Source organism: Blautia glucerasea (assembly GCF_020537505.1).
In the GTDB taxonomy this organism is placed as follows: domain Bacteria; phylum Bacillota; class Clostridia; order Lachnospirales; family Lachnospiraceae; genus Blautia_A.
Genome location: NZ_JAJBMO010000028.1, coordinates 1 through 54,618 on the forward strand (window position 1 = coordinate 1; position 54,618 = coordinate 54,618).

Annotated in this window: 48 protein-coding genes and 1 pseudogene; 2 read left to right on the forward strand and 47 right to left on the reverse strand. The window is 44.3% G+C overall.

The window, feature by feature from the left end:
- The 33 genes from LIQ05_RS16490 to LIQ05_RS16645 all read right to left on the reverse strand — a co-directional run.
- A partial coding sequence (locus LIQ05_RS16490) for a type IV secretory system conjugative DNA transfer family protein (protein WP_226822501.1) occupies positions 1 to 796 on the reverse strand: 796 nt, incomplete at its 3' end.
- A 215-nt stretch (positions 797 to 1,011) separates the two neighbouring features.
- Positions 1,012 to 1,494 (reverse strand): PcfB family protein, encoded by a 483-nt coding sequence (locus LIQ05_RS16495; RefSeq protein WP_117457903.1) that lies wholly within the window; start codon positions 1,492 to 1,494, stop codon positions 1,012 to 1,014.
- Between the two features lie 185 nt (positions 1,495 to 1,679).
- Positions 1,680 to 2,396 (reverse strand): hypothetical protein, encoded by a 717-nt coding sequence (locus LIQ05_RS16500; RefSeq protein WP_015541258.1) that lies wholly within the window; start codon positions 2,394 to 2,396, stop codon positions 1,680 to 1,682.
- A gap of 60 nt (positions 2,397 to 2,456) precedes the next feature.
- Complete coding sequence (locus LIQ05_RS16505; protein WP_226822430.1) at positions 2,457 to 3,263, reverse strand: hypothetical protein; 807 nt, start codon at positions 3,261 to 3,263, stop codon at positions 2,457 to 2,459.
- The gene (locus tag LIQ05_RS16510; protein WP_021926218.1) at positions 3,260 to 3,634 is read right to left on the reverse strand and encodes a helix-turn-helix domain-containing protein; all 375 of its coding nucleotides are present in this window, start codon (positions 3,632 to 3,634) and stop codon (positions 3,260 to 3,262) included. Before LIQ05_RS16510 ends, LIQ05_RS16505 begins: the two co-directional genes overlap by 4 nt.
- A gap of 162 nt (positions 3,635 to 3,796) precedes the next feature.
- The gene (locus LIQ05_RS16515) at positions 3,797 to 4,084 is read right to left on the reverse strand and encodes a DUF6809 family protein (protein WP_015541255.1); all 288 of its coding nucleotides are present in this window, start codon (positions 4,082 to 4,084) and stop codon (positions 3,797 to 3,799) included.
- Positions 4,050 to 4,436 carry a DUF6050 family protein gene (locus tag LIQ05_RS16520; protein WP_005426609.1) on the reverse strand — a complete coding sequence of 129 codons (387 nt, stop codon included), beginning with the start codon at positions 4,434 to 4,436 and terminating at the stop codon, positions 4,050 to 4,052. Before LIQ05_RS16520 ends, LIQ05_RS16515 begins: the two co-directional genes overlap by 35 nt.
- Entirely contained in the window at positions 4,433 to 5,500 is a 1,068-nt protein-coding gene (locus LIQ05_RS16525) for a DUF6017 domain-containing protein (RefSeq protein ID WP_226822432.1), read from the reverse strand. The genes LIQ05_RS16520 and LIQ05_RS16525 overlap by 4 nt, the downstream gene beginning before the upstream one ends.
- 22 nt (positions 5,501 to 5,522) lie before the next feature.
- Positions 5,523 to 6,410 (reverse strand): ParB/RepB/Spo0J family partition protein, encoded by an 888-nt coding sequence (locus LIQ05_RS16530; protein ID WP_015541253.1) that lies wholly within the window; start codon positions 6,408 to 6,410, stop codon positions 5,523 to 5,525.
- The gene (locus LIQ05_RS16535) at positions 6,403 to 7,179 is read right to left on the reverse strand and encodes a ParA family protein (protein ID WP_226822433.1); all 777 of its coding nucleotides are present in this window, start codon (positions 7,177 to 7,179) and stop codon (positions 6,403 to 6,405) included. The genes LIQ05_RS16530 and LIQ05_RS16535 overlap by 8 nt, the downstream gene beginning before the upstream one ends.
- An 11-nt stretch (positions 7,180 to 7,190) precedes the next feature.
- Complete coding sequence (locus LIQ05_RS16540; protein ID WP_118608518.1) at positions 7,191 to 7,358, reverse strand: DUF3970 family protein; 168 nt, start codon at positions 7,356 to 7,358, stop codon at positions 7,191 to 7,193.
- Between the two features lie 19 nt (positions 7,359 to 7,377).
- Positions 7,378 to 7,812: a DUF6075 family protein gene (locus LIQ05_RS16545; RefSeq protein ID WP_226822435.1), complete on the reverse strand. Its 435-nt coding sequence runs from the start codon at positions 7,810 to 7,812 to the stop codon at positions 7,378 to 7,380.
- A gap of 339 nt (positions 7,813 to 8,151) precedes the next feature.
- Positions 8,152 to 9,090, reverse strand: a complete 939-nt coding sequence (gene tsf / locus LIQ05_RS16550) for a translation elongation factor Ts (protein WP_226822437.1) — start codon at positions 9,088 to 9,090, stop codon at positions 8,152 to 8,154.
- Positions 9,091 to 9,199: 109 nt separating this feature from the next.
- Positions 9,200 to 9,940, reverse strand: a complete 741-nt coding sequence (gene rpsB, locus LIQ05_RS16555) for a 30S ribosomal protein S2 (protein WP_226822439.1) — start codon at positions 9,938 to 9,940, stop codon at positions 9,200 to 9,202.
- Positions 9,937 to 10,167: a hypothetical protein gene (locus LIQ05_RS16560; RefSeq protein WP_226822441.1), complete on the reverse strand. Its 231-nt coding sequence runs from the start codon at positions 10,165 to 10,167 to the stop codon at positions 9,937 to 9,939. Before LIQ05_RS16560 ends, rpsB begins: the two co-directional genes overlap by 4 nt.
- Before the next feature lie 38 nt (positions 10,168 to 10,205).
- Positions 10,206 to 11,060 carry a pseudouridine synthase gene (locus LIQ05_RS16565; protein WP_226822443.1) on the reverse strand — a complete coding sequence of 285 codons (855 nt, stop codon included), beginning with the start codon at positions 11,058 to 11,060 and terminating at the stop codon, positions 10,206 to 10,208.
- Between the two features lie 22 nt (positions 11,061 to 11,082).
- A complete protein-coding gene (locus LIQ05_RS16570) occupies positions 11,083 to 13,248 on the reverse strand; it encodes a DUF6449 domain-containing protein (RefSeq protein WP_226822445.1) in 2,166 nt (721 codons plus the stop codon).
- The gene (locus LIQ05_RS16575; RefSeq protein ID WP_226822447.1) at positions 13,226 to 14,125 is read right to left on the reverse strand and encodes an ABC transporter ATP-binding protein; all 900 of its coding nucleotides are present in this window, start codon (positions 14,123 to 14,125) and stop codon (positions 13,226 to 13,228) included. The genes LIQ05_RS16570 and LIQ05_RS16575 overlap by 23 nt, the downstream gene beginning before the upstream one ends.
- Positions 14,122 to 14,493, reverse strand: a complete 372-nt coding sequence (locus LIQ05_RS16580; protein ID WP_226822449.1) for a GntR family transcriptional regulator — start codon at positions 14,491 to 14,493, stop codon at positions 14,122 to 14,124. Before LIQ05_RS16580 ends, LIQ05_RS16575 begins: the two co-directional genes overlap by 4 nt.
- Positions 14,494 to 14,794: 301 nt before the next feature.
- Positions 14,795 to 15,586: a CPBP family intramembrane glutamic endopeptidase gene (locus LIQ05_RS16585; protein WP_226822451.1), complete on the reverse strand. Its 792-nt coding sequence runs from the start codon at positions 15,584 to 15,586 to the stop codon at positions 14,795 to 14,797.
- A 131-nt stretch (positions 15,587 to 15,717) separates the two neighbouring features.
- Positions 15,718 to 16,365 carry an HAD-IA family hydrolase gene (locus tag LIQ05_RS16590; protein WP_226822454.1) on the reverse strand — a complete coding sequence of 216 codons (648 nt, stop codon included), beginning with the start codon at positions 16,363 to 16,365 and terminating at the stop codon, positions 15,718 to 15,720.
- Between the two features lie 160 nt (positions 16,366 to 16,525).
- Positions 16,526 to 17,563: a hypothetical protein gene (locus LIQ05_RS16595; RefSeq protein WP_226822455.1), complete on the reverse strand. Its 1,038-nt coding sequence runs from the start codon at positions 17,561 to 17,563 to the stop codon at positions 16,526 to 16,528.
- A 6-nt stretch (positions 17,564 to 17,569) separates the two neighbouring features.
- Positions 17,570 to 18,874 carry a serine/threonine protein kinase gene (locus LIQ05_RS16600; RefSeq protein ID WP_226822456.1) on the reverse strand — a complete coding sequence of 435 codons (1,305 nt, stop codon included), beginning with the start codon at positions 18,872 to 18,874 and terminating at the stop codon, positions 17,570 to 17,572.
- A gap of 279 nt (positions 18,875 to 19,153) precedes the next feature.
- Positions 19,154 to 19,396, reverse strand: a complete 243-nt coding sequence (locus tag LIQ05_RS19965) for an ATP-binding cassette domain-containing protein (RefSeq protein WP_318289549.1) — start codon at positions 19,394 to 19,396, stop codon at positions 19,154 to 19,156.
- Positions 19,287 to 20,855 carry an ABC transporter ATP-binding protein gene (locus LIQ05_RS16605; protein ID WP_318289550.1) on the reverse strand — a complete coding sequence of 523 codons (1,569 nt, stop codon included), beginning with the start codon at positions 20,853 to 20,855 and terminating at the stop codon, positions 19,287 to 19,289. Before LIQ05_RS16605 ends, LIQ05_RS19965 begins: the two co-directional genes overlap by 110 nt.
- Positions 20,852 to 22,654, reverse strand: a complete 1,803-nt coding sequence (locus tag LIQ05_RS16610; RefSeq protein WP_226822458.1) for an ABC transporter ATP-binding protein — start codon at positions 22,652 to 22,654, stop codon at positions 20,852 to 20,854. The genes LIQ05_RS16605 and LIQ05_RS16610 overlap by 4 nt, the downstream gene beginning before the upstream one ends.
- Complete coding sequence (locus LIQ05_RS16615) at positions 22,644 to 23,132, reverse strand: MarR family winged helix-turn-helix transcriptional regulator (protein ID WP_226822460.1); 489 nt, start codon at positions 23,130 to 23,132, stop codon at positions 22,644 to 22,646. The genes LIQ05_RS16610 and LIQ05_RS16615 overlap by 11 nt, the downstream gene beginning before the upstream one ends.
- 386 nt (positions 23,133 to 23,518) lie before the next feature.
- Positions 23,519 to 25,285: an arginine--tRNA ligase gene (argS, locus tag LIQ05_RS16620; RefSeq protein WP_226822462.1), complete on the reverse strand. Its 1,767-nt coding sequence runs from the start codon at positions 25,283 to 25,285 to the stop codon at positions 23,519 to 23,521.
- A gap of 150 nt (positions 25,286 to 25,435) precedes the next feature.
- Complete coding sequence (locus LIQ05_RS16625) at positions 25,436 to 26,305, reverse strand: DegV family protein (RefSeq protein WP_226822463.1); 870 nt, start codon at positions 26,303 to 26,305, stop codon at positions 25,436 to 25,438.
- 240 nt (positions 26,306 to 26,545) lie between these two features.
- Positions 26,546 to 27,550: an ABC transporter permease gene (locus LIQ05_RS16630; RefSeq protein ID WP_226822464.1), complete on the reverse strand. Its 1,005-nt coding sequence runs from the start codon at positions 27,548 to 27,550 to the stop codon at positions 26,546 to 26,548.
- A gap of 19 nt (positions 27,551 to 27,569) precedes the next feature.
- Entirely contained in the window at positions 27,570 to 28,979 is a 1,410-nt protein-coding gene (locus LIQ05_RS16635; RefSeq protein ID WP_226822465.1) for a hypothetical protein, read from the reverse strand.
- A gap of 46 nt (positions 28,980 to 29,025) precedes the next feature.
- Entirely contained in the window at positions 29,026 to 29,865 is an 840-nt protein-coding gene (locus LIQ05_RS16640; RefSeq protein ID WP_226822467.1) for a carbohydrate ABC transporter permease, read from the reverse strand.
- 3 nt (positions 29,866 to 29,868) lie between these two features.
- Positions 29,869 to 30,732: a carbohydrate ABC transporter permease gene (locus LIQ05_RS16645; protein WP_226822468.1), complete on the reverse strand. Its 864-nt coding sequence runs from the start codon at positions 30,730 to 30,732 to the stop codon at positions 29,869 to 29,871.
- Between the two features lie 429 nt (positions 30,733 to 31,161).
- On the opposite strand from LIQ05_RS16645, the pseudogene LIQ05_RS16650 reads away from it, so the two are divergent.
- A pseudogene (locus LIQ05_RS16650) lies at positions 31,162 to 31,838 on the forward strand (response regulator transcription factor).
- Positions 31,839 to 32,103: 265 nt separating this feature from the next.
- Here LIQ05_RS16650 and LIQ05_RS16655 read toward each other — a convergent pair.
- The 6 genes from LIQ05_RS16655 to LIQ05_RS16680 all read right to left on the reverse strand — a co-directional run bounded on the left by LIQ05_RS16655 (position 32,104) and on the right by LIQ05_RS16680 (position 41,767).
- Positions 32,104 to 33,420, reverse strand: a complete 1,317-nt coding sequence (locus tag LIQ05_RS16655; RefSeq protein WP_226822469.1) for a sensor histidine kinase — start codon at positions 33,418 to 33,420, stop codon at positions 32,104 to 32,106.
- A gap of 115 nt (positions 33,421 to 33,535) precedes the next feature.
- Positions 33,536 to 35,902, reverse strand: a complete 2,367-nt coding sequence (locus LIQ05_RS16660; RefSeq protein WP_226822470.1) for an ABC transporter substrate-binding protein — start codon at positions 35,900 to 35,902, stop codon at positions 33,536 to 33,538.
- A 322-nt stretch (positions 35,903 to 36,224) separates the two neighbouring features.
- A complete protein-coding gene (locus tag LIQ05_RS16665) occupies positions 36,225 to 37,496 on the reverse strand; it encodes an ABC transporter permease (RefSeq protein WP_226822472.1) in 1,272 nt (423 codons plus the stop codon).
- Positions 37,497 to 37,507: 11 nt separating this feature from the next.
- A complete protein-coding gene (locus tag LIQ05_RS16670) occupies positions 37,508 to 39,565 on the reverse strand; it encodes a hypothetical protein (protein ID WP_226822474.1) in 2,058 nt (685 codons plus the stop codon).
- A 4-nt stretch (positions 39,566 to 39,569) separates the two neighbouring features.
- Entirely contained in the window at positions 39,570 to 40,241 is a 672-nt protein-coding gene (locus tag LIQ05_RS16675) for an ABC transporter ATP-binding protein (RefSeq protein ID WP_226822476.1), read from the reverse strand.
- A complete protein-coding gene (locus LIQ05_RS16680; RefSeq protein ID WP_226822478.1) occupies positions 40,238 to 41,767 on the reverse strand; it encodes an efflux RND transporter periplasmic adaptor subunit in 1,530 nt (509 codons plus the stop codon). Before LIQ05_RS16680 ends, LIQ05_RS16675 begins: the two co-directional genes overlap by 4 nt.
- 294 nt (positions 41,768 to 42,061) lie before the next feature.
- Here LIQ05_RS16680 and LIQ05_RS16685 point away from each other — a divergent pair, with 294 nt between their 5' ends.
- Positions 42,062 to 43,189 carry a hypothetical protein gene (locus tag LIQ05_RS16685; protein WP_226822480.1) on the forward strand — a complete coding sequence of 376 codons (1,128 nt, stop codon included), beginning with the start codon at positions 42,062 to 42,064 and terminating at the stop codon, positions 43,187 to 43,189.
- Positions 43,190 to 43,305: 116 nt separating this feature from the next.
- Here LIQ05_RS16685 and aspS read toward each other — a convergent pair whose 3' ends face one another.
- The 8 genes from aspS to recJ form a co-directional block, all read right to left on the reverse strand.
- On the reverse strand, positions 43,306 to 45,111 hold the full coding sequence (aspS, locus tag LIQ05_RS16690) for an aspartate--tRNA ligase (protein ID WP_226822482.1): 1,806 nt from the start codon (positions 45,109 to 45,111) through the stop codon (positions 43,306 to 43,308).
- 16 nt (positions 45,112 to 45,127) lie between these two features.
- Complete coding sequence (gene hisS, locus LIQ05_RS16695) at positions 45,128 to 46,378, reverse strand: histidine--tRNA ligase (RefSeq protein WP_226822485.1); 1,251 nt, start codon at positions 46,376 to 46,378, stop codon at positions 45,128 to 45,130.
- A 9-nt stretch (positions 46,379 to 46,387) separates the two neighbouring features.
- A complete protein-coding gene (locus LIQ05_RS16700; protein ID WP_226822487.1) occupies positions 46,388 to 46,963 on the reverse strand; it encodes an HD-GYP domain-containing protein in 576 nt (191 codons plus the stop codon).
- Positions 46,964 to 46,979: 16 nt separating this feature from the next.
- Positions 46,980 to 48,614, reverse strand: a complete 1,635-nt coding sequence (hemZ, locus tag LIQ05_RS16705; RefSeq protein ID WP_226822489.1) for a coproporphyrinogen dehydrogenase HemZ — start codon at positions 48,612 to 48,614, stop codon at positions 46,980 to 46,982.
- Positions 48,562 to 49,191 carry an MBL fold metallo-hydrolase gene (locus LIQ05_RS16710; RefSeq protein WP_226822491.1) on the reverse strand — a complete coding sequence of 210 codons (630 nt, stop codon included), beginning with the start codon at positions 49,189 to 49,191 and terminating at the stop codon, positions 48,562 to 48,564. Before LIQ05_RS16710 ends, hemZ begins: the two co-directional genes overlap by 53 nt.
- Before the next feature lie 132 nt (positions 49,192 to 49,323).
- The gene (locus tag LIQ05_RS16715) at positions 49,324 to 51,657 is read right to left on the reverse strand and encodes a RelA/SpoT family protein (RefSeq protein ID WP_226822493.1); all 2,334 of its coding nucleotides are present in this window, start codon (positions 51,655 to 51,657) and stop codon (positions 49,324 to 49,326) included.
- Positions 51,658 to 51,708: 51 nt separating this feature from the next.
- Positions 51,709 to 52,233 (reverse strand): adenine phosphoribosyltransferase, encoded by a 525-nt coding sequence (locus LIQ05_RS16720; RefSeq protein WP_226822495.1) that lies wholly within the window; start codon positions 52,231 to 52,233, stop codon positions 51,709 to 51,711.
- A gap of 314 nt (positions 52,234 to 52,547) precedes the next feature.
- Positions 52,548 to 54,260, reverse strand: a complete 1,713-nt coding sequence (gene recJ / locus LIQ05_RS16725; protein ID WP_226822499.1) for a single-stranded-DNA-specific exonuclease RecJ — start codon at positions 54,258 to 54,260, stop codon at positions 52,548 to 52,550.
- Between the last annotated feature and the right edge of the window lie 358 nt (positions 54,261 to 54,618).

Consider the following 54,618-nt stretch of genomic DNA (forward strand, 5'->3'; position numbering starts at 1 on the left):
ACGGAAAACCGTTGCTCGTGCGCAGACTTTTTACCGTCTGCGAACGAGTCGCACTTACCCAAAAATCCTCACCTGATTGCTGCCCTTCACCTTTGGTATTAGCAATAATGGTTGTTACCAGTTTTAGAATATCTTTTTCACTGCGGATATATACAAATGGATTATAGTGCATGGATTTTTTGAAGTTAATTGTATTCAAAACTTTGATTTTATACGGTTCGTATATAACTTTTCCCTCTTTGTCTCGCACGATTTTTCCATTCTCATCCGTCATTGGACTGCCTTTTGCCAGCATACTGCCAACTTCCAAAAGCACAGTTCCCTTCGGATCAGTAATCACATAAGAGCTGTGCATCTGCATAATGTTAGGCTTTACAAAAAATCTGGTTTTTCCAGAACCAGAACCGCCAATTACCAGAATATTTTTATTCCTGGCGTATTTCGGATTCTTTGGTCTGCTTGACATAGTAAGACTCTCTGTTTCTGTGAGAATAATATTATTTTCAAATTCAGGATCAGCATATGGTTGTATATCTTTTTCTGTTCCCCATCTGGCAGAACCATACTCCACACCCAGCCGATATTTCCTGGCATTTTTCGTGCGGTAAATAATAATAAGCTTTACAGCCACGCCTCCTGTAATTCCCCAAAACAGATCCATATGATTCAAGCTTGGCCAGAGATCCCGAAATGCTAGTTCAAAATAAGTAATAGTGTTCATAAATTTATCCCAGGAAGTTGCTCCGGTGTTTACCCGATACAGCCAGGCAATCTTATTGAAAAAATAAGCAAACATCAGATAGGGGAAATTAGCTAAAAACAGCTTTTTCTGATCTGCCCTCTTCAATTCACTTGCCTTATCCGTAATCTGATTTTTCACATCCGCAAGAATTTTTCCTGGGATACTCTCTGAAGAAAAAAAAGCTTTTCCAGATATTTTTCTCTTTTTCGGAGAGCCTCTGATATGCTGAACTTTTCCTCTTTTCTTCTTATGCTGCTTTTTTTTCTCCGTCATAAACTCTGCCCTCTGTCTTTCTGCTGTTCTCTTGCTCGTTCTCTGTTCTTTCCTTTAGACACAGCATCCTTAAAGTGCATAAGTTTTTTCATAATAGATGGTTTATCCTTTTTATTCATCTGTACACCCAAATATTTCTTAAATGCCAGATTCATCATTTCTGTATCCTGCCCTTTAAAGAACACATAGTAAGTCGGTGGCTTGGTCGAACTGTCTTTTTTCAAGGCAAAATCTAAGCGGTATTTCTTCGCCACACGCTCAAAAGACTTGATATTTCCATCTGTGATTTCAATATTGGATAAACCAGAACCCTGGCTTTTCAGTTCTTTGTATGACTGTTTTCCAACCTTGTAAGGATTCTTTCCCTTTTGCTTCTGTCCTGACAGATACTTCCGCAGCATATTTTTTAACACGTCGGCAGTCACTCTTGCAGTTTTAACCGACAATGCGATTGTTTTCTGTGTAACTTCTTCCTGCAATTTGCACGCCTCCTTTCGATTCCGATCAGCAAATTATGGTGGAACTAACAGATGGGGGAGATATATTTTCATTGGAATTTGGCTCCTTTCCACTTCCCGACAAATTGTCGAGAAGTACTCTTTAAAATATAAAAAGCCGGCTGATTCCAATTTCTAATAAAATGGACCAACCGGCTACAAATTCTCTATTTCGTTTTTTCATTAATAAGCTGTTTTTTTATGAATACCAGCATTGAAATGAACTCAACTAACAACTCATATGCACTATGTATATCATCCGTTCCATATTCAACAATTCCATTATGCAGAATATTATTTCTAAACGGAATTCTTTTATCAATTTCCTTTGTATAAGCGTCAGTATTTGCAAACACTACATATGTAATTCCCATAACGTAAAGTTTTCCCACACTCTCAGAAGACATTCCCTCATTTTCATCTATAGACATTCGTTTTACTATTTGTTTCACTTTTGAATAAGGCTGTTTCGTGTAATTTAAAGTATTATATATTAACGGTTCTATATGTGATAACAATATTACTAATTTTTCACGTTCACTTATGGACGGATTGCTTATAATACTTTTTATATAACAATGTAATTTATTTTCTTGCTCATAATACTCCATAAGTTCTTCTTCCGCATCTTCTTTATCAATAAGCCCATAACTGTCTACCAACCACCAGACATCTTCATAATTCAAATCATAATTACTTAGTTTTTGAACGTTTGCAAAAAGTTGCGTATTCTTAACATCATCTGGTATATTTTTTAAAAATTCTGTCAAACTTCCAAATAAAGTATCTGGTATATTTTGTGAGAAACGACTTATTTTTTTTGAAAACTCAAGTAACACATCACCCAATTTATCTGTATCTATAAAATGATCTTCTTTATTCATCAGACCCTCCCTCTACTTATTTGTCAATTTATTTTATTATAACCAATCATACTTATTCTGTCATTTATTTCTTAAACTCAGTAATAAATATACAGTACTGAATTGCACATACAACTTTCCTTCTTCCCAATCCATCTGATCCATCAGTAAACACTGAAATAATACATCTACATCCTGCAATTTATAAATCCGATTGCACGTTTCTGACAAACCTTTTAATTCTGGGACCTCTTGCATTGCGTTTCGCCTGTGCATAAGGCATTGCAGATATAATGCTTCCAGATGTTTCTGACTGAAAATAAGTGCTGTGATATCCTGTTCATTAACAGTACATTTACGTTTTTCTAACTCTTCCCGGGAAATATCCAGAAAACACCGGATATTTTCGACATATACATCACCATCAAATGTTGGATGCTTTTTCTTAATCCATCGTTTCGCCGCTACCTCCATATTCTTTCTGTCTCGATCAGATCTGGCACTACGGAAATTCAGCCTTTTGCCCATTTCTGCATAGATATTACTTTTCACCTGCCGATCTGTCAAAGCTGCGTATTCTTCATTGCGAAAAAAATAATCTAAAAGTTGGTTCATCTTAGCCTGACTATCTACCAAATGATAACATTCCTCGGAAAACCCCAAACCCGCAAATGCAACTGGCGCACTTCCTTTTTTGATTTCTTTTTCAATCACTCTCAAAATGTCTCTCTTTGATTCCATTTCTTGCTTTCCTTTCTCTTCTTCAATTTTCTGATTCTGTTCACAGATCATCAATAAGTTTTCATCTGCTCTTTTCGCTGTCAGTGTTAATGAATAACAAACCAAAACCAGAAACAGTGATATCAATGCACTTCCTACACCAATCATAAAAACTTTTCCCCCTCCAATACATGAAGCAATCCGTCCCACTTAAAAAACGGACTGATTTTTTTCAGCATAGCAATCAAGTCCGCTTCATTTTCTATTTCAATATCCAAAAATTCTATTACACTAATTTCAAGTCCATCCGCAATTTTCTTTAATTGTTCTACTTTCGGCTTTCGTATGCCTATTTCATACTTCCGAATTGTATTCACATTAATTCCTGTTCGTTCTGCAAGCAGCTCCTGCGATAGCCCTCTCTGTTTCCGAAAATAACGAATCTTTTCATTTATCTCCATGTCTTTCATTTGTTGAACTTCTCGACAATTTGTCGGGAAGTTGTTCCCTTTCCCAGTTTTCTTTTCCTTCATATCCATACATAGATATTTCCTCATCCAATAGCCTTGCAACCATAAAGCAACAAGACAGCAAAAACAAAAGCACTATTCCTGCCATAATAATAATTATCAAATCAATCACATCTCATTCTCCTATGTAAGCGGTACAGAAAAAGCAGCCTTGACAGACTGCTTTTTCAATCACCATATTCTATTTTTGTTCTCATGTAAAAAGGCTTCCGAAATTGTGCGAATCCCAAACGCTAATCCATCTATGTAAGCGTCTCTCTGTTCTGTTTGTTTAAGATTTAAAGTATATTCCTTGTAATCCTCAAACATTGCCTGCAGATCCGGACTCATTAGACTTATCATTTCCTTTTCTAATGTTTCACACAGTTCCTTTGTCTCTTCATAACTTTTACTTTGTGTCTCACATTGATTCATTGGATAAATGCTATAATACAATTTTTCCAGTTGCTTTTCGCTCATTTTTGATCACCATTTCTTTCAGTCTTTTTATGATCCATATAATTCCAGAAATGCCGTTTTTTAGCAAAATGCCTGCTACAGCTAATAATCTCCAGGCAAGAACCCCTATTCCAATCAAACTTCCTACCATCAGTTTAAGTACCACCAAACCAAGCATTTCCCCTGTCCCCACATTTCTTGGAACGACCAACAAAAACATTTTCTGGATTCCGAAAGGTATTCCCACAAAAAGCAATAATTTTCTCCAGTCTAATATTTCACCATTCATGCACATAGGGTGAACAATTAAGCAGATAATCATAGCTATTGCACCAGGAATTATCAATTTTGTTATAATTTCTTTTCCTCTCATATGCCACCTCCGTACATATCATGATTTACTTTTGCCTGGTAATAATTGCCTATTGTCGTTATTGAATTCATAAGACAGGTAAGCAAGTACGCTTTTATGTTCTTTACTTCCCTGGTATTCTCATGCAGACAGTCAAGTACATACTCTATGTGGCTTTCTTCCAGCAACAATAATCTGCTTTTTACGAACTGATATGGGTATTTCACTCCACTGATCGTAATATTCTCCCGTTCTATGCTGATTGTTTCCACAATTAGTGCCACAATTTCATCCAACTGTTGCTGTTCCCCTAGTCTGCATCGTTGTACAAGACAGTCATATTCAATATTTCTTTTTACAAGTGCAGTATTCATCTGGAATAACTCCATCTCTTCCATCAAATCCATTGACTGCTGTTCGGAAGAATCTGAAAGATTGATAAGATCAGTATTACTTCTGTCAGTATTACTAATATCAGTATAATTATAATTAGTATTATTAGGGTCGGTTTTTCCGACTTCTGTACTTCGGTTTTTCCGAACTCTTGACTTCGATTTTTCCGACTTCCAGACTTCGGTTTTTCCGAACTCTTGACTTCGACTTTCCAGAACTCCAGACTTCGGTTTTTCCGAACTCTTGACTTCGGCTTTTCCGACTTCTTGACTTCGGTTATTATTCTCTGCTGAATCTAATACTTTTTCTTTTCTATATACAAAGCTCTTTACATAAATAATTGTTGGTTTTCCCAATCCTCTCTTTACTCTTTCAATCAAACCAATTCCTTTATCAGTATCTAATTCTGCAAGAATTTTCACACCTTTGTCTTTTCCGCAATTCATATATTCCATCACTTGTTCCAATGTAAATATGATATAAACTTTCCCCTCATTGTCCACCCAATTATTTCTGATAGACAAAGCCATTCTGTCCAGCATCAGCCCATAAAGAACCTTTGCATCGCTGGACAGATTACGGAAATATTCATCTGTGAATAATACTTTGGGAATACGGTAAAAAGCAAACTGTTCCGATTCATAATCGTGAAAATAACCAAACTCTATTTTTGTGCTTTCGGATTTTGCCATTTTGCTTTCCCTCCTTCCCTCGTTATTGGCTTTTCTTCCAGTTATCAAGCAGTTCATAGATAACCTGTTCAATCTGTTCTCTGTTATATTCCTTTGGGAAATACTTTCGTATTTTCTTTTCAGTTAAAGTAACTTTTCCTGTCTCTGTTTTCTTTTCATTCAGAATAAGCTGTACCGCTAATTCTGTCAGATTACCTTCATCGCTGTATTGCTTCAGTTTTGTTGCCATTGAACCTGTAACAGAGCTTGCTCCAGACACTATGCAGTCTTTCACCCAAATCTGCTCCATTTCTGATAAATAGGTTAATGAAACACCTACTGTAAAATTAATCTTTCCTTCATCCAACAATTTCAGCAATTCCGGAATAAGACAGGTCAAGCGTATGTAACGCTGAACGGTTCTTCCACTGTCACCTGCAGCCTGTCCAACCAGATCTGCACTGTCAACAGAAACTGCGTTTTCCTCTTTTATGCCTTGATGTTTTACTGCATCCATCTTCATCTTATAAGCATATGCCTTTTCGCTTGGAAGCAAATTTTCTCTCTGTATATTAGAATCCACCATAACGATTACGGCTTCATCATCGGTATAGTTCCGTATGAGTACTGGCATTTTACTTTTTCCAGCCAGTTCGCAACCACGTTTTCTCCTGTGACCAGCAATCAGTTCATATCCTCCCTCTGCGCGAGGACGTACCAATGCAGGATTTAAGATGCCATAATTCTTGATACTTTCTACTGTTTCAGCCATTTTTTCATCATCATTTACATGAAATGGATGATTTCTAAAAGGATGTAACTCATTTAATGGCACTTCAACAATCTGATTAAGAGTATTCTGTTCGGCTTCATTGATTCCAAGCAATTCATCATAAGAAGTAAGCTGAATTTCTTTCTTGGGTTTACGCATGATTCAGCACCTCCTGGACAAGTGCCTGATAACTGTACGCACCTTTTCCTTTTGCATAATAAGAAAAAATACTGACACCTTCTGATGCAGTTTCGGCAAGAGCTTCTGTTCTTGGAATCGTCTGATCAAAAATTCTGACCTCTGCTCCATAAGCATCCCGTACTGCCTGCTTGTTCCTCTTTGAGTTGTTATAATGACAGCTGTCCATTGTAAACAAAATGCCTTCAATCTGTAAATCAGGATTGAATCTCTGATGAATCCCTTTCACAACTTTCAGCAATTCCATAAGACCATCTGCCGCATAATATTGTGGCTGTACCGGAATCAGCACACTGTCAGCTGCAGTGAGGGCATTGATTGTCAACATTCCCAATGAGGGCATACAGTCAATTAAGATATAATCATAGTCCTGCTTCAAAAGTTCCAAATACTCCTTTAAGACTTTTTCTCTGTCCTCTACCGTAAACAATGACATATCCATTCCCGAAAGAAGTTTATTAGATGGAATCACATCTATTCCTTCTGCATGATGTAAAACGGCCTCCTTGGGATCAAACTCTAATCCCATGATAATATTTTCCATCATTGTTTTCAGTGTCACTCTCAAATTCTTTGGAAATCCAAGCCCCATTGTCAAATGCCCCTGTGGATCTGCGTCAACCAGTGCAACTTTCTTTCCTTCCTTGGCCAGTCCTACTCCAAGATTGATAGTGGTAGTGGTCTTTGCCACTCCACCTTTCTGATTTGCGATTGCGATTACTCTGCACATAACTTTTCCTCCTAATGTCTGATTCTTTCGACGTCTACATACACACGAAAATATTTGTTTGTCCCCTTATTTGCATAAGGCTCTGATATACTTAAAATTTCAAAGTTACTATTCTTTTCCAATATTTTTCGAAACCATTTCAGTTCATTTGTTGTTCCCTGTAATCTGATTTTCAGCATTTTTGACCTCCAATCATTTTTAGGAGCAATATTCCGGATAACGTATCTTTATTGCCTCCCAAAAGAATTTTGCATACCCACAGCAAAACAGATCTTCTACTGTATAACAGCTGCACTCCGATAACTGCTTTTCCGCATCTTCATAGTCATAGACACTGGGTGTACCGTTGCAGTAGAGATTAAATGCCATGCGTACAACTCTGACACTACCACTTGTCTGCCATCCTTCCTGCAGACATTCTGGCTTCACACTGCCATTTTTAAAATCATAAATTCTGTTAACGTGTTTTCGTGTATCTCTGTCGATTCCAAGACAATATACCAATGCTTTGTGATATACATCTTTCCATCTGCATTTTGACAGATATTCCAAATAGAACTCCTTATGTTCTTTGTTCATAAAAGTTATTGTGCGAGCATCCTCGCCAGCTGCGCCTATCGCTGTACTTGCCATACTGATCTCCTCCTTATAAAATTGGTTTTTAAGTTTATAATTTGTTTTTTGAAAATTATGGTGATCTGATGAAACCGTTGATAATTTGAGTAACTTCGCTGAAGATTGCAAGCCTTTGCTTTTACTCAGTTTTTCCTTACTCAATACTCAATTTTGGGAGATTCTTGGTGATTTCCAGCGATGCGTGGCGGTATTTAGGACTTTTTTAGAAAAATATAGAAAAAAGCCCCGAAAACCTTATAATCACTGTGAAACGTAGTGTTTATAAGGCTTTCAGGGCCTTTAAATACTTAAATTTAGACTTATTAAAATAATATAATGAAAACTTAAGCTAATGGATTATTTACCCATCTGTTTTGCGACTTCCTCTGCAAAATTCTCTTCTTTCTTCTCGATTCCGTCTCCAGTCTCATAGCGAACGAAGCCTTTGATTGTGATCTTAGCGCCGTTCTCTTTCGCAACCTGTGCTACGTAGTTTCCAACGGACTGCTTTCCGTCTTCTGCTTTAACGTAAATCTGGTCAAGAAGGCAGATCTCTTTAAGCTCTTTCTTGATACGTCCTGTGATCATTCCCTGGATAACTTTCTCAGGTTTCTGAGACTCCTTAGGATCGTTCTGGATCTGAGCCATGAGGATTTCTTTCTCATGCTCGATATAATCAGCGCTTACTTCGCTGTCGCTTGTGTAAAGAGGTTTCAGAGCTGCAACCTGCATTGCAACGTTCTTAGCCATCTCTTTAACAGCGTCGTTCACAACGTCTGTCTCAACATCAACAAGAACGCCGATCTTTCCACCCATATGTGTGTAGGAAGCAACGAAACCGTTCTCCTCTTTCATCTGGGCAAATCTACGGATGTTCATGTTCTCACCGATAACTGCAATCTGAGCTGCAAGAGCTTCTTTAACAGTCTTAGTGGTATCAAGTGCCCATGCTTCTCCAAGGAAAGCATCGATATCAGCTGCTGTAGTTGTCAGAGCCTGAGCTGCAACATCTGCAACATACTGCTGGAATTTCTCGTTCTTAGCAACGAAGTCTGTCTCAGAGTTAACCTCAACAACAACTGCGTTCTTAGCATCGTCAGCAACAAGTGTCTTACAAAGTCCCTCTGCTGCAACACGGTTAGCTTTCTTCTGAGCGGTAGCAAGACCTTTCTCACGAAGGAACTCTACTGCTTTATCCATATCGCCTTCTGTAGCTGTAAGCGCTTTCTTACAGTCCATCATACCAGCGCCGGTCATCTCTCTTAACTCTTTTACCTGTGCTGCTGTAATAGCCATTTTACATTTCCTCCTGATTGATAGTGTGTTGTAAGGACCTGTCCGCCAGCTGTGGATACGCCTATGCAGGCATAACCCATTCACAGCTGCCGTCCAGAATTTTTAATAATTATTCCTCTGTAGCGAACTCTTCAGACTCAGCCTGGATTTCTCCCTCAGCGTCTGTCTGTCCCTGGTTTGCTTCGATAACTGCGTCAGCCATCTTGGAAACGATCAGTTTTACAGCACGGATAGCGTCATCGTTACCCGGGATTACGTAATCCAGTTCTTCTGGGTCACAGTTAGTATCGCAGATTCCGATAAGCGGGATTCCCAGTGTATGAGCTTCCTGTACGCAGATCTTTTCTTTCTTAGGATCTACTACGAAGATAGCATCTGGAAGTCTCTTCATTTCTTTGATACCGCCAAGGTTCTTCTGAAGTTTATCTAATTCTTTTCTTAAAGCGATAACTTCTTTCTTAGGCAGAACATCGAAGGTTCCATCAGCCTCCATGGTCTCAATCTCTTTAAGCTTAGCAATACGGCTCTGGATAGTCTTGAAGTTGGTAAGCATACCGCCTAACCATCTCTCGTTTACATAGAACTGTCCGCAACGCTCAGCCTCTGTCTTGATAGCGTCCTGAGCCTGTTTCTTAGTACCAACGAAAAGGATGTTTCCGCCGTTAGCTACGATATCAGCGATTGCATTGTAAGCATCGTCAACCATTCCTACAGACTGCTGTAAGTCGATGATGTAGATACCATTTCTCTCTGTGTAGATGTATGGAGCCATTTTAGGGTTCCATCTTCTTGTCTGATGTCCGAAATGAACACCTGCCTCTAAAAGCTGTTTCATTGAAATAACGCTCATGTCTTTTTCTCCTTTTGGTTAAATTCTTCCGCATGGATCCTTTTCCTCTCGGACCCAACCTCACACCGTAGGGCACCATCCCTGGGAATCTCCATGCGTGTTTGATGGTTTACAACTTTTGCATTATAACATGACAAAACCCTCTGTGTAAAGAGGGTTTTTGCAAATTTTTCCGCTATTTTTAGGCTTTTCAACGTTTTAATAAATTCATTTCCACGTTCTCTCAACAAGGTTCTTCCATTTCTGCAAAAGCATTTCAGATAAGCTATTTACCCTGTCTGAGCGCCGCCAGTTCATCAGGTGTCAGCTCCCGTGCCTGACCTTTTGGCAGATCATCTGGCAAAGTCAGCGGGCCCATAGAAATCCGTTTCAAGTAGATTACTTTCTTTCCAACCGCTTCCATCATTCTCTTCACCTGATGAAAACGTCCTTCCTGAATAGTCAGAAGGATTTCCGAGCGCCAGAAACTCTTTTCCACGTCCGCTTTATATTCCTCATTATCTGCTTTGTCTGTCATTGTTTCAGAGTCACCTTTAACATTTTTTCTTTCGCAATCTTTACCACTGGCAACTTCCTGCTTCGGGTTTTCTTCCCAAACCTTAAGAATCTCCAGCTTCCCTGGCAAGGCCGGCTCTTCATCTCCAATATCCACACCTACCTGGATCTTCTCTATATCCTCCGGCACCACTTTGCCTTCCGTCACAGCGAAATAAGTCTTATCCACATGTTTCTTCGGAGAAAGCAGCTGATGGGCCAGCTGGCCGTCATCTGTAACAAGAAGCAGGCCTTCCGTATCCTTATCCAAACGTCCTACAGGAAAAAGATTCCGCCTGCCATCCTTTGGCACCAGTTCCAGAACCGTCTTTTCCCTGGTGTCCTCCGTAGCGCTTACATACCCGGCAGGCTTGTGCAAAAGATAATACACAAACTCTGCCCGGGTGCCCAGGCGCTCTCCGCCAAATTCCACCACGTCCCTCTCCGGGTCTACCTTCAGCTCTGGTTTTTTCGCTGTCTCACCATTTACCTGAACCATTCCCTTCTGGATCAGCTTCTTCACTTCTGTCCTCGTGCCAGCTCCGGAATCTGCCAGGAATTTATCCAGTCTCACTGCTTTTCCCATTTATACTACCTTACCTTCTACTTTATTCCTCGTCCAAAACTTCAAAGGACAATGCCCGCTGAGAATCTTCCTTCATAAATTCCGGAACATCCTTCGCCATTATAGACCAGGCTACCTCTGATTCCACGCCGTCGATCACAACCTTCAGGCTGTCCCAGCTGTCCAGTTCCCTTTTTTCCCAGAACGGTACCATCTGATAGCATCTCAGGGCTTTTTTCAGCTCACTCAGCTGCTCCGGCTTATTGTAAATAATCGGGGAAGAAACTTCATTCTGATTTTCATTCATATAATATTGAACTTCCACAGAGCTTAAGTTCACATCATCCATAGACATAGGATACCCTGTTTCCTTCAAAATTTCAACTGTCCTTTTGAACTGTGGGAATACATAGAAGCATGGAGAAAAAGAATAATCTCCTGTTTTACCCACTACCATGTCGTCCGTCCCTTCCACAGACGGTACATCAGAATATCCAATGGTCAGGCTTGCGCAAGGTTTTCCTGTCAGCACCTTCGGATCAGCCTCCTCCACATCCTGCCGGAAAGCATCCACCAGCAGCTGTTTCTTCGCCTTATTATCCTGAAAAAGAAAAATTGACTGTCCGGTAATAAAATCACATCTTACCTCATCCACATATTTGTCATCCAGATTCAGAATGGAATAACGCTCAGCCTTTAAAGTTCCCTCAGCCATGCCCTCTTTCCACAAGCTCTTTATGTCATCCAGGCTGACCATATAGTAACGGTAAATGGCACTTCCTGATTTCAGGTCATACCGTACCTTAAGTCCTAATGTATTTCCAGAAGGATCCCACAGATTGCTGAACCACAATGCTGTGCTGTTTCCTACAATTTCTTTGCAGGTTTCCTTGCTCTCTTTTGCAATTTCTTTCATACTGTCAAAAAGATTCTGGTCAATTCCCAGATCATTTCCCGTCGAATCCCCATTCAAATAATATCCGGAATCCAGCATGGTGACAGTACCATCTTCATTTACTTTCACATTATAAGCAGTTTCACATTCGGTATCTACAGATCCGATTGCGATATTTTCAATCTTATCATAGGAAGGAACATATTCGTCATATCCTGTCAGGTCAAAAAAGAACACACACGCCACAAGTGCTACACATGCCCCATTTATCACAAGCTGGATCTTATGGGAAAAGAATCTCCGGAAATCCCTGTAATAAATAATTTCCATAATACCGCCAGCAAAAAGGGTTCCAAGAATCAATCCAAAAATCCACCAGATCGTTCTGGAACTGTCACTTGACAGCATATAGAAAATAAATCCAATTCCAAGGCCTCCAGGTACCACGATCAGAAATTTTACCACAGTACCGATCCATGGAAAAACAAAAGCCATCCCTGTTCTCTCTGATCTTCTATGTACAAAGGCGTAATATCCAAGACCTCCCAATGCCGCAGTTACCAGAATCACTGCAATCAGTATTCCGCCGTAATTTCCCTCTGCATATTTTTTCACGAAGGTATAAGAAATGGTAAATGGTGAGACCATCTCTTTCAGCCATTTTACAAAACCATAAGGGCTCTCACTGCGAGTATAATAAAATGCCATTTCATATAAGTCCAGCAGCACAGAAAGCACCGGTCCATAAGCTACAGCAGCCACCAGAAGCAGCGCTCCCATAAGCAAATGTCCTGTGATGCAGATCACCAGCACAACGGAAAAATACATCAGCAGATACAGCATCAGATGAAATACCATCATAAGGAATGCCAGTTTCATAAGATGAAGACTGAAAAATCCTCTCATCGCCCCGATACAGATGGCGAAAAATTCCATCACCAGATACGGCACCCAAAAATATAAAAGTGACTGCAAAGTCTTGTACCAGAACATTCTGTTTCGTTTCACAGGAAGACTGTGGTAGAAGTCAATTTTACGCGGTGAATACAGGTACCAGAACTGACTGATCCCATTAAACAGTGCCGCAAGTGCTGCAACCGCAAGTCCGGTAATCATAAATCCATTCTGCCACAAATTTGCATAAAGGGCATTGATCTCTCTGGCCGTGTATTCCATTCCGAACCAGTTTCCCAGCATGATCAGCTCTGCCACCGGAAAGGCCAGAAGAAATCCAATCGTCACAAAAGCCGGTATCCACACCAGTCCTTTTGATGTTACCTTCATATATCTGCTAGAATAAATTTTTGATTTCATAACCTGCCACCTCCGTCTCACTGATAAAAATTTCCTCCAGGGTCAGAGGAAGCACCTCCATGAAAAGAGGATTTTTCGCCTGGATTTTCTCCATGATCTCACTTCTGGTTCCCCGGGCTGTTATCATAAGAAGAGAGCCCTGATGCTGCGCCTTCAGAACCTGAAGCTCCTTTTCCAGTTCTTTTTCCTGCTGCCGTCCACTGAGCACGCACTGGATCTTGTGGATGTGAAATTTCATATCTTCCAGATCCTTGGAAAGAAGGATTCCCCCCTTATGCAAAAGCCCAACATGATCGCAGATGTCCTCCAGTTCCCGAAGATTGTGGGACGCGATCACAGGAGTAAATTCCCGATTCATGATTTCCGCTGCAAACAGGCTCTTTACCGCCTGACGCATTACCGGGTCAAGGCCGTCGAAGGTCTCATCACAAAACAGATACTTCGTTGCTGCACACACGCCAATGATCACCAGCAGCTGCTTTTTCATTCCTTTGGAAAAAGTTGTAATCCTGCGGTTTTCTTCCAGATGAAACTGTTCCATCAGTTCATGGAAAAGCTGGATCCGAAACTGGGGATAAAAGTTCCGGTAAAACCGTACCAGATCTATAGCTGTATAATTTGCAGGGAAATAACTGTCATCCGAAATATAAAAAAACAGTTTCTTGGCTTCTTCATTTTCATATACGGGCATTCCGTCAATCTGGATTTCTCCTTCATCTGGCTTCATGATCCCTGCCATCATTCGAAGCAGGGTGCTTTTCCCGGCGCCGTTGCTGCCTACAAGACCGAACACTTCCCTTACCCCAATGTCCAGAGTTGCTTTATTGACTGCTTTGACAGTGCCAAATGCCTTACTGCATTCTTTGACTTCTATCATGGCTTCTCCTCCTTGTAACATTCCCTGATAATGTAGATCAGCTCTTCCTCATCCATTCCCATAGCCTTTCCTTTCCGTGCCAGGGCTTTTAGCTCTTTTGAATAGGAAGCTTTGCTGATCCTGCGCACCTTTTCACTGTCCGCAATAAAGTTTCCTTTTCCCTTAACCGGGTAAATCAATCCATCCTGCTCCAGCTGCATATAGGCGCGCTGGATGGTGTTGGGATTGATCGATAATTCCATGGCCAGCTGCCGCACAGAGGGCATCCGGGAACCAGGCTCCAATGCTCCTATCAGGATCAGGTTCCGAAATTTCTCCTCCACCTGCTCGTACAGCGGCCTTCTGTCCTGATAATCCAAAACGATCATAGGCAGTCTGCCTCCTTTCAAAGTGTATTAATACATTTAATACAGTTAAGATAACATATGTGTGCCGGGAATGCAAGATGGGGAATTCTTAAATGTTTATAAAATGAACTGCGCTAGAGCGTGTTCATCGCCCCCTTGGCACGAAATTATACACCATCTGACTTCTAAGCACCCTAAAGTATCTCACTGAAAAAGAAGTAAATGGCAACAAAAAACCTTCCCACAATCTCCCCTATTTTTCCAGGATTTTGTAAGAAGGTCTTCTATATTTTCTTAAATATAATTATTTCCGATTATGCTTTTATATCAGTCTCGTGCATTCCCGTTTCTGATAATTCTTATAGCACCTCCAAATGCCATAAATTCCGCAAAAAACAAGGAACAGATTTAATGCAATTACGGATGTGGCGCCTGTATGATCCAGCATGTACAGCATTACATCACCAATCAGCAGGCTCCAGATGTTCGCCCCCATATGAAGAAACACACTGGCAAACAGATTCCCCCGCCATTCCAGGATCAGTGCAAACAGTAATCCCATAATGGCTGCATATACGCCCTGCATCAGATTCATATGATAGATGCCAAAGGTTAATCCGGACAGCAGCGCAGCTGTGATCGCGCGCATGTTATCTCTCATACGCAGAAATACCATCCAGCGGAAAATCACCTCTTCTGCAAAAGGTGCCACAATCCCCATCCAGAAAACCAGACTCCAGATGCTTTTTCCCTCGGAAATCAGGGACTGGGTTTCCTGATAAGCTTCCGGGTTCAAATACTGCTGGAAAAGTCCCACCAGGATATTTCCATACTGTCCCAGGAATGCACCGGTTACCAGAAGTACCAGAATTTCAGGAATCCGAAGGCGATGGCCTGTGGCAAATATTTTTCCACCACGCCTTACACCGCCATTCATTTTCTCTGATACAGCTTCTGACTCTGCTTTAAGCGTTGGCTTCACAACAGCAGCTTGCAGAATTCCAGTTTTCCTTCTCCTCACAAAATCCCCGCGATACAGCCAGATACATGGAATAGCTGCCAAAATTCCCGTCAATCCTGTGAGCATAAGCACATGCTGGTAATAGGCGCTCATATCCCCACCAGTCCGCCTCACCAGAAGATACAATCCCAGATAGGATATGATCTGGGAAATTGCAAAGTGGATTCCTACTGGGTACAGGCATTTCCATACCAGGGCAGGCCGTCTTTGTTTTCTTCTGGGGCTTATGCGAAAAAATCCAGGATCTCTTCTGCAGAATCTACAATTTTAAGTGGATGGGCATTCTCTAATTCTCCCTCAGTTCCATATCCATAGGAAACTGCGATGCATGCAAGCCCTGCACGTCTTGCTCCAAACACATCATGCTCTTTATCCCCCACCATGATCACCTGATCTCTATGCACCCCAAGTCCCAGACGCTTCAGGGTTTCCTCGATCACTTCTGTCTTATTGGTTCTGCCGCCCTCTGGCTCACTTCCAACCATCTCATCAAAATAGGAATCAATATGGAAATATTCCGCCACGATCTTCACGAAATTCTCCGGCTTGGAAGACGCAATGGCAAGCTTGTATCCTCTTTTTTTCAGTCCGGATAACATTTCCGGGATACCAGGATACAGTTTATTCTCATAAATGCCAACTGGTGCATATCGTTCTCTGTAAATTGCAACTGCCTTTCCAGCAGTCTCTTCATCAATTCCTGCATACTCCTGAAACTGCTCCAAAAGGGGCGGTCCAACGAAAATGCGTAGCTTCTGAAGATCCGGTTCTGGCTTTCCCACCTTCTCCAGAGCATATTGTACAGACTTGGTAATTCCCTCACCTGAATCCGTAAGCGTTCCGTCCAGGTCAAATAAAATGGCTTTATACATCTGTGTTTTGCCTCCTGTATGATCAAGTATTTTCAAAACGGACATGTCGCCTGCCGGCGGCATCACCATATATGAAAGTCAGCTATCCTTAACAAGCATTTCGCTATATGGTTGTTAATTATAGCATCATTTCTTTCCAGCGTCCAGATGGCAAAATCCTTTAAAACTCCCATACAGGCATCAGCACGATTCTCCTCCCATCTATTACCGCAAGCAGGTTTATCCTGTTCCTCTTCCTGATAACCGGCTGGTCAAATATAAGGGTATCTCCTTCCTGGTGAAAAAAAATTTCCTCATCATTGAAACGTAAAGATAAAATTGTGACATCCTGATCTTCCGCTCTTCTTATGATCCGGATCCTGGGATATTCGTTCTCAGGGACAAACTCCGGGTGTTCGAAATATATGTTTTTATTATTGTTTTCTGTTATTTTTTCATGAATATCTTTATTTTCATCATTACTGTTATAGAATTTCAGCTCAGGTGAAGTTTTTGCCATTCCAATCGCGGTGGATACCGTTCCAAATGCCGTAAATTTCCGACGATCAACGGCACTTTCTACTTTTGGGATTTTCGAATTTATTGTTTTCTCGTCTGTTTTTGAGGGATTCTCGTCTTTCTTTTCACTGGGAAGCGATTGCCCTTCACTGGAAGCAGCAGAATTTAACGTTTCTTCCTTACTTTTAAAATCTTTTCTTTTTGCATTATCGTTTGCATTTGCAGGATTGTCAGTTTTTTTATTTTTGGCGCTGTTATTCGCCAGTGAGGCTACATCAGCACTACTTTCTGTATCGCTGCTTTTTCCACTACTTTCCGTTTTCGACTGACTTGCTTCTCCGGTATTACTATTGTTGTTATTATTGTGGGAATTATCACCGCCACTATTAGCGCTGTCATTATTGCTGACATTACTATTGTTATTACTGCTCTCGTTGCTGCACTCATTATTACGTTCATTACTGCTCTTATTAACACTTTCCGGCTTTTCTTCACGGCTGCTCTCACTATCTTTTAACTCTGGTTCCGTCGTTTCCTGGCTTTCTCCAGATCCTTCCTCCCAGTTTTCAAATATGTCTTCCTCTGCTCCAATGTCGATATCAAATCCTCCAAACTCCCCGGCGTAGAGGCAGCGCCCACCGCCGCCTGTCATAAGCAAAGTCATTATCATAACCAGGCATATTTTAGTCCATCTTTTCACTTTTCCTCACCCTTCCAGATCTTCCATCTGCTTCTCCCACATTTCTATGCTTTCACAGCCCTTCCCATCTGCCCCGCTGCTTTTGTATAAGGCCAGCAGCCTTCTGGCAGAACGCACTTGTCCTCTTCTTAAAAGAAACAGGCCATACTTGCCATACCCATTGGCATACCCCGGCGCATACAAAAGCAGCTGTTCATAATATACAGCTGACCGTTCCCACTCTTTCATTACCTCTGCGTTGGCAGCCAGCAGTAAAAGCAATTTCCGCTGTTCTTCATCTTTCGTATATTCCTTTTGCAGTTTTTGCAAACCTTGTTCTACTTGTTCACATTTTTTAATTAAAATTCCATTCCCGTCCTTCTCCTGGCTCATTCCCACTTCTTCTAAATCCAATTCCGACGGTTCCGGCTCCTTTTCCAGCATCTGATAATACCCTTCTGTCACTTCTGCCAATGCGCATTCAAAAGATACAGGGCGCTCCGAACTGGCAAGCAGCACACCTGCTGCCAGAAGGATTCCCGCAGTTCCAATTGCCACCGCAATGTTTTTGCGGACGTGTCCTCCTCTTTTTCCTATGGATGTCAGCATTTTACGTGCCCTGGCCGCGCTTTGGAACCGTCGCTTCTCCTGGGGCTGAATACACTTATAAAGAAACAACCCCAGCCCCGGCACCTTCCACAGAACCCCAAGCCAGTGTTTTCCCATCAGCATCTGCATGGTTTTCCCAAATGCATACAGATCACTGACACCGTTCACTTTTCCCTCATACTGCTCCGGCGCGGCAAAGCCTTCTGTTCCCATACAGATCCGCTGATTTTCCCCAAATCCAAACATCGCACTTCCAAAATCCACCAGATACAGTTTACCGGAATCCGAGAGCATAAGATTATCCGGCTTCAGATCTCCATAATAGATCGGCGGCTTTTGTCCGTGAAGATATTCCAGAACGGAAAGAACTGTATCTCCATAAGAAAGAAGCTCCTCTGCGGAAAAAGTATGCCCCTCCTTACGCAACTGGCCCAGGGATTTACCCCGGATATACTCCATCACAAGATAACAGTGCTCTCCATTTTCCACGTAATCTACCATCCGTGGAATGGAGGGGTGCTCCAAAAGGCGCAGCAGCCTGGCCTCCCGTTTTTTCTCAATAGGAAGCTCCTTCACCGCCCAGTAATTTCCAAGTTCCATATCCCTGGCCAGATAAAGATTTCCCTCTCCGCCCGAACCTACCTGCTCCAGGATACAGTAACGCATTTTTAAGATCATGCCTGTAAGATTGATGATAACCACCTCTTTTTCGTAAAAAAACAAAAACTGCCAAGCAATAAAAATAATTAAGTGAATGCTGCCGATGAATCCCGGCAAATGATAAATAAGAGTAACTGTGAAGGTTCTGAACAGTTACAAATAAGATAAAATGAATGATTCTGAAATGCCAGTTCTTTACTCCTGACATTTAAGATGTAATCAGAATTATAACACCTGAATCAGTTGCTGAAAAGTACTTTATAAAATTTTTATTGTTTTATAAAACGCCGCACAAGAATGATCTCATACGGCGTTTTGCCAAAACCTATGTTAGCTTGTTTCTCAGATCTGAATAGTTCGTCCCAGCTCCGCAGAAGTTCTGTGGGAAATAGAAATAACCGTACGGTCTTTTGCCACACGCTTCAGCGCTGCCAGCACGCTCTTCTCTGTCTCTGCGTCAAGGTTCGCAGTAATCTCATCCAGAAGCAGCATCTTGGGCTCTGCCACAGCAGCTCTGGCGATGGATAACAGCTGCCACTGTCCCTGGGAAAAAATCTCCGGGGGTACAATATGTGTCATAACCATTTTCCAGACTCTCAATTGCCTCTTTTAATCCGGTAAGCTCTGCCACTGCCTTTACCTGGCGGTCTGAGATCCGCCCATCAAATAATGTGATCTGATCCCGCACCGTTCCAGGCACCATGTGAAACGTCTGCTCCACATAGCCAAAGAGCGTTCGTCTGTCCCCAGCCTTCACAGCTGTTGCCGGAATCCCATGGATCAGCACTTTTCCCTGATCTGGCTCGTAAAGGCCAAGGAGCAGTTTTAATATGGTGCTTTTTCCTGCGCCGGTGCGCCCAAGGAGTGTCACCTGATCGGTGTCCATCACCTTGAAATTCAAGTGTTCCAGCACCACATGCTCGTCATAGCCGAAGGTCACATTCTGAAATTCCACAAAGGGAACCTCATCCTCTCCAGACTTCCCAACCACATTCACAGCTGCCGCATCTTTGGCTGACTCTGAAACGCCTTTATCTGCAACTGACAGTTCTTTCACTTCCTGCAGTCCATCTTTCTTCTCTTCCAGTCCAAAGAATTCATTAATCCTATGGATTCCCGCCACCGCAAACTGAATGGTCTGAATCTCCATTCCCAGACTTTCCACGGGTGTAAAGATCTGTGAAATGTAATTAGTCACTGCCACTGCAGTTCCAGCAGACATTCCGAAAAAGGTCAGCACCGTCCTGTTTCCAGATGCGGAAAGCAGCATCACAGCCGCAACCACGACCGCGTTCAAAATCAGAATCACCGGGGAATATACAGCATCATAAAAATTAGTTCTCTCCATAGCTGCATAACTCTCCCCAATATACGTGTCGTAACGCTTTTCCATATATGTTTCCCGGGCAAGGTTGTGAATCGTACGGATATTGTGAAGGGTCTCCGGCACATGCCCGGAAGCTCTTCCCACGGCCTTTCGGTTCTCAATCTGAGCCGCCAGCATATTTTTCTGCACATGTCTGGTAAACCAGAGCAGAAATGGCAATATGACAAGCAGTACCACCATAAGGCCTTTATTTTCAAACCAGATCACCACCAGAATACTGATGATCTTGCAGGCATCTGCAAACATACTGATAATTCCTGAGGTAAAAAGATTCTCCACCGTATCCACATCCCCGACAAAACGGGAAACCAAAGTTCCTGGTTCCAACCCGGTCAGATTATCAGAGGTAAGCCTTCCAAATTTCTCCATAAGACTGCTCCGAAGGGCATGGGTGATTTTCTGTCCAAATACAGTCAGAAGACCTTCCCTTGCGGATTCCATGATTCCGGTAAGTGCAAGCATTACAAAATAAAGGAGAATGCTCCAGAAGACCACGTTTTTTCCAGCTGTGATCGTATCTACGATTTTGGCCAGGACCAGCGGAGGAATCAGGGCTGTTACAACGGCTCCTATCACTGCAAGAACGATACCTATGGACAGCCATTTCTGCTGCAGAACTGTTTTCCAGATAACTTTTTTCACCTGATTTTTCTTCATTTTGCCGAACCTCCTTCCTCTGTAAATAATTTCTGATACTCAGGTACCCTGGCAAGCAGTTCCTCATGAGTGCCCACCACCGTTTTTCCATCTTCCATCCAGATGATCTGATCCATCTGTGGGAACAGATACAGACGATGGGAAATCAGCAGCACAATGCTCTCCCTGGACTGCTCTTTCAAATTAGCAAAAATCTGTCTCTCTGTGCTCTTATCCAAAGCGGAAAATGGATCATCCAGGATCAGAACCGGTTTCTTATGGCATAGGGTTCTGGCAAGGGCAAGACGTTTTCCCTGACCGCCGGAAAGACGGACACCGCCGTTTCCAACCAGGGTCTGGATGCCATCGTCCATCTCCTTTACTTCCTCATCCATGCAGACCATTTTCAGAAAATCATCCGGATTTTTCTTTTCACCCATAAGAACGTTATTTTCCACGCTGTCATTAAACAGCTCTGGATCATGGCCCAAATAGCCAATGATACTTGTACGCTGGGACGGCTTCATATTCTGAAATTCTTCGCCATCCACCAGGATCTGACCCTCATATGGATATTCGCACAAAAATGCCTTTCCTAAAGTGGATTTTCCGCAGGCAACCGGCCCGGTAATCCCGATCATCTGCCCCTTTTCAGCTTGGAAAGAAATATCTTTCAGAATCAGTTTTCCGTCTGGGTAAGCAAAATTCAGATGGCGGACCTGCAATTGTTCCACGCTCCGGCAACGGATTTCTGACTGAGCTATCTCCTGTTTTGCCACTTCCCCATTTTCCGGAATTCCGAACACATTTTTCTCACTCTGTGTACTTTCCTCCTGCTTCGTCAAAAGCGGCTTGATCCTTTTCCAGGAAACCTGCGCCTTGTGCACTGCATTAAACAGCTTCGCTGCACTGGAGGACTTCACGTACAGCTTCACAAAACATGCCAGAAATGTGGTAAAGGAAGCAATGGTCCATGTGCTCCAGCCAGTTCCCAACACATTTTTCTGACCGAAATACAGAATAAACAGAACGCCCACCATGGAAATGATCCGATATACCGGCGGCATTACAGAATTCCAGATATTGGCCTTTACTGCTGATTTTTCATAAGAAGTCAGATTCTCCTCGTAAGCCTGCTGCCGCTCCTGCTCACATCCGAAGACACGGTATGTAATGGCGTTCTCCGCCCTGTCCAAAGTGGCATTGCTCAGGTATCCTGACTGCTCTTTGTATGCAGCCCCGGTCCTCTGGATCATCTTTTTCATCTTTTCCGCTGTCATATAGGAAATTGGCGGGAAAATCATGCAAAGTAAAGCAAGCCGGAAATCATACCACAAAAGCATCCCTGCATAAGCAGCAAGGGCAACTCCTGTATCAAAAATCTCCGTGGTAAACTTACGCATTCCCTCTACGCAGTCATCCACATCCAGGATTGCCTTGGTCATAATGCTTCCCTCGCCCTCTTCCCGAAGGCTTGCACGGCTTTTCCTTACCAGACTTGCATACAGAATTTCCTTCATTCTGCGGTTTACATTATTTGCAAAACGCCGCACATAAAAACGCTTAATGTATCTGGCGATCTGAACAACTGCAATGGCGATCACATAGCCAAGCACCAGAACCAGCATATCGGAAAACGCTCCCAGCCCTTTCAGGATCTCCACCAGACAGCCGGTCATTTTTCCCTCAAACCAGGGGCCTGCCAAAAGACCGATGTTGTAGATCAAACCGGAGATGGTCACAGTCAGAAGCACCTTCCACTCTTCCTTAAAGTAGGAGATCACCCTGTCCGGCTGGAATCCTCTGCTCTTATTCTTCATCTTCCGGCACCTCATCTCTGCATTCCATCACCTTGCGCGCCACATCTGGAAATCCAGCCTGACGCTGTCGTTTTGATTTCCAGTAAAGGGTATCTAAGGTTTTACAAAATGCCTCTTTTTCATCTTCCGGAAGTTCTTCTAATAACCACTCATAAAAAATGGTCTCAATCTGTGCTTTTGAGTTTTTTAGATCTTCCGCTTTCGCTGTGGCATATAACAACTGGCTTCTGCCGTCTTCCGGATTTGGTTTTCTGATCAGATAGCCTTTGTTCTCCAGGCTGGCCACACGCTTTGCCGCTGCCCCTTTATCAATTTTCAGGGACTCTCTCATCACCGTCTGCGTCACCCCCGGATTGTGCCGGATAAAATGTATCACGTCAAATTCAGCTGTACCGATTCCGTCTTCTTTCATCATCTGTACGGTGAACTTGCTGACTTCACGGGCGATCTTGGTCATTTTTCGCTGAGTACTGTCCATGTATATCTCCTTTCCCTGGTCTGGTAATCTGAATGCGTCTGGAAAATGATCGAAACTCTGCCAGATATCAGACTGTCAAATTCTTTCTTACGCACATATTAGTTGTACGTTCAACCAGTTAGGTGATAGTACAACTAAATTACAATGTCAAGTAAAATAAAAACTAACAGGATAAAATACGCTCTGCATTTTTTCCTCGTTATCGCAGCTAGCCAATTTCCCGTACAAGCACGTACTTGGGCTCACTGCTCAAAAAAAAGGGCTGTGCCCTGCCAATATACATCAGCAGGTTCCACAGCCCTGTAAAACTCTATCTTTTACAAAATAAAATTAACATTTTCCCAATGTCCGTTCCACCAGTCAAAATCCTCTGGTCAACAGCCCGATCACATCTTATCCGGAGCCTCGAATCCAAGCAGATCAATGCTTGTCTCAAGAACTCTCTTGGTCAGCTGCAGAAGACGGATATAGGATTCCTTCTGCGCCTGATTCTCCTCGCTGAGGATCTTAGTCTCATGGTAGAAGCTGTTGAATGCGTTGGAAACCTCATAAATATATGCACAGATCTTGTGCGGAGCTTTCTCTTCAAAGGCACTCTCGATCATGCTGCCAAATCCGGAAAGCTGAAGCATCAGATTCTTCTCACTGCCATTGGAAGCCGGAAGAAGCTCACCAGCTTCAAGGTTACCGCCCTCTTCCACGTAACGGTTCAGAATGGATTTAATACGAACGATTGTGTAAAGGATATACGGACCTGTATTTCCCTCGAAGGAAGTAAAGCGGTCTACATCGAAAATGTAATCCTTTGTCGCCTGGTTGGAAAGATCGCCGTACTTGATTGCCGCCATACCTACGATCTTGGCCGTATCTCTTGCATCCTTGTCACGGACACTTCTGTTCTCCACGATCTTGGTGAACATTTCCTCATCAATGTCTGCGATCAGGTTCTCAAGACGCATAACGCCGCCCTCTCTTGTTTTGAACGGTTTGCCGTCTTTTCCATTCATGGTACCAAAACCAAGGAAAGAAAGCTTGGTATCCTCTTCTACAAGACCAGTCTTTCTTGCGCAACGGAATACCTGGATAAAATGAAGCTCCTGACGCTTATCAACAACGTAAAGGATCTCATCTGGATGGAACAGCTTCATACGCTCCACGATTGTGGCAAGGTCCGTTGTGGTGTAAAGAGAAGCACCGTCTGATTTCAGCAGCATACATGGCGGAATCTCCTTGGTGTCTGTCTCCTCTTTTACATCTACCACAAGTGCGCCCTGGTCCTCATAGGCAAAGCCTTTCTCCTTCATCATCTCTACCATATCCGGAATGTAAGGCTGTGCGTCGGATTCCTTTTTCCACAGGTCAAAAGATACATTTAAGTTTGCATAGTTTCTCTTAAGGTCTGTAACGGAAACGTTCATGATATGGTTCCACAGAGCCATGTAGCCTGGCTTACCCTGCTGAAGAAGGTGAGTTGCCTCCAGTGCTTCCTGGCGGTATGCCTCATCCTCTTTGGACTTGCCGCTTGCACATGGGTAAATCTCCTCCAGCTCGCTGATGGTAAAGGGAGCCTCTGTTGGATATTCGCCTGCAAAATTATCATCAAAATATACAAGCTCCGGCTGTCTGTGCTTCAGCTCGGTGATGATCAGTCCCATCTGAAGTCCCCAGTCTCCAAGATGAACATCACCGATCACCTTGTGACCAACAAAACGGCCGATTCTCTTAATGCTCTCGCCGATGATGGCAGAACGGAGATGTCCTACATGAAGTGGTTTGGCAACGTTTGGTCCGCCGTAGTCGATGACGATGGTCTTCGGCTCTTTGGCTGTGTCTGCGCCAAGCTTCTCATCTTTTTCCATCTCTTTCAGATAATCTGCAAGAAACTCTTCGCTGACCTTCAGGTTGATAAATCCAGGCTTCACCATCTCTTTCATGGAAAATACCTTGGACTCTGCCAGATTGCCAACTACGTCGTCTGCGATCATAAATGGAGCTTTCTTATAAGCCTTGGCACCTGCCATAGCACCGTTACACTGGTATTCGCAAAGGTCAGGACGGTTGGAAACGCCTACTTTACCGTAGGACGGATCGTATCCTGCTTTTTCAAATGCAGCAGAAAGTTCTTCTGCCATGTAGTCTGTAAATTTTTTCATAAATCCTCCTAAATTCCCTTCTTAGGGAGAATATTTCTGTTATCATTTTCTATCAAAATCATTTCGAAGTAAGAAATTGAATATTTTCAGTTACCAACCACAGATAATAACCAAAATCTATGTTTATTGACAACTGCTATTTTCCAACTTCTATACAGTTACTTTCTTACAACATGCAATCGCCAGGGAACCATATCCAATATGACATGCCACGCTAAGGGACAGCGGATCCATATGGATCTCCATGCCAGGAAATGTTTCCTGTATCTCCTGCTTCCACTCCTCTGCTTCTTCTGGGTTACCGGTATAAGCAGCCTGAAGGCACATCTCTCCATTCTGGACAAACTGGGCGAAACGTCCGTCAAAATCTGCTTTCATAGCCTTTAACATGGTACGTCTTGCCTGCTTCTTGCCTCTTACCTTGGCAAAGGCATCCAGCTTCTCCCCCTGGATCTGCAGTACCGGCTTCAGGTTCAGAACAGTACCGATGGCAGCCGCCGCTGGTGTGATCCTGCCGCCCTTTTTCAGATATTTCAAAGTTTCCAGGGTAATATAAATACTGGAATTAAATTTCTCTTCTTCCAGGATCTTCTTAATCTCAGCTCCGCTCCTGCCTGCATCCCGAAGGGCGATGGCATCCTCCAAAGACTGGCGCTGGGTGACAGAAATCCGCTGATTATCCACCACATGTACTCTGCCCTCATATTCCTGGGCAAGTCCCATAGCGGTGGCGCAGGTAGCGCTAAGTCCGCTTGACATAGGGATCTGTACGATCTCATCATATTCCTTCAGAAGATTGTCCCACAATCCCATCGTCTCTCCCGGGCTTGGCTGGGAGGTGGAAATGGAAGCGTCAGACTTCAGCCACTGGTAAAATTCCTCCTGGCTCAGGGTAATCCCCTCCAGGTACATCTTCTCATTAATAAAAAAAGGCATAGGAATAACAGACACTCCAAGTCTGCGTCCTTCCTCCTGTGTAATGCCGCTGTTACTGTCCGTTACAATGGCAATCTTACTCATTCAATCTCTCCTTATCTCATAAAAAGTCGCCGCTGTCCCGCCATTTCTCAGGCGTTACTGTTCACTGCCAGACCAGTAAACAGCGACCGTAAATCTTCATTCCCCGTTCAGGGTCTTACAGTCTATTATAATACCTGGACTCCCATCTGGCAAACACTTTAGAGAAAACACGGCGAAAAAATGTAACAAAATATTTCTTTTTCTGTAAAATTCTTTTGGCAAAAAAGGAAAAAGGACCGCCTATGCGATCCCTATAAGCAGTGCCGCTGCCCCACATTTTATCATACAGGAGATTCCCCTTACCAACCGTTCCGCCTGTGCCATGGTTTTGGGGAACATGATGTACCAGCGGAAGGCCTCCACTGTTTTCTGGATTTTCCCAGGCCAGAAGGAAAAATCTGACCACTTATCCGGCAGCCAGCTCTTTGGAATATCTGATAGCAGTCTCGTGCAAAAAAAGAGACAGATTCCCCATAATAAAATCCTCATAATAAAGCAGCCGCATTTCTTAAGATCAATTCCAGACCTTTCCTCCTCCCGGCTTCCACTTTGCTTATCTCCGTTTTCAAATCTATACATCCATCTGGAAATACTTATTGTAAACATGACAAAAAAAGCCACAGGAAACAGGGGCAGGATCACATCCATCCAGCTGTCATCCACCAAGGTACCGGACAATCCGTTTCCTAGGAGAAAATTGGAAGCAGCGCTTTCCACGCTTTGCCCTTTTTTCCTGCGGATCAGAACCTGAGTGCAAAACAGATTTTTTTGTGCTGGACGGATGAGCAGCATATGCTGGCTCCAGAATGCAACACCTCTCACTTCATAAATATCCTCACCTACCATCAGTTGATTTCCCACACAATTTTCACTGCCGAAAAGATCCAGAGCGGTATTTTTATCGATCACGCAGCCATTCTCATCACTTTCTTCCAGCATAGCTGCCTGCCGGTCATACAGCGCTGCCATTCCTATAATCCCTGTCACTCTGACATTTGTCTGCCTGGAATACCGGGAATTTTTCACAGTCTGTACACCTCCATTACACAGGAAGCAAAGGTCTGTAATTTCGTCTCCCTTTTGGCTGTCCTGCCAAAGCTGCTTCGCCTGGCTTACAGTGAGATAATTGCCATACAGTTCTGCCACCCCGATATCCGTTTTTCCTACATGCACATAATCCTTCATGCCAAAATAAAATAGCACTGACGAAAGCAGCACGGCTGCCATTGCTTTCATATATTTCAAAAAACAATTCTTCTTTTTACTATCCATTCTCAGAAATCCTCACTCTGCAGCCGTCCTTCAATTCCCTGTCTGCCTGCACGACCACACCCTGGTCCGTAGAAAGGCTCCCCTCGCCCAGTGCAGCTGTAGTCTGGTTCTGATCCTGCACTGTAACTTCCAGCTTTCTTGCTGTCATCACGGTGCCCAGCACTGTATTTTCTGTATCAGTAACGTACACATAATCCTTGCCGTCTTCTGAGTATAGTGCCGAAAGCGGGACACAACAAGAATAGGGTCCAGAATCTTTTGATATGGAAAAATCCCCGCTTTGTCCGATAGCCATGCTATCATCCGACAATAAGATTGACAGATCACGAATATCATTATCCTCTTTATTTTCCGTGATATTTTCCACAGTTGTGCCAGAAATATCATTATTGTTATTATCCGTCAGTTTTACCTCAGCACCGGCAGACACATATTTCATATCTTCTTTTGAAATGGTACCTGTCATTCGAAGGGCACCGTCGGAAGAATACAAAACTGCAGCTGCTGTCTGGCCGGTGAGGTCTCCTGTCTGCACAACCAGGTTTTTGATCACGCCATCCGTTGGGGAAACAATGATTCCATCCGTATTTTGAAGTGCTGTAACTTTTTCCAGGTCAGCCCTGGCATTTTCCAGATCCCGCCTGACATTTTCCAGGCTGCTGTCAGAAGCCTCCGGCGCACTGGCATCTGCTACTGCCTTTCCTGCACTAGCCAATGTCTGGTTTCTTCCTGCGATTGCCTCATTCAGTGCCTCCTGTCTGGCGCGCAGATCAGACTGGAGGGCAGCTTCTGCAGTGGAATCATCTTCCTGTGCGATAGCGGTCTCACCATCTGTAAAATCTTCCTCTCCATCTGTAAATCCACTTAAGTCATCCCCGGAAGTTTTAGCTTCTTTTTCCCGGTAAAATTCATCCAGACGCTGCTGCGCTGCCTGGAGTTCTTCTCTTGCATTATCCACAGAAACATTTCCGCTCTGCACAGCAAGATCGTAAGAATTGTCCGCCCAGGCCTGCTCTGACGCACGCTTCTGGCTGTTCACCTTGTTCTGGCTTTCCAGGTCCTTTGCCTGTCCCTCCAGAGTTTTTATTTTATCCTCCAGGTCCCTGGCAGCATCCTCCATACTCTCCCGGGACAGCTTCAGCAAAGTATCTCCTTTTTTCACCGTCTGTCCCTGATGCACCAGTGCCTGCTCCACCTGCAGGTTTTCCAGCACAAACACAGCCACTTCCTGACTTCCCTCCACTTTTCCAGTGCCGCTTACCTCATGGGTGATCACCTGATTGGATGGATTCTTAGTCTGGATCTGTATCACATTTACGGAATCCGAAACTCTTGATAATATGGTAAAAATCAGCATAACTGAAAAAAATATGCCAGTTGCCTGAATTAGTTTTTTCTTCATGTCAATCTCCCTTTTTAGAATTGTTGCTTTACTGCCCCGCTCGTTTCTATTCCTTTACCGCCGTGGAAACAATTCCCTGCTTCAGATAGTCCTGTCCAGACAAAAACACCAGAACTGCAGGTGCAAGTGCCACCACCGAAGCAGCAAACCCAAGCCCCGCCTGTTTCAGATCAATATTTGGCAGATACAAGGACAATGGCCACAATTCTTTTGTTTTCAAAAATACCATCGGCTGTTCGATCAGATTCCAGTATTCCAGGAATCCCAGAACAATGGCAGAAATGACGCCAGGCGAGCCCAAGGGGATGGCAACTATAAAAAACAGTCTAAGCTCACCTGCACCGTCAAGTCTTGCCGCTTCCAGAAGCGCCAGGGGAATCCCTTTAAAAAAGCGGTACATAATAAATACGGGGAATGTAGAAAAAACCGCTGGGAAAATAATCCCCCAAAGCGAGTCAAGAAGCCCAAGTTTATCCAGCACCAGATAGTTGCCAAGGAGCATAACCTGAAATGGCATCATCATCAGTGCGATGTACAAGGTAAATACTATATTTTTCCCTGGGAAATCATATTTTGCAAAGCCCCAGGCAGCGGGCATTCCAACCAAAAGCTCACCAAGGAGTGCGCCAGCTGTGATCTTCACCGAATTCCAGAACATCACAAAGAATTCCGGGGAGTCCAAAAGTACTTCCACATAATGCTTCAAAGTCGGATACTCTGGAAATAGTTTCCAGGAAGCATATCCTTTACTGCCCTCCTGCATTACGGGAAGGAGCAGACCGGTAAGTTCGTTTTTCCCCATAAGGGAACCGACTGCCAGAAACAAAACAGGGAATACAAAAATAAGGGCCAAAAAAGCGAGGAAAAAATAAGTTATCTTTTTCATTTTCTAATCCTCCCTTTCCCATGCTTTTTGCAATAAGAGGACCAGAACCATGATCGTGATTCCAGTAACCACCGCAGCCGCAGCCATTTTATCCATAGCAAGGTCTCTGTACCAGTTATTGAACAGATGCTGGAGAAGATACATATTCTCCTGTGGATAATCGCCTGCCACCAGATACGCTTCCCTGAACACTTTGAAGCCATTTAGAAGTGACAGCACCACAATGGTAAAAAGAGATGGCAGAAGGTTTGGACAGGTAATCCTGGTGAAACATTTACAGATGCCAGCACCATCTACCCTTGCAGCCTCATATAGAGCTGTCGGTATGGTAGAAAGCCCTGCCAGCCACAATACAATGTCATAGCCTAAGTTTCTCCAGATATAGCTGATCACCAGCACCCAGAAAGAAGCCTTGGTATTCAGCCAGTCGATGTGTTTCCACGACAGCAGGTCCAATAAATGGTTCAAAAGTCCCCGTCCATTAAACAGGACTTTCCATAAGATTGCGACGGAGGCAACCGGTATGGCCATCGGTAGCAAAAATGCTGTTTTGAGCAGCTGCTTCTGGTTCTTTCGAAGTTCATTCAATAGGACAGCAGTTATCAGTGACAAAACTACCAGAAGAGGAATACAGATTTCGAAAAACCGAATGGTATTTTTCCCAGCCAGTAGAAATGCCTGATTGGAAAATATCATCTGATAATTCTTAAGTCCAATAAATGTCCCATTCACAGCCCCGAAGAATGATCTGCGGATCACATCCATATAAGGGATCAGCCAGAACAGGCAGACACCTGCTAGGCTTGGGAGAATAAATAAAATGCCTGTAAGGGCATGTTTTCGTTTCACGATAGTTCCTCTTTTCATGATACTTCATTGAGCAGGCTGTCTTTTTGTATTTTCATTTCAAACTGCTCATCGCTCAATGACATTAAGATAGCAGAGGAATCTCTATTCTTTCTCTAAATTTTTCACCTTTATAATCTCCCCCACTTCAAAATAATTAGAGAAATTTTAGAGATTTACGTATATAATAAATACCAGATTGCAGACTGGTGTTTTATGTCCACCAATGGACCGTTCTCGGTTGCGGAGGGCATAGAATGGACAGCTAGTACATCATAAATTAAGTTTCTGCTACATTGACGCAGGTGATTTCTTCGTATGCAAGGCGGAGGAAGGAGGCGTAGCGGTGGCTACGGCGACTGACGACAACGCAGCATATGAAAAATCAGACAAGTCAATGTGGCAGTTACTTAGTTTATGATGTACTAGCTATTATGAAGGGAGTTTCCTATGCGAATTTTAATCATAGAAGATGACAAAGACCTGGCGCAGCTGACAAAGCTGGCACTGGAAAAAGAAAATTTTACAGTAGACGTGTGTCTTGACGGAGCCGAGGGGCTTTATTATATGCAGGAAAATATGTACGACCTGGTAATCTTGGACCGTATGCTGCCCTCCATGGACGGCACCCAGGTTCTTAAAGAAGCCAGACAAGCCCACATCTCCACCCCTGTCATTTTTCTCACTGCACTTGGAGAACTGGAGGACAAGGTCACGGGCCTGAACTGCGGCGCCGACGACTACATGGTGAAGCCCTTCGCTTTCGAAGAGCTCCTGGCACGCATCCGCAGCATTCTGCGCCGCCCTGGAAAATGGGGTGACCTGAATCTCTTGAAACTAGGCGACATCTCTTTTGATCCCGAATGCGGCCGCCTCACCAAAGGCTCCAAAGAGTGCACCCTCTCCGGCCGCGAAAGTGCCCTCCTGGAAGTTTTCCTCCGCAACCCCGGCCAGGTTCTCCCCCGCCCCCTTTCCTCTCCCGGGTCTGGGGCCTTGACTCCGACGTAGAAGACGGCAACCTTGACAACTACATCCACTTCCTCCGCCGACGCCTAAAATCCGTAGACAGCACCCTGTCTTTAAAAACCGTCCGCGGCGTCGGCTACCAGCTGGATGTATACCACTAAAAAAAATACCATGCTGAGCATAGTCTTTACCTTCAACATGGCATTTGCATTTTTCCTTTTCAACAACCAGCGATTTTGCAATGTATATTCATGTAGCCGTGCATTTCAGGAGCGGGTTTAGTGGAGGTGAGATCCGATGGTTACGTAGACTTAGGCGCGAAGGCTTTCCTGAGCGTCTTAGTCGTAGTTACCAGCTAGCTCACCGGAACGCCTGGACGCACGGCGGTGAATATACATTGTAAAAGCGCGTCCGGGAAACCGCCCCCTATTTTTCTTTCGGCAGCTTTATCACAAACGTACTGCCTCCTCCCGGCGTATCTGTGATCCGGATACTCCCCTTATGTAAGGTCACGATCTCCTTCGCAATGCAAAGCCCAAGTCCAAAATGCTGCTTATCCTTCCTGGCCGAATCCTCCCGATAGAACCTCTGGAACACCGCCTCCTTATTCTCATCCGGAATCCCCGGCCCATTATCCTGCACGTAAATCCTGAAATATTTTTCCTTTTCTTCTACACCAAGTTCCATCCTCCCACCTGCTGGCACATAACTCGCTCCATTGTCTAAAAGAATCCCCAGCACCTGACTCAGCCTTGCACTGTCACACTTACAGATGGATAATGGTTCCTCTGGCAGCACCACCTTCAGGGAAATCTTCTTCTCCCGCAAAATCGGCTCATACTTCTCATAAGTCTCCAGAAGCAGGGTATCAAGCTCACAATCTGTCTTCATAACACTCCATGATTTATTGTCCGCATTAGCAAGAGAAAGCATATCCCCGATCAGCCGTGACATCCGATTCCCTTCGCTCTTTATGGTCTGCAAAAGCCTTCCCGTCTCCCCAGTCCCCTTTTCCATAGCCTGTACACAGGATAGGATCACAGCCAGCGGAGACCGAAGCTCATGTGACGCAGAAGCAATAAACTGTGTCTGCTTCTTCCGGTTCTCTTCCAAAGGCCGCAGCATTTTCCCTGTAAAAAGCCAGGAAAACACGCCCAGCGCCAGAACTGCCAACAGCACCATTCCTCCAAACAGCACTCTCTGCTGGAAGATCTGTGCCTTCAATCCCTCAAGAGGATACACAAGAACCAGGCTTAACACGCCGTTCCCCTTTGGGATCAGCGCTGTGCAGGCATAAAAATCCGAAGTCTCAAAATAAACCTCTTTTGGAATGGAAATACTTCCTGCATACTCCACATCCAGTCCCTGCTCCTCTTTGGAAATCCAGGCAGCCTCCGCCAGCATGCTTTCCACAGAATTTTCCCTGGCATTTCCAGTCAAAGCCGCAGCCCCACCTGAGCTTTCCTCATTCAGCTTATCAAAATACATCCTTTTCCCATTGTTCAGGATCCGGAATTCCACTCCATATTCCAGCTTCGCCTCCAGAATCCATTTATGAGAAAGAATGGTCTGATTTTCCAGGTAAGCTACACAGGAATTTCCATTATTCAAAAATCTTTCATAACTGTTGCGGACAAGTCCCCGCTCAAAGATCGCAAGACTGGCAGCCGCCATCAGGATCAGGATTCCGCTTGTGATCAACGTAGAAAATAGTGTCATTTGCCTGTGCAGCTTTTTAAACATCTTAAACTCTCCATACTGCGTCATAGCTTCTGCTTTGCAAACTTCTATGGCGTTTCTTCCTGTTTACTATTTTATTTTTATATTCTGTTTATTTCGTCATTCTCCAACTGCCGGATTATTCCGCCAGATACAGGTTCACCTGCTGTATCACCGCATTTACCGCCTCATCAAGACCGATTTCTCCATTCAGATAGCGCACTCCATTCTCGCAGACTGCACTGGTGATGATCGCATTGTCCAGGGTCGGGGTTGTCAGTGTTTTGCCCAGCTGTTTAAATGCCTCCACTTTATCTGCTGACGGCACCTTGATCTCATAATATAGCTCCTGTCCAGTCACACTGCTGCTTCCTCCGGAAGCCAGCACCTTGCCTTCTTCCCCCTGGTTCCAGTAATCCGCTCCATCGTACACCTTCTCCACAACCGGCAAGCCATCACTCTTTGACAGAAGCTGTCCTTCCTCAGAAAACAGATACTGCACAAATTCCAAAGCTTTGTCCCTCTCTGAGGATTTGGAACTAACACCAATCTTATTTACCGGAATATAACAGTTGGATGTCTGTCCATTCCAAAGCTCATACTCCTGATTTTCCAGCAGATCGGCAAAAGATGTCACAAACGCAAAATCATAGGATGAAAAAACGCCGCCAAGTGCAAACAAGCTTATTCCGGAAAAGACTGCAACATTTTCCCAGGCAATTCCATAGCTCCGTTCATATTCTGGTGTCTGGCTGTCATCAAAAGCCTGCGGATAAGCAGCCTTCATCTGGTCCACTCCATCCTTTCCAGCCTGGTAGATCCTTCCCATCTGCTCAAGAAACTCCTTCACTTTTTCTTCATCCAGGGTTCCGTCCGTCTTCATCCATGCTGCAGAATTATTGTCTGCAAACTGCTCCAAAAGCGTTTCTGGAAATAAAGAATACACAAATGGGAACTTATAAAAGGTCTCATCAGCCGTTCCATACTCGTCTTTATGCTTCTCTACAACATCTGCCAGGGAAGTAAGGTCCGTGACAGCCTCCACATCTTCTTTTTGCCCCTGGATCATTGGGATTCCAAATTTCACCGGCATTTCATAGATACTGCCATCCTCTTCTGTATAGGCCGCCTGAATGTTGGAAAGGATTCCTGCATCCTTCAAAACGCCGCTTAAATCTTCCAGCATGCCCTGCTGAATATAAGTTTCAGAAGAAATCCCGTCCATGATCAGTATATCCGGGCCTTTTCCTGCCATAATCTCTGTGTTCAGGGTTTTTAGAGCATCCGTACGGGTTACCCCATCATCCCCTGACATTCCTGTTTCCAGAGTCAGATAAATATCTGGATGTTCCTTTTGGAACATGACCACAGCCTGCCGAATGCTGGAATTACTATCCAAGGAATAAATCGTCAGCTCTGTATCTGGCACTGTGGGCATATCCGCGGAATAGGTATAGGAAAACAGTTTTCCCTCCATATCACCGGAATCATAAATCACTACACCTATATAAATTTTTCCATCTTTGTCCTGCGCCATGCAGTTAAAAGCCTTGTTGGTGGAACTGATAGAATTCAGACTTCCATCGATCACCTGCTCGATCACGTTGCCCCCAAAGGCATAGCGGTACAAGCCAGTACTGTCTGCATAAAACAAAGTGCCTTCCTCGTCTCCATCCATAAACATTAGGGACGTGCCAGAAGAATTGCCAAATTCCAGATTGGAAGGGGTCTTTTTCAGCTGCTCCGTCAGTGCGTCACCACCCTCGGCAGGCTTGCCGGAAGCAATATCATAATAACGGACATCTCCATCTGCAATTACAATCAGATACTCCGGGGTTACTCCCATATAATCTGTGTGCTTTCCTTTCTCGTATTCATGAACCACACTGCTATCTGCCGGATTAATTTCCAGAATTCCGTTTCCTGTAAGCTCCAAAAATAGATTGCCATTTGTCCCGATTGCCATATCCCAGGAAAAACTTCCAGACACATCACTTCCAAGCTCCAGCTTTTTCCCTTCCCCTCCAGAAGGACAATAATAATAATCCATGTCCCCTGTACTGTTCTCATCTTCAGACTCTATAAACACACCGCCCAGAATACTTCCATCTTTCCCAAGAGCTGCTTTATAAAAAGAAACTCCGTCCAGACAGAAAAGGCTTGTAAGAGATTTCCCAGCCCCCCATGTCTTTCCCTGATCCAAGGACTTGTAAAGAGCCAGTTCGTAATCACTGTTTCTTGCGAGCATCTCCATACTGCCATCTTCCATAATCTGCAGGCTGGCCACCTCTGTACAAGCTTCCGGCACCGCCAGTTCCTCTTCCAGATAACGTCCCATTGCTTTGGAATCTTCAGTGTCTTTGGAATTGCTTTCCTTATCTTCCTGACTGCTGCCAGTGCTTCCATTGCCACTGCCACAACCGGTAAAACTTCCAGCTCCTGCAATTGCCAGACATGCTGCTGTAGAAACAGACAACAGTCTTTTTAACTTTTTATATTTCTGCATATGAAAATTCCCCCTCCATTGTTAAGGTTTTGTTCAGGCACCGATCCGCATTGCATAAAATCTCCTTTGCGGCTTCGCCTCTGCATAACCACAACCTTACCAAAGGAATCTCTATCTAATCTCTAAACAGTACAACCTGTTTTCCCTATATTTTGTAAAAACAAGACCAGACATGTGCTTTGAATTTTGCCTGTTGTCGCGGCAGTGACCAAGTTCTCATATAAACATCCCCCATGGCAGTCATCTTGCAAAAAGAGCAGTTATCAACACAGAATCTTTTATTTGTGTATCAAACCGCTCATTTTTATAACAATATTAACATTTATTCACTTCGAAGTGCATCAATCGGATTCAAATTCGCAGCCTTCACAGAAGGAAGCAGACCGAAGATAATTCCGATCAGCATAGAGAATACTACAGAACCTACAATAGCAGGAACGCTGATGGCGGTAGGTGAACCAGCCACCCTGGATACGATCTTGGAAAGTCCGATTCCAAGGATTACTCCGATAATACCGCCTACGCTGGTAAGTACCGCTGCTTCTGTAAGGAACTGGCCAAGAATCACCTTCTTTCTTGCACCAATCGCCTTCTTCAGACCGATCTCCTTGGTACGCTCTGTTACAGATACCAGCATAATGTTCATAACGCCAATACCTCCAACCAGAAGGGAAATACTTGCGATCCAGATCAACTGGGAATTGGTGCTCTCGCTTAAATCCTGAAGATCCTTTACACGCTGCATAACATCGTCAGCCTTGTACTTAAAGCTGCTGCTTCCGCTTCCGGTAGTGCTGATGGATTTGTTCAGAATCTTCGCAACTGCAGAACCGGCTTCACTCATGTTGTCTGTGCTGTCAACCTTGATGATGGCATTTTCCGGTTCATCAAACTTATAAGAAATGGGCCAGCACTTATTGGGAATCATTACCGTTCCGATCACGCTCTCATAGTAACTGTCAAAATCATTTGGCGTATCCATATTCGGAAGGCTGTCTGAAGACTGCCTCACAACCCCAACCACTGTATACGGCTCTGAACCGATCTCAATGATTTTCCCTATGGGATTTTTCCCTGGAAACATGGTGTCTGCGGCATAGCTGTCTATCAATGCAACCTTGCGGAAACCATCATAATCTGCCTGCACAAGACCTCTTCCGGAACGCACCTGATAACCACAGGTATCCAGATAATTCATATCAATACCGTAGACCTTGCCACCGGAAAAACTGGTGTTCTCATAATAAACATTGCTGTTGTAATCTGTTCTTCTGTAAAAAAAGGTTGCATTTTCTACATGGTCTGCTTTTAACACTTCATCCTTCAGGCTCTGGCTCAAAAGAGGCGTGGAACCTGAAGAACCGCCATCATAATAATCCACACTATATGCACTGTCACCCTGTGACAACGTGATATTCACTGTGTTGTTTCCGGAACCGATCAGATTGTCTTTGATCTGCTCACTGGTTCCCTTAATCGTGGAAACAATGGCAATAATAGATGCAATACCAATGATAATACCCAGCATTGTAAGGAAAGATCTCATCTTGTGTGACCAGATTCCCTGGAATGCCAGACGTATATTTTCAAACATGAAATCCCTCCTTAACCAAGACCGCCGTATGATGTGGTGTCATATCCCATAAACTCATCCAGTGATCCTTCTTTTGTCTTCATACCTTCTTTTACAGATTTGGAATAAGGGAATGCAATTTTGTCATCCAGAGATAATCCACCACTGACCAGCACATAAGTACCACCGTTTACATTCTCCTTTACCTTTACGATCTGTTTCTTCAGCACACCGTTATTATCCTTATATACATAGCTCACACCGTCTTCTGTACGCACAAACGCCTTGGAAAGCACAATGCCGTCTGTACTCTGGGTCTGCTGTTCCAGCTGAATATCTACCCAGTCTCCTACGCTTACCTGGGCAGAATCATCTGTGATCTTGGCTGTGAAGGTGTAGGAGGATACATTTGGATTGCTGTCTCCATAATAATAGGAGTCGTCTCCATCTACTGCATAATCAGATACCTGTACCACCTCTGCCTCAAAAACCATATAACCATTTTCGCCATAGGAATTACAGGTCAGCATAGTGCCCTCCTGTACCTGGTCAAGCATCAGCTCACTGACAGTTCCCTGTACATAATAGCCATCTTTACTCTTTACCATCATAAAAGCATCGGATTCTGAGTTGGTTCCGGTAGCGGCATCACCCACGGTAGTTACAATACCATCCAGCTTACTTGTGATCAGCTGTCTGTCCGCTTTTTTCTGAAGCTTGCTGATGTTGATCTCGCTCTCCTGAATGTCCAGTTCCAGACTGGCGATCCGTTTTTTCTGGATCCTAATCGCTTCCGAACGGGATAAGGAGGAACTGCCTCCTCCGCTGCCATTGTCGCCTGGAATAACGGGATCATCATTTCCATTGTCATACTGCATGGCGCCTTCCAGTGTGAAATCCATTTCTGCAAAACGGTCCACTGGATTGGACAACATGTTTCCATCAATGAGATAATAGCCGGTACAGGATGCTTTCCTATTCGTATAATCTCCAATGGTATCATTCTGGTGGAATTCCAGCAGATACCAGTATCCGCCCGGATGAAGCAAAATGGTTCCATCTGCATTGTAACCAGCCATCTTGTTCAAAAAAGCTCCTGTTACGTTTACCTTTGCCTTCGCACTGGAGCAAAGATACAGATAAGGATTCTCCTTTGTTCCACTTCCCTGATAAGGTGTGGTGTCATAATCCAGGGTAAGATAAAATGGTTCGTCGCCATCTACAAAGCCATCATTTCCTCCCAGGGTAGTGCCTCTGTTCAGATCAGAGCCATCCCCGTTTGCATCAGAAGTAAAACCATCCTGGCTGGAATCTCCGCTGCTGAACCCATCATTTGACGGTTCCTCATAGAAATCAGACGCAGTGCCGGAATCCATAGTTGTATCTTCTGTTCCATCAGAAGTATCCCCGCTGTCACCGTCAGCACTGGTCATATCGTCTGCCGAATCTGCACCTGACAGATCTTCCTCTGCGTTTCCTGCCTCCTGGCTGTCTGCAAATCCATCTGTCACCGCAGCAAGCAGCATAGGCTGTAAAACTGCTGCCAGATAATGATCGGATGCCGTTACATTTGCAGAAGACATTTCATCATCCCCAAGGGAATCATCATCGGAATCTGTTCCGGAATCAATTCCAGAGTCCTCCCCGGAGTCGATCAGATTATCTGCTGAGGATGCATCGGAATCCAGAATAGGACCGCCATTTTGAAGACTGGTAAGCCTTTTCTTCGCTGTGGCAAGGTCCTGCTGCTGTTTCTGGAGTTTCAGCTTGGCTATATTCAGTTCCATCTCCACAAGAGTCATATCAAATGAGATCAGCTTATCACCAGGCTTCACTTCATCTCCCTTGCTTACATAAACTTCCTCAATGATCATATCCTTATCTACGGTAATCCGCTGTGTGGCATTGGCGTATATATTACCGCTTAAGGTAGTGTCTGAATCATATCTCTCACCGACAAGGTCACTGACATTTGCTACCAGAACCTCCTTCTGGCTTCCCTTACGCGCATACATAAGACCGCCGCTGATACCAGTTCCCACAAGGGCCGTAATCACCAGGCCTATAATAACTTTTTTCACTTTTCCCATGGGATCACCTCTTTTCCTGCAGCTCACCATCACGGATCATAACCACCCGCCTGGCATGCGCTGCGATCTCTGGATCATGAGTGATCATAAGGACGGAAACACCTTCCTCATTCAGTTTCTGGAAAAGCTCCATAACCTGCTTACCTGACTTACTGTCCAAGGCTCCGGTAGGTTCATCTGCCAGAAGAAGCCTTGGATTGTTTACAATGGCTCTGGCAATGGCCACCCTCTGCATCTGTCCGCCCGAGAGCTGGTTCGGCCTGAAATCCACACGGTCTGCCAGACCAACTCTGTCAAGTGCTGCAAAAGCACGCTCCCTGCGCTCTTTCTTCGGAACATGTGCGTAATTGAGAGGCATCTCTACATTGGATATAGCCGACTGTCTTGGCAAAAGATGGAAGCTCTGAAATACGAACCCGATCTTGTTCAGACGGATATCTGACATTTCATTCTCCGAACATTTGCTGATATCCTGCCCGTCCAGAAAAAAGGTGCCCTTGGTTGCCTGATCCAGACAGCCAATTATGTTCATAAGTGTGGACTTACCAGAACCAGAAGGACCCATGATGGCTACATACTCGCCCTCTTCCATGGAAAAATTTACGTCCTTTAATACTGGAACTGTCATTTTCCCCTGCTGGTAATCCTTATAAATTCCTTTCAGCTCAAGTATCATCCTGCTGCCTCCGTATCTTCAGAGCCGTACTGTCCCGGCTCATCGATGCTGTCGTCGGTAAAATCTTCTGTACTGTCATCAAAGGTGCTGTCGTCCACCATATCTTCCGAATAATCTCCGGAATCATCTTCTGAATAATCACCATCAATCACAGCGTCCATGCTGTCATCTATCACACCGGATTCAAAATCTGCACTGGAATCGTCTTCCTCCACTGGCTCCATAATGTCTCCATCTGAGTAGTCACTGTTATCCAGATTGGTCTCCATGTCAATATTTTCCAGCTCTTCATCAGTCATCTCAGACATATCCCTGGTACTCATACCTTCCACAAGGCTATCTGACGGAAATGCAATGCTGTCGTCCTCCGTCAGGCCGTCTGCGATCTCGTATTCGGAAAGATTCTCATCATATTGTCCAAGAATAACGGAACGCTTCTCCAGTTTTCCCTTGGAATCCACAGCCCAGACATAAGGACTGTCTGTGTCAGCATCCACAATATAGTATTCCCCAAGCCAGATACCAGTTTTCTGATCTTCCTGGCCTTCATCCATCTCTATGTATACATGCTGCCCCAGCATCAGGCCCTCAGAGGAATCCAGGGTTACATAGAATGGATAGGTACTGGAGCTGGTCGTGTCATCTCCGCTTGACATTCCAAAATAAGAGTTGCTGCTACTGCTGTTAGAGGAATTCTGCTCATCCACAGCGCCCATGGTTCCATGCCAGATCTGGTTCTCATCCACTCTGGAACGGACAAGAACTGCAGAGCCAGGAACTACTGTATTACGGTTCTGCTCATTTACCTGGCCTTTAATACGGTAGGCACCGGTACTGAGGATGGTGATAAAGGCATTATCAGAGGAATCACTTCCATAATCAGAGCTCATGCTGTCATCCAGGGTATCTCCATCGTCGCTTCCCAGCTTGCTGGTATCAATCTTCTGGATCACACCGTCAATCTCGCTTCGCACCTCTGTGTTGGTAGTCGCAGCCTGCAGCTTGTCAATCTCCGCCTGCTTGCTTACCTGGTCATACTCATTTTTCTTAAGATTCATCTTGTTGGTCTCAATCTCAATGGTATAGGAAAGCTGACTGCTCTTATTGGCTTTCTTTTTCTCTTTCTCAAGAGTGGTGATCTGCTCGTTCAGGCTAAGGGCCTCATTCTTCAGACGGTCCAGCGCCAGCTGTGCTTCCTTCAGGCTGTCCTGAATACTGCTCAGATCATACTCAAAAAGCAGCTGTCCTTTCTTTACTTCATCGCCGGTCTTTACCTTGACTTCTGTAACCGTTCTGCCGCTCTCAATGTTTACCTTCACAGTCTCCTGGGGCTCTACCACACCGGCAAACCGGTTCAGCACGCCGGAGTCCTCTCCAAGAAGGGTGCTGATCTTGGTCACATAGGCCACTTCACCGGAAGCAGCCGACGAATCGGCATAATTCTCTTTATAATAATACCAGCCACCGGCACCAGCTGCCCCAGCGAGAATGATCAGTCCCCCGATGACAAAAACTTTTTTCTTCATGGTTACCTCCTGTACGATAACTCAATGCAATTCATATATAACACGTAAATTATAGCAGATGCCTTCTCTCTTCTGTCATCTGCATTTACCTTGTTTATCATACCAGATTCCAGCCCAAAAAGAAAGTATTCTAAACCTGTAATCGAAAACAATAATACATTTTTCACAATTTTTTCATTCTTTTTTTAGAAATATCGTATAAGTTTTTGGTATTTTTGACTTTTTTACCGAAAACTGGTATAATAGAGAAGCTTTATAAGCATTTATCCAATAACCCGAAAGGAAAGAAACTGTATGAAGTCAGCAAAATATCTGCTTCCTCTTCTTTTACTTTTTTCCACCCTTTTCTTATGCGGCTGCACCAGCAAGGAAGAAAAAAAGATAGACGAAGTAGTAAAAAGGGAACTGGATCTTCTCAAGAATCTGGATTCCGACACCACACAGAAGTACATCTCCTACCAGGAGCTATTTCCTGAAGAAGCCGAAGACACTACCGATACTTCTGATATAGAAGAAGTCTTTTCCCTCTTTTTCCAGGATTTCGATTATAAGATCCTGGATGTTCACGTAGACAAGGACAAAGAAAGCGCCACAGCGGATCTCCGCCTGTTTACCCTGGATGCCCATGCACTTGCAGAGGATTTTTCCAAGGCCCAGCTGAAGCAGGAAATCTCCCTGGCTGCTGCAGATCAGTCTGATGACCAGACCTTTTCCCTGGAAGACCGCTACCGCATTCTTAGGGAACTGCTAAGTACAAATGATTACCAGACTGTAGAGCGGAATTGCACCATTACCCTCACAGCCACCAAGGAAGATACTGAGAATAACTGGGAAATCAGGCGTAACAATACATTAGAAAATGACCTTGTCGGCGGTCTTATGAATTATCTCACAGATCCGGACATTCTTTCTCCGGAAGACACGCTTACTGTATACTTTGATACCCTGAAAGACATGTCAACAGAGGAACTGGGCAATTATCTGAATGCCGACTCCATTGTAAGCTCCGGGGATTCCGAAAAGATCCAGCTTGCCGATGCACTGGTTGACCAGGTACATTCTTCTTTTGATTATTCTGTAGGAGAAGCTACTGTTTCCGGCTATCACGCCACAGTCAGTGCTTCGATCACAACCTTTGACAGTGATGCTATTTTGAAAAATTATAACAAAGATCTGGATACTTATCTTTCTTCTGTTGATGCCGTGATCGATGGGGCACAGAAGCGCTATGAAAAATCCTACAGCATGCTTTTGGACGTAATTGACAAAAATACGGCTACCAAAACTGTGGAAACGGCCTTCCCCCTTCTTAACGATGGTGCTTCCTGGAAACTGGAAGATGCCGGAACAGTGTTTGGACAGGCTTTGTTTGGAGGCTTAAGCTCCAGCCCGGTGGAAGATGCTGCAGATTCTGACAATTAAGATTATGATATTTATGTTCATACCTCTTCCGGTAAGCGCAGAGATGTTTTTTCGCATTTTATCCTATTATAAAAAAATCCTGCCCAAGAATCAGGCAGGATTTTTTTTATAATATTTTATTCTTCAGTCTCTTCTACAGCTTCTTTCTCTACCTCAAGTCCCAGCTCATCCAGCTGTGCCCCGCTTACGCGCTGCGGTGCCTGAGTCATCAGACAGGAAGCATCTTTTACTTTCGGGAATGCGATTACGTCACGGATACTGTCAACCTTGGCAATAAGCATAACCAGACGGTCAAGACCGTAAGCCAGTCCAGCGTGAGGCGGAACTCCGTATTTGAATGCATCCAGAAGGAATCCGAACTGCTCATGGGCAGCTTCCGGAGTAAATCCAAGTTCTTTGAACATTCTCTCCTGAATATCATCCTGGTGGATACGAACACTACCGCCGCCAATCTCGTTACCATTAAGTACGATATCGTAAGCCTTTGCACGAACAGCCCCTGGATCTGTATCAAGAAGCGGAATATCCTCATCCATCGGCATTGTAAATGGATGGTGCATAGCTGTGAAACGGTTCTCTTCCTCGCTCCACTCAAGAAGCGGGAACTCAGTTACCCATACGAAACGATACTCGTTCTTGTCCAGAAGATCCATCTGTTTTGCAAGCTCCAGACGAAGTGCACCAAGAACATCATAAACCAGTTTCTTCTTATCTGCTGCGAACAGTAGCAGGTCACCTGCTTTACCATCCATAGCAGCTACAAGTGCATCCATCTCTTCCCCTGTCATAAATTTGGCAAAGGAAGACTTTCTGGTGCCATCCTCTGCGATTGCAATATATGCAAGGCCTTTTGCGCCATATCCTTTTGCAAATTCTATTAACTTATCAATTTTCTTACGCGGCATGCTGCCCTGGCCTTCTGCGTTAATACCACGAACGCTTCCGCCAGCTTCCAGAGCACCTGTAAATACAGAGAAGCCGCAGTCCTTCACAATCTCACTTACATCATGAAGCTCCATGCCAAATCTCATATCCGGCTTATCAGAACCGAAACGGTCCATTGCTTCCTGCCATGTGATTCTCTCGATTGGAAGCTTCACGTCAATACCAAGAACCTCTTTGAACAGGTAGGAAAGGTATCTCTCGTTTACATCGATTACATCGTCAACATCTACGAAGGAAAGCTCCATATCGATCTGTGTAAACTCCGGCTGACGGTCAGCACGAAGATCCTCATCACGGAAGCATCTTGCGATCTGGATGTATCTGTCATATCCGGAGCACATCAGAAGCTGTTTGTACAGCTGCGGTGACTGTGGCAAACCATAGAAACAGCCTGGATGTACACGGGAAGGTACCAGGTAATCTCTTGCTCCCTCTGGAGTACTCTTTCCAAGCATAGGAGTCTCAATCTCTAAAAATCCCTCATTTGTAAAGAAGGATCTAGTGAGCTGCATAACACGACTCTTCAGGATCAGGTTTCTCTGAAGATCCGGCCGTCTTAAGTCAAGATAACGGTATTTCAGACGTACATCCTCTTTTGTCTTGCTATTCTCCTCAACCGGGAACGGAGGAACCTCTGCCTCAGAAAGAATACGAAGGGATTTTGCCCTTACTTCAATCTCGCCTGTTGCAAGATTCTTATTTACAGCACCTCCACGCTTCTCAACAGTTCCGGTTACTGCGATTACAAACTCACTTCTCAGCTTGCCAGCCTTGGCAAAGCCTTCCTCATCAATGGAGCCATTCTCGAAGATCAGCTGCATGATACCGCTGCGGTCACGTAAATCTACGAAAATGATTCCTCCTTTATCTCTTGCTTTCTGAACCCATCCCATAAGGGTTACTTCACTGCCTACCATCTGTGTGGTCACTTCTGCACATCGACAGGTTCTGTGCAGTCCCTGCATACTCTCAGCCATTTTAAGGCGCCTCCTTTTATCTATTAAAGAATTCCACAAATTCTGTATAGCCTTCTGCTGCCATCTGGTCTTTCTGGAATTTTTTATTCTTCTTCATAATGGAGATGTTAACCTGAACTCCGGTTTTTCTCTCCTCTTCTGCCTGGCGGAAAATCTCGATCAGCTTGTCTGACGGCATATTCTTCTCAATGAGATAGGCCTTCTTCGCCTTTGCTGTGGGAATCTGATAGCCTCTCTCAAGAAGGAGCATAACAATACGCTCAAATCCTATAGAGAATCCGCATGCACTTGTATTATTTCCGGTAAATTTGCCGATCATCTCATCATAACGTCCGCCGCCTCCGACACTTCCGCCGAACTCATCCATGGAAATCTCGAAAATTGGACCTGTGTAGTAAGACATACCGCGGACCAGAGTAGGATCAAATGACATCTTAAAGTCTGCTGTCTTCACAGCCTCTACTGTGGAGATAATAGTCTCAAGATCTGCTGTGATCTGCTCGTCAAGAACATCTGCCAGCTTCTCTTTGCAATATCTGACTCCCTGAATATCAGAACTGATCTCCTTAAACATAGCAAGATAAGTGTCAATGCTCTCTTTTTTGAAGCCTTCCTCTTCCAGTTCTTTCGCTACGCCTTCCAGACCGATCTTATCCATCTTGTCAAGAATGATAAATACAGTGTCAAAGCTCTCCTTGGGGAATCCGCTGTACTCAGCCATAGCCTTCAGGATACGGCGGTCATTGATACGGATAGTGAAATTGTGAAAATCAAGCTTGCCAAGAAGGGTGGTGGTAGCCAGTACCAGCTCGATCTCTGCCATGTAAGTAGGCTCACCCAAAATATCAATGTCGCACTGCATAAACTGACGGAAACGACCTCTCTGCGGACGGTCTGCTCTCCATACATAGCCCATCTGAAGTGCCTTAAATGGTCCAGGCAGCTCATTGGAGTTATTGGAATAATATCTGGAAAGCGGTACTGTCAGGTCATAACGGAGACCGGAATCTACCAGATCTGCCTCTTCCTTCGCCTGATCTAATTTCAGCTTCTCGCCTCTTTTTAAGATCTTGAAGATCAGCTTCTCATTGTCTCCGCCCTGTTTGCTGCACAGATTCTCAATGTGCTCTACGCTTGGAGTTTCAATTGAAGTAAATCCGAAGGAACCATATGTCTCACGGATCAGTCCGGTAACATAGTTACGGATTTCCATCTCCTTCGGTAAAATATCTTTCATGCCGGTAACCGGCTTTTTCTTTAATGCCATGTGTCCTCCTTATTTCCCAGTCTGCCTGGTGTGTACTACTCTTTGAAATGCAAGAAATACTTCCACATCAAAGTTTTTTATTTCATCTATCATCAGTTCCATTACTGTACGCATGTCAAATGCCTTGCGATAAGAACGGTCCTGGCTTAATGCACAGAACACATCGCATACCCGAAGGATCCTGGCACCGATGGGAATTTCCTTTCCTGCCAGATTGGACGGGTAACCACTTCCATCGTAATTTTCATGATGATAAAGAATACTCTCAAGAACAAAATCCGAATAGTCCTGGTCTTTCAGCTCTTCATAGCCAAGCTTGGAGTGCATACGGACATATTTCAGCTCCTCGATCACCAGAGGATTGCTTTCCTGTCCATTAATGTAGCTTCTCAGTTTCAGCTTTCCGATATCGTGAAGCATTCCTGCGATTGCAAGGTCATAGCACTGCTCATGAGGAAGACCAAGCTCCTGACTTACTGCATAAGCCAGATTGCTTACTGCGATTCCATGCTTCAGTTCTGCTGATAAGTCAAATTCCAGAAATCTGTCGGATGGTTCTGATTGGTCACTGGAAAGCTTTTCCAAGAATTTTCCCTCCCTCCTACAACCAGGTTTCAATTCCGGTTCGCTTTCTTTCAATCATCTCATCAATACGGGCAATGTAGCTGGTAACATCCTTCACATTCTCTACCCGCTCGATCCGTTTGCCATGGTCAAAGACCAGTTTGGAAGAACCACCTGCTCCAAGAGCAATGATGGGCTGTTTTTCTTCCATAATCAGTATATTGTAAATCCCGGCTTTGTCAACCTTTGCATAGCCTACATTTTCAAAATTTCCCTTCATGTTCTTCTGACGGTACAGATAGTAAGGTCCCATTTCCATGGAATAGGCGGTCTGCTGTGTCAGATCCATGATCTCCTGGTTATTCTCAAATGTCATCTCCTGATATTTGTCCTTAAACATATTTAGGCGGGCTGCACGTTTCACAGCCAGGGAATGTACGGTAAGGCTGTCCGGGGAAAGTTCTTTCACTTTCTCCAATGTGTATTTTACCTTGGAAATATCCTCTCCAGGCAGTCCCACAATGAGATCCATGTTAATATTGTTATAATCCAGTTCTCTGGCAAGATGGAATGCTTCTATGGTCTGCGCCACAGTATGACGTCTTCCAATGATCTCAAGAGTGTCCTGATTCATGGTCTGGGGATTAACGGAAATCCTGGTTACCGGAAATTTCTTAATGGTCTCCAGCTTCTCCCTTGTAATGCTGTCCGGTCTTCCAGCCTCAATGGTAAACTCTACAAGACCGTCAAAACCAAAGGACTCTCCAAGCTGGTCCAGAAGTCTCTTAAGCTGATAGGGCTCTAAGGTGGTAGGTGTCCCTCCGCCAATGTAGATGGTGTCAAGCTTATAGTTTTTCATCATCCTGGCAGTCTCGCGTATCTCCTTACACAATGCATCCAGATATTCATCCACTCTCTTTGCCCAGATTTTCAAGGGATAAGAGCTAAAGGAACAATACAGGCAGATACTGGGACAAAATGGAATACCCACATATAAGCTGTAGCCATGCTCATAATCAATGTCTGCAAGAAGTGCCCGCTCCCGGTTTGCTATGGTAATGGCAAGAGCTGTCTTCCTGGCACTTACCAGATAATGCTCCCGCATTACCTGTGCCACTTCCGTATTCTTCATCCCACTCTCGATCATTCCCATGGCAAGCTTGGCCGGACGGATTCCTGTGAGATTTCCCCAGGGAAGAGTTCTGCCGGTAAGCTTCACCAGAACATTGTACAAAGCATATTTCAAGCTGTCCTTGTTAGCCTTGCGAAGCTCATAGGCATCCATGACTTTCTTATACCTTTCATAAATGTGATCCCCGTCTGCAGCTTCTGCCTTGTTTTCTGGTAAAGCAGCCTGATCCTCCTGTGAAGCATTTCCCTTGTTCTCTTTGGACGCCTCATCTGCCCCCCGGATTACCTCTGCACTGGCCACACCTTTATGATTCTTTGTCGCATATTTTATAACAAAATTATCATTTTCTCTTTTCACAGTAAAGAAGATATCGTATGCCTCTTCATCCTTTTCGTAGAGGCTGTGGATATCTCCTTCCGGATAAAACGCTTTTATTAATTCATATATATCATGCTCGAAATCCCTGTCAAGCAGCAGGATTCCTATTTTACACAAATGGATTGTACCTCTTTTCGTAACCAATTGTTGTAGATGTATCATGTCCCGGATACACATCTGTATCATCAGGGAGGACATTTAACAGCTTGTGAAGGCTCTCCCTGATTTCATGTGCACTGCCCCCTGGAAAATCTGTTCTTCCAACAGAACCACAGAATAATGTGTCCCCGCTGAACAAAACGCCTTCCTCCTTCAGATAATAACAGCAGCTTCCCTTGGTATGCCCCGGTGTATGGATCATCTGAATGGAAAAGCCAGCAGCATCAAACACCTGAAGGTCATCCAGAAATACATCTGGTCGGACAGAGCATGGCTTCCGCATACGGTCTGTCATATTTACAGACGGCTCCCGGAGCATTTCCTCTTCCTGGCGACAGGCGTAAACCGGGATCTGATACTCCGCCTTCACAGCCTGCACAGCCATAATGTGATCGAAATGACCGTGTGTGAGAAGAATGGCAGCTGGCTTCGCCCCCATCTCTTCCACCTTCTGAAAGATTCTGTTTGGTGAATCTGCCGGATCAATGATCAGTGTTTCCCCGTTTTCTTTATTTTTTAAAAAGTAGCAATTGGTGTATACAGGACCAAGAACCATCTGCTGTACTTCAAGTTTACCCATAAGTTATCCTTTCCTGGCAGCCAACATGACAGTTGCTGTGTTTCCACATTTTCTGTTACTATCCACTCCGTGACCAGTAAACGCTTTGTGATGCACAGAATGTGGATTGAAACCTCTTTTCCCTGATTTCTATCAGCCAGTGGTTCTCTCCACATCCAAAACGCTTTCCAACTGCCTGATTTTCTCTATAAGAGAATTTAGCTCATCCTTGCAGCTTACATTAAAGCTTACAGAAATAGTTGCCTTCTCCTGCTTGTTGGTACGGCAATTGATATTTCGGATATCGATCTTACGCTCTGTGAAGATCTTGGAAATATCCACCAGAAGACCGGTACGGTTATTGGCATATACATTGATCTCCGCCATGTAATGCTCATCCTGCTTCACTTCCGGCTCCTGCCATTCTGCCTCCAGAAGACGGCTTCTGTCCATCTCGGACATATTCATAACATTTACACAGTCTGTACGGTGAATGGTAACGCCACGGCCTCTTGTAACATATCCAACGATCTCATCTCCTGGAATGGGGTTACAGCACTTGGAAAAACGAACTGCAACATCATGGATTCCACGGACTACAATGCCGCTCTTGCTCTTAATATGATTCTTCTTATTCTGGTTCTCAGCAGCTGCCGCCTCCAGAACTTCCTCATCAGTAAGATTCTTTTTATTTTCTTTATCATAAGCTTCCACAAGCTTATTGAATACCTGACCCTCTTTCAGTCCGCCATGTCCGATTGCCGCAAGTACGGAATCCCAGTCACGGAAACCATATTTGCGAAGGACAGAGTCCAGATACTGGGGCTTGGTGTAATTAGCGAATTTAAAGCCCTTACTCTTGGCATACTGGGCCAGCATCTCCTTACCCTTCAGGATATTATCTTCCTTCAGTTCTTTCTTGAACCACTGGTTGATCTTATTCCTTGCCTGGGTACTCTTCACCACCTTCAGCCAGTCACGGCTTGGTCCCTGGGAATTCTGGGAGGTGATAATCTCGATACGGTCTCCATTCTGGATCCGGTACTCAATTGGCACCAGCTTGCCGTTTACACGGGCACCTACCATCTTATTTCCTACAGCACTGTGTACGCTGTATGCAAAATCAATAGGAGTGGAACCGTTGGGAAGAGTCTTCACATCTCCCTGTGGGGTAAAACAGTACACACTGTCTGCAAAAAGGTCCAGATCGTTTTTCAGAAGGCTCATAAATTCCTTATTATCGGACATATCCCTCTGCCACTCCAGAATCTGGCGCAGCCAGTTCAGCTTCTCCTCTTCCCGGTTACCAGTGGAGGTCTTTCCGTCAGAGGCTTCCTTATATTTCCAATGGGCAGCAATACCATACTCAGCCGTCTTGTGCATTTCAAAGGTTCTGATCTGGATCTCAAAGGGCTGGCCATTTGGCCCGATCAGGGTAGTATGCAGGGACTGGTACATATTTGGCTTCGGCATTGCAATGTAATCCTTGAATCGTCCCGGAATAGGCTTATACATCTCATGAATCACGCCAAGAGCTGCATAACAGTCCTTCACTGTATCTACCAGGATACGCACTGCAAACAGATCGTAAATCTGGTCAATGGTCTTATTCTGGTTCACCATCTTCTTATAGATGCTGAAGAAATGCTTTACACGGCCATCCACCTGTGCCTTGATCCCAGCCTCTACCATATGCTGTTTCACAGTTTTTACAATGTTTCCAACAAATTCCTCACGGACACTCTTGCGAAGAGCTACCTTCTCAACCAGATCATAATACACTTCCGGATTCAGATATTTCAGAGAAAGGTCATCCAGTTCTACCTTGATCTTGGAAATACCAAGACGCTGTGCGATAGGCGCGTAGATATCCATGGTCTCCCTTGCCTTCTCCTTCTGCTTCGCAGGAGTCATATACTGAAGGGTTCGCATATTATGAAGACGGTCAGCAAGCTTGATCAGGATAACACGGATATCCTTCGCCATGGCCAGGAACATCTTACGAAGACTCTCGGCCTGCAGTTCTACCTTATCCTTGGAATAAGACAGCTGTCCGATCTTGGTCACGCCGTCTACCAGAAGGGCAACCTCCGGACCAAATTCCTTGGTGATCTCATCACAGGTCATCCAGGTATCCTCAACTGCATCATGAAGAAGACCTGCTACAATGGTCTCTTTATCCAGTTCCAGATCTGCCAGGATAATGGCAACACATAAAGGATGGATGATATAAGGCTCTCCGGACTTTCTCTTCTGATCCTTGTGGGCTTCCCTTGCAGTCTCATATGCCTTCTGGATCATAGTAATGTCCGTAGAAGGGTGATATTTCTTTATGCTGGCAATCAGCTCATCATATAATACTTCAGGGCTTGTAAAGTCGTGCATGGATTTTACAGCTGCATCTGCCTTCTTCACAGACTCCAGCTTCTCCTGGTCTTCTTTTGACACTTCTGGTTCTTTGCCCTGCTCGTTGATAATATCAGCCATAATTTTCACCTGCCCGTTTTAGTAGTGTTATCTGATGAACAGACACATTCTTTATTTGCCCTCATAACGAATGACGGAAGCAACGTCATATTTCTCCAGCTTCTTACGTCCCTCAAGGCCAGCCAGCTCCATAAGGAAAACGATCTTTACTACCTGTCCGCCAAGCTGCTCGATCAGCTTGGCAGCTGCTTCAACAGTGCCGCCGGTAGCAATCAGGTCATCAATAATGACAACCTTCTGTCCTGGCTTGATGGCGTCCTTGTGGATCTCGATCTCTGCCTTGCCATATTCAAGATCATAGCTTGCGGAAATGGTCTCGCATGGAAGCTTGCCTTTCTTACGTACTGGAACAAAAGGCTTATGAAGATTATAAGCGATAGGCATTCCAAAAATAAATCCACGGGATTCTGTTCCCACAACTACATCCACGTCCACATCCTTCAGGCAGTCCTGCATGGAATCAATTGCAAGCTTCAGCCCGTCTGCATCCTGAAGGATACTGGTAACATCTCTGAAAATAATGCCTGGTTCCGGAAAATCCGGTATGCTTCTTACATATTCTTCTATTTTTTTCATAATAGCCTCCTCAGATTAATGGATGTTATAGGGAAAGCAGCAGCCACCCCTGGCATCATAATTATTTTTCAGTATAACACTTTTTTTATCTGGAATCAACGTAAAACCGACAGGCACACTGGAAATACTACATTTTTCGTGTTACTGTTCACTGATAGTATTCCGCGAGGCGTTTTATGTGAACAAAGTTCACAAAAAACCCGAGAATAGCAACGCGAAATCATGCGAATGCATGATTTCTGTGCATCGCGAAACGCGTTGCTGTAAACGGAGTGAACAGTAACTTTTCATGGTTTTACATGATTATTCGCTGTTTAACAGTAATTTTGTATGACAATTTGCGGAGATTCTCTTCCCATATAAGAGTTGATCTTGGGATAATAGGTCACGGAAATAGTTCCACGGGATTTTGCAAACTCTGCAAATTCCTTTGCCTCACCCCAGTAAATTCCGTCCATTACCGCTCCGGATTCATCCATTAGCTGTAATTTTACCGTATTCTGATTCTTTCCATATATTCCCACTTTTAATACACGAAGATTTTTCTGGGCAAAAAGGGGCTTGCTGTTGCCTTTTCCAAAAGGCTCCAGAACGGAAAGCTCCCGGATCAGGTTCTCGTTTATGTAGGAAATTGGCATAGGCACATCTATGACGATCTTGGGAATCAGATCTTCTTCTGTCAGGGTACAGTTGGCATTTAGCTGTCTGCGAAAAGCATCTATATTTTCTTCTTCTATGGAAAGACCTGCCGCCATAGGATGTCCGCCATACTGGATCAGCAGACTGTCACATTTCACCAGTTCTTCATACATGGAATAGTTTTCGGTGGACCTTCCACTTCCTTTTGCAGACTTTTCCCCTCTTGTGAGAACAAAGGCTGGCTTGTGGTATTTTTCACGGATTCTCCCTGCAATAATCCCAGCCAGGCTCTCGTGACAATCTGGCAAAAATACTACCATAACTCTGTCATCCTTCAGATCACTACCCTCGATCAGCTTATAGGCTTCCTCTGTTCCCTGCTCAGTCAGGGCTTTACGGCTGTCATTTAAGGCCTTCAGATCATTGGCAAGCTTTGCCGCCTCTTCTTCATCTTCACATTGTAAAAGGGCCAGGGAACGCATAGCTGTATCCAATCTGCCGCTGGCATTGATACATGGTCCCAGACGGAAGCCAATATCATAGGAACTGATTTTCTGGTTTTCCAGACCGACTGCACTTATCAATGCTTTCAGGCCCTTATTTTTCGTATGAGGAAGACGGGAAAGCCCTTCTTTTACCAGAATACGGTTCTCCCCCTGAAGATCCATAATATCTCCCACTGTGGCAATAGCTACCGGTTCCAGATACTCTTCTTTCTCTGTTTCCGGAATATTGTATTTCTCATACAGGGCAAAAACCAGCTTCATGGCTACCACTGCACCGCAGATATTCTTGTTCGGATAGGGACAGTCGGACTGCTTGGGATTGATGATGGCATCTGCCGGGGGAAGCTTGTACTTTCTTCCCTCTTCGGTGTCCTCGAAAGGAACCTCATGGTGATCTGTCACCACCACAGTCATCCCAAAGCTTTTTGCAAATGTAATCTGGTCTGTTGCTGAAATACCGTTGTCACAGGTCACGATGGTGTCAATTTCATCGTCCTTTGCCTTCTCTATAAGATGATTATGAATTCCATAGCCATCTGCAATACGATCCGGAATGTAGGTATCCACATTTGCCCCAAGACGTTTGAAGCCCTTTAACAAAATATAAGTAGCAGTTACACCATCAATGTCGTAATCCCCTATGATCCTCATTCTGGTTCCCTGATCTATTTTTCCTGAAATAATTTCCACTGCCTTGTCAATATCCTTCAAAAGCTTCCAGGAAGGAATGTCACTTAAGGTTCCATTTAAATATTGGTCAATTTCCTCATCCGTGGTGATATCCCGGTTCCGAATGATCCTGGCGATTACCTGATCAATTCCGTATTTCTGGCTGATTCCCTGAAAATCCGCTTTTTTCGCGGTTACTACCCATTTTTCCATGCTCTGTCTCCTGCTGTAAATTTATATTGCTATTTTGTGGGTTGAAAAGTTCGTCGAAGAGGGACGCATTCGGACAATGGGGATTACTCACTCACCGGCGCAACGCTACGATGAACTAATCGCTAACTGCGACTAAGGAGTTCCGGAGAGCCGTCACTCCTAAGTCTTCGTAAGCGCTGGATTTCATCTACGCTAAGAACGCGCCTGAAATGGTTCGCTGGAGTAATCCCCATTGCCCAAATGCTGTGTACTGGCTGGGACTAGCTGGTACATAGAAACCGTTACTGTTTCTTTCTTCCCTCTGCCAGTAACCAGCGATTTTGCAATGTATATTCACGTAGCCGCGCATTTCAGGAGC

Excerpts from the sequence above, each read along its gene's own strand:
- LIQ05_RS16575 (WP_226822447.1), bottom strand. The coding sequence starts at position 14,125 with ATGATAGAAGTCAAAGAATGCAGTAAGGCATTTGGCACTGTCAAAGCA.
- LIQ05_RS16685 (WP_226822480.1), top strand. The coding sequence starts at position 42,062 with ATGAAGTCAGCAAAATATCTGCTTCCTCTTCTTTTACTTTTTTCCACC.
- LIQ05_RS16505 (WP_226822430.1), bottom strand. The coding sequence starts at position 3,263 with ATGATTGGTGTAGGAAGTGCATTGATATCACTGTTTCTGGTTTTGGTT.
- LIQ05_RS16570 (WP_226822445.1), bottom strand. The coding sequence starts at position 13,248 with ATGAAATCAAAAATTTATTCTAGCAGATATATGAAGGTAACATCAAAA.
- LIQ05_RS16670 (WP_226822474.1), bottom strand. The coding sequence starts at position 39,565 with ATGGGAAAAGTGAAAAAAGTTATTATAGGCCTGGTGATTACGGCCCTT.
- LIQ05_RS16605 (WP_318289550.1), bottom strand. The coding sequence starts at position 20,855 with ATGAAGAAAAATCAGGTGAAAAAAGTTATCTGGAAAACAGTTCTGCAG.
- LIQ05_RS16530 (WP_015541253.1), bottom strand. The coding sequence starts at position 6,410 with ATGCGTAAACCCAAGAAAGAAATTCAGCTTACTTCTTATGATGAATTG.
- LIQ05_RS16655 (WP_226822469.1), bottom strand. The coding sequence starts at position 33,420 with ATGTTTAAAAAGCTGCACAGGCAAATGACACTATTTTCTACGTTGATC.
- LIQ05_RS16640 (WP_226822467.1), bottom strand. The coding sequence starts at position 29,865 with ATGAAAAAGATAACTTATTTTTTCCTCGCTTTTTTGGCCCTTATTTTT.
- LIQ05_RS16520 (WP_005426609.1), bottom strand. The coding sequence starts at position 4,436 with ATGAGAGGAAAAGAAATTATAACAAAATTGATAATTCCTGGTGCAATA.
- LIQ05_RS16625 (WP_226822463.1), bottom strand. The coding sequence starts at position 26,305 with ATGAGTAAGATTGCCATTGTAACGGACAGTAACAGCGGCATTACACAG.
- LIQ05_RS16535 (WP_226822433.1), bottom strand. The coding sequence starts at position 7,179 with ATGTGCAGAGTAATCGCAATCGCAAATCAGAAAGGTGGAGTGGCAAAG.
- LIQ05_RS16585 (WP_226822451.1), bottom strand. The coding sequence starts at position 15,586 with ATGAGCGCCTATTACCAGCATGTGCTTATGCTCACAGGATTGACGGGA.
- LIQ05_RS16500 (WP_015541258.1), bottom strand. The coding sequence starts at position 2,396 with ATGAATAAAGAAGATCATTTTATAGATACAGATAAATTGGGTGATGTG.
- LIQ05_RS16645 (WP_226822468.1), bottom strand. The coding sequence starts at position 30,732 with ATGAAAAGAGGAACTATCGTGAAACGAAAACATGCCCTTACAGGCATT.
- LIQ05_RS19965 (WP_318289549.1), bottom strand. The coding sequence starts at position 19,396 with ATGGTTATGACACATATTGTACCCCCGGAGATTTTTTCCCAGGGACAG.
- LIQ05_RS16515 (WP_015541255.1), bottom strand. The coding sequence starts at position 4,084 with ATGAGCGAAAAGCAACTGGAAAAATTGTATTATAGCATTTATCCAATG.
- LIQ05_RS16565 (WP_226822443.1), bottom strand. The coding sequence starts at position 11,060 with ATGGGAAAAGCAGTGAGACTGGATAAATTCCTGGCAGATTCCGGAGCT.
- LIQ05_RS16720 (WP_226822495.1), bottom strand. The coding sequence starts at position 52,233 with ATGAAAAAAATAGAAGAATATGTAAGAAGCATACCGGATTTTCCGGAA.
- LIQ05_RS16710 (WP_226822491.1), bottom strand. The coding sequence starts at position 49,191 with ATGGGTAAACTTGAAGTACAGCAGATGGTTCTTGGTCCTGTATACACC.
- LIQ05_RS16545 (WP_226822435.1), bottom strand. The coding sequence starts at position 7,812 with ATGGCAAGTACAGCGATAGGCGCAGCTGGCGAGGATGCTCGCACAATA.
- LIQ05_RS16680 (WP_226822478.1), bottom strand. The coding sequence starts at position 41,767 with ATGAAGAAAAAAGTTTTTGTCATCGGGGGACTGATCATTCTCGCTGGG.
- hemZ (WP_226822489.1), bottom strand. The coding sequence starts at position 48,614 with ATGATACATCTACAACAATTGGTTACGAAAAGAGGTACAATCCATTTG.
- hisS (WP_226822485.1), bottom strand. The coding sequence starts at position 46,378 with ATGGCATTAAAGAAAAAGCCGGTTACCGGCATGAAAGATATTTTACCG.
- argS (WP_226822462.1), bottom strand. The coding sequence starts at position 25,285 with ATGAAAAAATTTACAGACTACATGGCAGAAGAACTTTCTGCTGCATTT.
- LIQ05_RS16715 (WP_226822493.1), bottom strand. The coding sequence starts at position 51,657 with ATGGCTGATATTATCAACGAGCAGGGCAAAGAACCAGAAGTGTCAAAA.
- LIQ05_RS16675 (WP_226822476.1), bottom strand. The coding sequence starts at position 40,241 with ATGATACTTGAGCTGAAAGGAATTTATAAGGATTACCAGCAGGGGAAA.
- LIQ05_RS16615 (WP_226822460.1), bottom strand. The coding sequence starts at position 23,132 with ATGGACAGTACTCAGCGAAAAATGACCAAGATCGCCCGTGAAGTCAGC.
- LIQ05_RS16660 (WP_226822470.1), bottom strand. The coding sequence starts at position 35,902 with ATGCAGAAATATAAAAAGTTAAAAAGACTGTTGTCTGTTTCTACAGCA.
- aspS (WP_226822482.1), bottom strand. The coding sequence starts at position 45,111 with ATGGCTGAGAGTATGCAGGGACTGCACAGAACCTGTCGATGTGCAGAA.
- LIQ05_RS16540 (WP_118608518.1), bottom strand. The coding sequence starts at position 7,358 with ATGCTGAAAATCAGATTACAGGGAACAACAAATGAACTGAAATGGTTT.
- rpsB (WP_226822439.1), bottom strand. The coding sequence starts at position 9,940 with ATGAGCGTTATTTCAATGAAACAGCTTTTAGAGGCAGGTGTTCATTTC.
- recJ (WP_226822499.1), bottom strand. The coding sequence starts at position 54,260 with ATGGAAAAATGGGTAGTAACCGCGAAAAAAGCGGATTTTCAGGGAATC.
- tsf (WP_226822437.1), bottom strand. The coding sequence starts at position 9,090 with ATGGCTATTACAGCAGCACAGGTAAAAGAGTTAAGAGAGATGACCGGC.
- LIQ05_RS16510 (WP_021926218.1), bottom strand. The coding sequence starts at position 3,634 with ATGGATATGAAGGAAAAGAAAACTGGGAAAGGGAACAACTTCCCGACA.
- LIQ05_RS16635 (WP_226822465.1), bottom strand. The coding sequence starts at position 28,979 with ATGAAGAAAAAACTAATTCAGGCAACTGGCATATTTTTTTCAGTTATG.
- LIQ05_RS16610 (WP_226822458.1), bottom strand. The coding sequence starts at position 22,654 with ATGAAGAATAAGAGCAGAGGATTCCAGCCGGACAGGGTGATCTCCTAC.
- LIQ05_RS16580 (WP_226822449.1), bottom strand. The coding sequence starts at position 14,493 with ATGATCGTTTTGGATTATCAGGACAGAAGGCCGCTGTACGAGCAGGTG.
- LIQ05_RS16590 (WP_226822454.1), bottom strand. The coding sequence starts at position 16,365 with ATGTATAAAGCCATTTTATTTGACCTGGACGGAACGCTTACGGATTCA.
- LIQ05_RS16665 (WP_226822472.1), bottom strand. The coding sequence starts at position 37,496 with ATGTTTGAAAATATACGTCTGGCATTCCAGGGAATCTGGTCACACAAG.
- LIQ05_RS16525 (WP_226822432.1), bottom strand. The coding sequence starts at position 5,500 with ATGGCAAAATCCGAAAGCACAAAAATAGAGTTTGGTTATTTTCACGAT.